Here is a 55954-nt window from a genome sequence, read left to right as displayed (position 1 = left end):
GATACAGCTTCAACCGTTTTCACCCGTCGCACCTGGGAGCGGGCATCGCGGCCATGTTCCCCGGGCTACCCGCCCGCACCGTCTCCGACCCCGCCCGGCTGGCCGACGCGCTGGAACACAGCTTCGCCGCCGACGGGCCCTCGTTCCTCGAAATCCTCTGCGACCCCGACGAAGTACCGCCGTTCCTCCCCTTCCTGTCCGCCCTCGAATCATCCAGGAGCACCTCGTGACCACCAGCGCCCTGCCCGCCCTGTCCGACATTCCCGAGGAGGTGGTACCCGGCGTCATCCGGATCGAGAACTCCGACCGGGAAACCACCACGCCGATCATCATGGACATGCTGCGTTCGGTGTATCCACACGACCAGATCTTCGGCGACTACTGCCCGGTGCAGACCTATATCGCCGCGCCGCCGCGCGAGGTGTACGAATACCTCGCCGACACCCGCTCGCTCGAGGAATGGACCTACAGCCTGCGCGGATTCGTCGAAACCGACGAGCCCGGCCTGTGGCTGTCCTACGACCGCCTCGGCGACGCGACCAAGTGTTTCACCCGCACCGTCGCCCATGCCGACGCGATGACCGTCGACTATCACTGCGCGTGGGACCAGTCCGAGCACCTGTGGATGATCTATCTGATGCGGGTGGTCGACGCCCAGGTGGTGTTCAACAAGCCCGGTTCGGTGGTGACGTGGGTCAACTGCAAGCACCCCTTCTACGACGAGAACGGCTACCCCGAAACAGCTCCGCCCAAGCGCCCCGTCTGGGTCGGCGACTTCTGGGAGATGTTCTCCGCCGGACACCAGCTCGAGCTGGACAACCTCAAAGCCATTTGTGAATACCGCGCGGCCAACGGGCTGCCGATCAAGCCGGAGTGGATGCAGTGAACATGCCGCAGGTGAGTCTGGTCGACGTCGCGAGCTATCTGCCCGGCGACCCCGTCCCGACCGACTACTTCACCCAGTTCTCCCGTTCGGAGCGGATGGCGAAGAACGTGATGTTCCGTTCGCCGACGGGCCGCCATCACATCGGCCGCGACGAAACCGCCGTCGACATGGCCGAGAAGGCGTTCGAGGCGCTGCGCGAACGCCACGGCGCCGGTCTCGCCGCCGAGATCGACATCATCATCACCCACACCCAACTGCCCGACAATCCGGTGCTCGGCGCGGGCCCCGAACTGGCCCGGCGGCTGGGCGCTCGTCCGTCGCAGGTGCTCGACGTCCACAACAGCGGCTGCGCGGCATTCGTCCAGATGATGGCGATGGCCCGGATGATGATGGCCACCAGCGACGCCAAGACCGCGCTGATCGTCGCCGCGCAGAACTGCGCGGGCCCGGTGTTCACCCAGCCCGATATCCGCAAGCTGGCGCAGGCGCCGGTGCCCGGTGACGGTTGCGGAATCGGCCTGCTGCGAAAGGACGACTCGGGCCCGATCCTCGACATCGAAACCCGCACCTATCCCGAATTCGCCGGTGACATGGACTTTTCCACGAACGGTCCACGCAAGTACTGGGAACCGGGCGAGGGCCAGGGGTGTGTGAGCTTCTCCGAATCCAAGATCACCAAGGTGTTCGCGCGCGGCAATCGGCTCGTGCCCGAGGTGGCGCTGGCGGTCTGCGATCGGATCGGGGTGAAGAGCAGCGACATCGACACCTTCGTCACCAACCAGCCGAACCGGCTGTTCCTGCGCAACTGGCACGACGCACTGGAGCTGCCTGCCGAACGTCATCCCGATACGTTCGACCACTGCGGAAACCTTTTCGCCGCAGGCATTCCCGTGACGCTCGATGTGGAGAACCGGGCAGGTCGATTGCGAAACGGTTCGGTGGTGTTGCTGTCGGCGTTCGCACACGCGGGCGATTTCGCCGGCGCGGCGGCTGTTCGCTGGGGCGCGGCGCGATGACGGTGCGGCTGGTGGAACCGACGCTGCCCTCCCTGCGGTTCCACACCACAGCGACTCCCACGCTGTTCGACCTCGGTCTCAGCGAGAACCCCTTCCCACCACTGCCGTCCGTTCTGGCCGCGGTGAATCTCGCACTGACCCAGGCCAATCGGTATCCGGACTTCCTTCCGGAGGAACTGCCGCGAGTCATCGCCGACCACCTCGGGGTCTCGCCCGACGACGTGGTGGTCGGCGCTGGAGCAACCGGGGTCGCAATGCAGGTGACGCGAGCGCTCGGCAGCGGTGAAATACTCACCAGCACACCGACCTTCGACGGCTACCCGATCATGGCCGACATGGCCGGGATGACACTGGTGCCGGTCCCCCTCGCCCCCCGCGGCGATCAGGACCTGTCCGCGATGCGGCGCGCGGTGAACCGGCGCACCGCCCTGATCGTGCTCTGCCGCCCTCACAATCCCACCGGAACCGTCCTCGACGCAGCGGCCGTCGGATCCTTCCTTGCCGCGATTCCCCAGCGCGTGCCGGTACTACTCGACGAGGCCTACGTCGAATTCCTCGCTCCGACAGACCGTCTCGACATTCACACACTGCTGCGCCGGCACCCGAACCTGATCGTCCTGCGCACCTTCTCCAAGGCTTACGGCTTGGCCGGACTGCGGATCGGCTACTGCGTGGGCCACGGAGAGCTGATCGAACGAATCCGCCGTCAGCAGTTGCCCTTCGGAATCCCCACCACGTCGGTCGCCGCGGTACGTGCCGCCTATGCCGCAGGCACGGAACTGCGCGATCGTGTCGACCACATCAATCGTGAACGCGAGCTCGTCCGAATGTCGCTGCGTGGCTGCGGAATAGATGTGCCGCGCAGCTCGGCGAACTTCCTGTATCTGCCCGGCCCGGGCGTCGCCACCGCGCTCCGGCGCGCCGGCATCAAGGCGAAGGCCTACCCCGACGGTAGCGCCCGCATCGCGGTCGGTGACCCCGCCGCAGGCCGCGCCGTCCACGCCGCCCTCGTCGACCTGCGCTAGTCGGCGCACCGACCGGGATCTGGTCCGTCACCAGGTCCCGGTCCTGCGCGGCTCAGCACCCGCCACCGCCACCACAACCGCCGCCGCCACTCCCTCCACCGCAGCTACCTCCGCTGCCGCCGTCACCACTTCCGCCGTCGCCGGTAGCGGCGAACCCGGCACCGGCACCACCCGCGGCGATCCATTTGGCCTTACCGGCCTTGTCGCTCGCACCGCGCTTGGACCCGAGCACGATCCGCGTGACACCCATGAGGAACAGCATCAGCGAGCCGAAGAGATGCGCCTCCATGAACATCCACCCGAACGCCGCCCCGATCAGCCCCGCGACCAGTAGAACCACCGACCCGGCCAAGTACACCCTGCTCGCCCGAAGGTCGGAACCCGTAGCGGCCATCGGTTACCTCCTGCGACTTTCGATGCGTAACCACCCAGAATCCTCCACTGAACGAGCTTCGGGTCCGACACCGGTTCAGCCCTGCGCTGCCGGTCAGCAGCTACTGCCACCACCGCAACTGCTACTGCTGCCACCACCACAGCTGCTGCTCGACCCGGAGTCACAACTGCTCGACCAGCTACCGCTGTCGCTGCTGACACTGCCGCCGCTGGACCAGCCGCCATCAGCGGAGCTCCAGCTACTCGCCCCCGAGCGGCGCCCGCGCTGACGAGCACGGGCCGACTCCCGAGCCTGCCGCTTCGCGGCAATGCGCGCTCGCCGCTGCGGCCGCCCCTGTGGATCTGTCACCTGTTGGACGATCGCCATGATGATCATGATCGGCACCGTCACGATGCCGACCACGCCGAGCACACCGACAAGAAACATCAGAATCGTTGCCATCACGTCGCCGATACTCATGGGACCCTCCTCGCTGGACCAGCTTGTCGAGGCGACCGTAATCGCGAGTCCTTACAATCGGCTTTCAGCCGACCTGCAGTCGAAGCCACTCCCGACCTCGCCACATCCCTTGCCCCACAGGGCAGCCCGGCCCACGCACCCGTGTTTCGCCGTTCGCGCGCGAAGCTCGGTGACGGTGTGTGTCAGCTGCCGTCATTCGCCGCTGGTCGACGGGAAATCACTGCTCGCCGAACTACCGCCTCCGCTGGACCGAGCACCCGCCGACGGACGCTTGCTCGTCGTCCGCTCGGCCTGCCTCGACACCGCACGCCGACGCGCCCGTCGCGCAGCGGCGGCGTGCCGTTCGGTCTTGGCCTCTGGTGTGGCACCGAGCACGACCAGCCCGAACAGCACCATCACGAGGGTGGTCGCCAGCAGGACAGCTCCCGTGCCACCCCCCAGCAACAACCCGACAACAGCGACGATGAACGCCACGACAAAGATCATGGTTCCTCCCCCGAGATGCGCATCGCCGGATGCCGACGATGCCGATTGCTTACCTCTACGGCCCAGCGATCATTCGCCGCCCCCGCCGCCCCCACAGCCGCTGCTACCGCCCCCACAGCCACCCCCGTGTCCGCCACCACCACCGATGCCGTGCGATTGACCGCCGCCGTCACCCAACCAGCCGGTCCCGGCCGCGGACGAGCCCCACCACCGCTTCGATTTGCGTGAACCGCCGAGATCGCGGCGGACGAATACGCAGCCGACCAAGAAGACGATCACCGCGACGACGAGCACGACTATCCCCGCGATCGTCGAATAGCTGGTAGTGATCGCCCCGATCAATGCGAGCACGAGCCCCGCCCCGACAAGTTTCATGATTCCCCCGATGAAGATCCTGATTCCTGTTGTACCGGAACGCGGGACCCGCCGCCAGGGGTTAGTTCGCGGGGGCGCAGGTGTCGCGCAGGGAGCAACCACCGCAGGAGGAGCCGCAGCCGCCGACAGGGGCGGGAGGCAGGAGGGGTTCGACCGTTCGGGCGGCGGCGTTGGCGCCTGCGCCGAGGGTGAAGATCGCGATCACGGCGACCAGCGCGGCCACGCCGAGCCCAGCCAAACCACCGGCCACCAGCACGACCAGGCCGCCGGCGAACAGCAGTGCGCCCGCGCCGACAGAGGTGGGGGCGGCGATGCGGTTGGCGATCCGGAAATTGTCGTCGCTGTGCAGCGCGGCTTCGGTGGTGACACCGAGGAAGCGATTGCGGGGCAGTTTGCCGAGCAGTCCGAGCACGCCGGTCACGATGGCGACCGCGGCCAGCGCGAACAACAGGGAAGCGACGACGACCATTCCTGCAGGCTAGCGCACCCGCGCCGGGGCCGATCGAGAGCTCCCCACCGAAGGTGACCGCCCACACAACGACGAGCGCCGCGCCGGACCGTCCGGTACCGCCGTCGCGGTCGCGGCCACCGCACACGGTCGAGGCGGGACCGTTGTCTCGGCCCATGGAAATATCCTGGCATCGACGTTCTACGCTGTTAGACGATGTTTACCGGGGATCGGCGAGAACAAGAAGGCAGGACCGTGCAGGACACTCGTGCAACCGAGACTGACGTACCTCAGCACCGGTACAACGCCGAGCTGGCTGGGCGGATCGAGCGACGCTGGCAGCAGAACTGGACCGAGCGCGCCACGTTCAGCGCGCCCAACCCGGTGGGCCCGCTCGCCGGCGAGACGCCGCCCGACAAGCTGTTCATCCAGGACATGTTCCCGTTCCCCTCGGGCGCCGGCCTGCACGTCGGCCACCCGCTCGGCTATATCGCCACCGACGTCTTCGGCCGCTATCACCGCATGCGCGGGCGCAACGTGCTGCACGCGCTCGGCTACGACGCCTTCGGCCTGCCCGCCGAGCAGTACGCCGTGCAGACCGGTGCGCACCCACGGGTGACCACCGAGGCCAATATCGCGACGATGCAGCGTCAGCTCGACCGGCTGGGTCTGGGCCATGATCCGCGCCGTTCGTTCGCCACCACCGACCCCGAGTACTACCGGTGGACGCAGTGGATCTTCCTGCGCATCTACAACTCCTGGTACGACCAGGAAGCCGGTCGCGCCCGGCCCATCGCCGAGCTGCAAGAGCAGTTCGCCACGGGCGCGCGTCCGGTTCCCGACGGCGACTGGAACACGATGTCGGCCGCCGAGCGTGGCGCGCTGGTGGACTCCTATCGGCTTGTTTACCAGTCCGATTCGATCGTCAACTGGTGCCCGGGTCTGGGCACGGTGCTGTCGAACGAAGAGGTCACCGCCGACGGCCGCAGCGAACGCGGGAACTTTCCCGTGTTCCGTAAGCGCATGTGGCAGTGGATGATGCGCATCACCTCCTACTCCGACCGCCTGGTCGACGACCTGGACACGCTGGACTGGCCCGACAATGTGAAGTCCATGCAGCGCAACTGGATCGGGCGCTCGCGTGGCGCACAGGTGCGGTTCGACGCCGCCGGCGAGACCATCGAGGTGTTCACCACCCGACCCGACACCCTGTTCGGCGCGACGTATGTCGTGCTGTCCCCCGAGCACGAGCTGGTCGACAAGCTGACCGCGGGCGCGTGGCCGGCCGACACGGACGCCCGGTGGACCAACGACAGCGCCACCCCCGCCGAAGCTGTTGCCGCATACCGCAAATCGATCGCGGCGAAATCGGATCTGGAACGTCAGGAGAACAAGGAGAAGACCGGCGTCTTCCTCGGCTCCTACGCGAGCAACCCCGCCGACGGCAAGCAGGTGCCGATCTTCATCGCCGACTACGTGTTGAGCGGCTACGGCACCGGCGCCATCATGGCGGTGCCCGGCCACGACGGCCGCGACTGGGACTTCGCGACCACGCTCGGCCTGCCGATCGTCGAGGTGATCGCCGGTGGCGACGTCGGCGAAGCCGCCTACTCCGGCGACGGCGAGCTGGTGAATTCCGGCTTCCTGAACGGACTTCCGGTCGACGAGGCCAAGGCGACCATGATCGGTCACCTGGAAGCCGAGGGTCACGGCACCGGCACCGTCCAGTACAAACTGCGCGACTGGCTGTTCGCCCGGCAGCGGTACTGGGGCGAGCCGTTCCCGATCGTTTACGACGCCGACGGCGTGGCGCACGCGCTGCCGGAATCCATGCTGCCCGTGGAACTTCCGGAGATGGAGGATTTCGCGCCGGTCACCTTCGACGCCGACGACGCGAACTCCGAGCCGTCCCCGCCGCTGGCCAAGGCCACCGACTGGGTGAACGTCGAACTGGATCTGGGCGACGGGCCCAAGCAGTACCGCCGCGACACCAACGTCATGCCCAACTGGGCCGGATCGTCGTGGTACCAGCTGCGCTACGCCGACCCGACCAACGCCGAGACGTTCTGCGCCGAGGAGAACGAGAAGTACTGGTTGGGTCCGCGCACGGCGGAGCACGGCCCGAACGACCCGGGCGGTGTCGACCTCTATGTCGGCGGTGTGGAGCACGCGGTGCTGCACCTGCTGTACGCGCGGTTCTGGCAGAAAGTGCTCTTCGACCTGGGCGATGTGTCGGGCAGCGAGCCCTACCGTCGCCTGTACAACCAGGGTTATGTGCAGGGGTACGCCTACACCGACTCCCGTGGCGCGTATGTGCCCGCCGCCGAGATCGTCGAACGCGACGCGAAGTTCTTCTGGACCGGTGCCGACGGCGTCGAGATCGAGGTCTTCCAGGAGTACGGCAAGATCGGCAAGTCGCTGAAGAACGCCATCTCGCCCGACGAGATGTGCGACCTCTACGGTGCCGACACATTCCGCTTCTACGAGATGTCGATGGGTCCGCTGGACACCTCACGCCCGTGGGCGACCAAGGACGTCGTCGGCGCGCACCGCTTCCTGCAGCGCGTCTGGCGTCTGGTGGTCGACGAAGAGACCGGTGCGGTGAAGGCCACCGACGCCGCGCCCTCGGACGAGACCCTGCGCCTGGTGCACCGCACCATCGCCGGCGTCGACGACGACCTGGCCGCCCTGCGCGACAACACCGCCGGCGCCAAGCTGATCGAGCTCACCAACCACCTCACCAAGAACTACCCCACCGGTGCCCCCCGCGCCGCGGTGGAACCCCTGGTGCTGATGCTCGCCCCGCTGGCACCCCACATCGCCGAAGAACTCTGGGAACGCCTGGGCCACAGCACTTCCCTGGCCCACGGCCCCTTCCCGGCCGCCGATCCGGCACTGCTGGTCGCGGATTCGGTCGAGTACCCGATCCAGGTCAAGGGCAAGGTCCGCAGCCGGATCCAGGTCCCCGCCGACGCCGATGCGGCGTCGATCGAGGCCGCCGCCCTGGCCGACGAGAAGGTCCTCGCCCTGCTCGAAGGTCGAGCGCCCCGCAAGATCATCGTGGTGCCGGGGAAGATGGTCAACATCGTCCCCTGATCCGACCCACCCGCTCGACGACGCGAGGAGCAACGACATGTCCGAACCGAAATCCGAGCGGGTGCCCGAGCCGCAGGGCCGCGCGGCCGGGCTGCCCTACGACTGGCGTCGACCGACCTGGGCGCGATTCAAGGCCCGAGTCTGGAACCCCGACGACCCCCGGTTTCTCACTCCGAAGTCCTTCGGCTGGGGCTATGACCTCAACCTCTATCGCCTGTTCCACCGGCGGCGCTGAACCGCCGGTGGCCGTTGTCAGGCTTGGACCTCGAGCACGTCGTTCAGGGTGACCAGGGCCAGATTGCGCTCCCTGATGATGTCGACCAGTTGGCCGTAGCAGTGGGTCACCGGCGGGAAGTTGGCGTGGCCGATGACGATCGACTGGGCGGCGAAGTACTTGTGAGCGCACTCGATCAGGTACTCCTCGGTGATGAGGCCCGAGTCGGCGAGGGAGCCGTACCACATGGTGGGCACGGTGTAGCCGAGGTCGGCGGCGACCTTGTCGACAGTCGCGTTGTGATAGCCGAACGGCGGGCGGTAGTACGGGGTGCCGTCGACGCCGAAGTTGTTGCGCAGGAACGTTTTCGTGCGACCGAGCTGGTCGGCCACCGCGGTGGTGCCGATCTTGGTCAGGGCGGCGTGGTCCCAGGTGTGATTGCCGAGCTGGATCTGACCCGATTCCACCAGCGGGCGCAGCGCGTCGCGGTGGATGGTCCAGGATTCGTAGTAGCCGGTGACGAAGAAAGTGAAGCGGGCGCCGGTGTCCTCGGCCCACTTCACGTAGGCGCCGACGACTTCGGGGCTGGCTCCGTCATCGACGGTCAGAGCCATGGAAAGTCCCTGGCCCGGGAGCGCGGTGATGGGTTTCGGGGCGATGATCGACTTCGGGCCGCCCGGCGGGGGCGGGAGCAGTGGTTGCGCGGGGGACGGGGGCGGGACGGGGATCTCGCCGGCGGAACCGGCCTCGACGGTCTCGCCCTCGGCTCTGGCGCAGCCGGTCAGCGCCACAGCGGTACCCGCGGCCAACATCGCCAACATTCGACGTCTGTCCACTTGCCAACCCCTACTCGAACCGGGTGCGTCTCGTCGCGGGCGAGAGCACGATCAAATCAGCGGGACGATACCCACCGAATCCATCGAGCACTCGAACCGGCGGACATCTCTGTGCGAACGCCGACGCCGACCCCTGGACGCGGCTCTCCGGCGACCCTACCGAATCGGATCGCGCGGGTCGGGGCACACCCTCGTACCCTCACATCGCGTCGCGTCGTCGGGTCCGGGTCGTCCACCTCCGCCGCGCGGAAGAAGCGAAGTGGCGCAGCTCAGCGGGGTCGCAGCACGATCTCGGTCGGGTGCCCGTCGCGCGGGGTGTCGACAGCGTTTCGCACCGCGCCGGCCACCGTTTCGACGGTGAGGAATTCCGCCGGCCGGTACTCACGGCCCTCGTCGGCGACGATCGCCCGCTGCATATCGGTGTCGATGCGGCCGGGGAACAACGAGGTCACCCGCAGCGACGGCTCTTCCTGCCGCAGCGCGTCGGCGAAGGCGCGCAGCCCGAATTTGCTCGCCGCGTAGGAGCCCCAGCCGGGATGGGCACGCAGGCCCGCCCCGGAATTGATCAGCACCACGTGCCCGTTCGCGGCGCGCAGCGCGGGCAGCAACACCCGCGTGAGCTCGGCGACGGCGATCAGATTGACCTCGAGAGTCTCGCGCCACTGCTCGACCGAGGACTCGGCGACGGAACCGAGATCGGCGATGCCCGCGTTGTGGACCAGGACATCGAGGCGGCCGATCTGCTCGGCGGCCGCGGCCGCGGCGGGGTAGTCGGTGAGCGGCACCGGCCAGCCGGTCGCGTCGGGCAGCTCCGTGAGAATCGACTTCAGCGAGTCGGCGCAACGGGCACCCAGCAGCAGGTCGTGGGTGGGCGCGAGTTCGCGGGCGATCGCGGCGCCGAGTCCACGGCTGGCGCCGGTGATGAGAGCGGTCGGGGCGGGAGTACTGGTCACCGTCATACCCGCCACGCTAGCTGGCACGGAGATCTCGACACCCTGGCCGTTTCCGCGCGCGGATGGCAGCACCGACTAGTACCGTCGGACTATGACCGATCCCCGGTACAACTACGGACCAGACAACCCGCAGTACCCCCAGCACCAGGGTCAGCCGCAGTACGCCTACGGCCAGGGTGAGCCGCAGTATCCGCACGGCCAGGGTGAGCCGGAACCCAAGGTCAATGTGGGCAAGTTGTGGGCGGGTGGCCTCGGCACGGCCGTCGTCGCCGCGTTGCTGGTGGTTGTCGCGATCATGCTGATCCGCGGAGTGCTCGGCATCGCGATCCTCTCGCCGGAGGGCGCGGGCGCGTACGGCACCGTTTCCACCACGTCCTACGCCATCGCCGCCGCGGGTGCCGCGCTGATGGCGACGGCCCTGCTGATGGTGCTGCTGCTGGCCATGCCGAGCCCGCTCACCTTCTTCACCTGGATCTGCCTGCTACTCACCGCCGTCGCGGTGATTCTGCCGTTCACGCTGGTCGCCGACCTCGACGCCAAGATCGCGACCGCGGCGATCAACCTGGTGGTGGGGCTGTGCATCACCACCATGCTCAGCTCGGTCGGCTCGGCCGCCCAGAACACGCCGCGTCAAGCCGGGTACTGATCGTCACACCGCCGCCGAGGTGCCCCAACGCCTGCGCCGCCGCAGAATAGGTAGATGACCGACCCAGGTTTCACCTCGACGCAGCTCGCGGCTCGCGCGGCCTACCTCCTGCGCGGCAACGACCTGGGCACGATGACCAGCGCCGCGCCCCGCCTCTACCCGCACATGTGGAGCTGGGACGCGGCGTTCGTCGCGGTCGGTCTGGCGCCGTTGAGCGTGGAACGCGCCGTGGTCGAGCTCGACACGCTGCTGTCGGCGCAGTGGAAGAACGGGATGATCCCGCACATCGTCTTCGCCAACGGTGTGGACGGATACTTCCCCGGACCCGCACGCTGGGAGTGTCGCAAGCTGGCGGCCAACGCACCCGACGGGCCCGACACCTCCGGCATCACCCAGCCGCCGGTGCACGCCATCGCCGTGCAGCGCATCCTCGACCATTCCCGCAGGCACGGCCGCTCCACCCGCGCGGTCGCCGAGGAATTCCTCAACCGGCGCTGGCCGGATCTGGTGCGCTGGCACCGTTGGCTCGCGCACGCCCGCGACCCCAAGGAAACCGGGCGGATCACGCTCTATCACGGCTGGGAATCCGGGATGGACAACTCACCGCGCTGGGACCGCGCCTACGCCAATGTTGTTCCTGGCAAGGATCTTCCGCCGTATCTGCGCGCGGACACCGCGATCGTCTCCGACCCCACCCAGCGACCGAGCGACCGGGAATACGACCGCTACCTGTGGCTGGTCGAGCAGATGCGGCGCGCGAACTACGACGATTTCCAGCTCACCTCGGTGATGAGCTTCGCCGTGGAGGACGTGTTCGTGTCGGCGATCTTCGCACTGGCCTGCGAGGTGCTCGCCGACATCGGCGAGGAGTACAAGCAACCGCACGCCGACGTGCGCGAACTGCACGGCTGGGCCGACCGTTTCCGCAAGGGCGTCGTCGCCACCACCGACGAACGGACTGGCGCCGCACGGGATTACGACGTCCGGCTGCAACGCTGGATCGGCACCGAAACCCTCGCCATGTTCGCGCCGCTGATCTCGGGCGGCCTGCCCCGCCACGCCGAGCGCGCCCTGCTCAACACCTTCGAAGGCCCCCGCTTCTGCGGCCACCCCGACCTCCGCTACGCCCTGCCCCCGTCCACCTCCCCCGTCGCCAAGGACTTCCGCCCCCGCGAGTACTGGCGCGGCCCCGTCTGGCCGGTGATGAGCTGGCTGTTCTCCTGGGCCTTCGCCCGGCGCGGCTGGGCCGAGCGCTCCTACATGCTCCGCGCCGAGGGTTTGCGCCAGGCCAGCGACGGCAGCTTCGCCGAGTACTACGAGCCGTTCACCGGTGCGCCACTGGGCAGTATGCAGCAATCCTGGACTGCCGCTTCGGTTCTCGACTGGCTCGGTTAGTCCTCGCCGACGGAGGTTTGCCACTCGACGGTGATGCCGAGTTCGCGCGCGAGCGTGGCCGCCAGTCCTTCCGGGTCGCCGCCGCTGATCGTGGCGCCACGCAGAGCCGTGATGCCGAAGATGCCGGTGAGGTCGCAGTCTTCGAAGCGAAGATTCTGCTGGATGCGGGCGCCGGTGAAGCGGGCGCCGACGAGATTGCAGCGTTCGAAGCGGACATTGCGGAACTCGATGTTCTGGAAGTCGGCTTGACGGAGGTCGCAGTCGCGGAAAACCACTGTGCGCATACGGGATTGAGCGAATGAGGACAGATCGGCGCGCGTGGAGTCGATCGTGACGTCGCGCAGCACGCCCGCTGTCCAGGACAACCCGGTGAGTCGGCCGTGTTCGACCAGGGTCTCGATCATCGAGGAGTCGTCGGCCTGCACGTTGGCCAGATCGCACACGCGCAGCGTGGATTCGGCGATGGTGCTGTGGCGCAGGGTGCTGGGGAAGCGAACGCTGTCGAACAGGCAGGCTTCTACGCTCATGGCGGAGACGTGCCGCTCGGCGAAGTCCGCATCGCGATATTCGACGTCGGTCGCGGTCAGTTCGTCGACCGGGTCGTCGGCGGGCGAGACCGCCGGGCGCAGCGCCCCCAGTTTCGCCACCGTGGGCTCGAACCGCACCTCACGCTTACGCGCCATGCCTAACCACTCCCGTCATCCGATGTCGGCATCAAGATACGGGCACCGGCCGACAGGCTTTCGGTAACTATTCACAGACACCCACCAACACCACTGGTCACACAGGTAACAAGCCACTACGGTCGACGCCCATGGACACCAAGAGCTGGAGTTCGAGGGTTCGTGGTTGTGTCGCGCTCGTCGCCCTGGTCTGCGCGTTGCCCGTGACCGCGCAGGCGGAGCCGAGCGGGCCGGATGTGTCGTCCTGGCAGCATGTGGACGGCCGAATGATCGACTGGCACGCGGTACGCGCGGCCGGGCATCAGTTCGCGATGGTGAAGGCCACCGAGGGTCTGCACTACGTCAATCCGTATTTCGTGCAGGACAGCATCCTGATGCGAACCGCCGGGGTGGCTCGCGGCACCTACCATTTCGCCCGCCCCGAGCTGCCGCCGGAACCGCAGGCCGCGATGTACGCCGCGACGGTCCTGGGCCAGAACGGCCCCCTCGATCTGCCACCGGTCCTCGACCTGGAAACCGCGGGCGGCCTCGCTCCCGCCGCCCTCATCGACTGGACCCACCGCTACCTCAACGCCGTGCGAACCCTCACCGGCCGCACGCCCATCATCTACACCTACCCCCACTTCTGGAAGACCGCGATGGCCGACACCAGCGAGTTCACCAGCTACCCCCTCTGGATCGCCGACTACAGCGGCAACGACGACCCCGAAGTCCCCGGCAACTGGCCCACCTGGACGTTCTGGCAAACCACCGACCGCGGCACCGTCCCCGGCATCCACGGCGGCACCGACGTCAACCGCTTCAACGCCACCCATCGCGATTTCGCCCGCTTCGCCAACATGTCAGGACTTTTCGGCAGCAGCTAGCCGGCCGTCTTGCACAAGGCCGAGGCGATTATCTCGCACGTCAATTCGCTCGATGCCATTCATCTGGCATCAGCCCTACGCAGCGGGTTGGACGACATCACCATCGTGACGCACGACAAGAACATGACCGCGGTCGCCGAACAACTCGGCTTCCCCGTGCATGACCCGGTGCGATGAGCGACGCCGAGTCCAGAGCCGAAACTGCGGCGATCCCGGCGGACCCAGAAACGTTGATGCGGATGGCCCGATCGGAGGCTGAGCTCGCACGTGGCGAAGTTGTCACCGCGGACGAGCCGGCCGCGGCTATGGCCGAGCGCAGAAATGACGAAACCGCTACTCGCCCAGCCGAGTAGCGGTTTCATCAGCGGATCGGAGGTCGGCTATACGCCGATTCGTCCGCCGTTCTTCTTCCAGACCACCGCGACCGACGGGCGGGGTTGGGTGGTGCCGCCGTCGGGCCAGTTCGACAGGGGCTTGTCGGTGGTGGCGTCGTCGCCTTCGCCGGGGTGCTGCACGCAGACCAGCACCTGCTTCTCGGTGATGACCGGACCACAGGTTTCGCCGCCACGCGGAACGGTGAGGAACTGCTTGGTCTCACCACGGTTGGGGCCGTCGAGGACCACCGAGAACAGGCCGTCGTTGGACTTCAGCGCGTTGCCGTCGGTGGAGATCCACAGGTTGCCGTACGGGTCGAAGGCCAGGTTGTCCGGGCAGGAGATCGGGCTGACCTTGGTCTTGTCGAAGCCGCTGAAGTAGGTGTCGGCGGTGGTGGGGTCACCGCAGACCAGCAGCAGCGTCCAGGTGAAGTCGGTGCCGGTGTGGTTGTCGGTGAGCTCGAGGACCTGGCCGTTCTTGTTCAGCTTGCGCGGGTTCGCCTCGTCGACGCCCTGCTTGCCCTCGGCCCCACGGTTGGAGTTGTTCGTGAGCGCGACGTAGACCTTGCCGGTCTTCGGGTTGGTCTCGAAGTCCTCGGGGCGGTCCATCTTGGTGGCGCCGACCTTGTCACCGGCCTGGCGGGTGAACACCGCCACCTCTTCGGCCGACATGCCGTCGACCAGGGACTTGCCCTTGCCGTCTGCGCCGGTCTCGAGCAGCGGGATCCACTGGCCCTTGCCGGTGAAGCCACCGGTGGGGACCTTGCCGGAGCCGTCGATCTCGGCGGCGTGGTCGCCGGTGAGCTTGGCTACGTAGAGGGTGCCCTCGTCGAGGATGGTCATGTTGTGGCGCATGGCCGACGCGCCGACGCCCGACTGCACCTTCTTGGTGGAGACGAACTTGTACATGTAGTCGAAGCGCTCGTCGTCGCCGCTGTAGGCCACGACGCTGCCGTCGCCGGTCACATGGACGGTGGCGGCCTCGTGCTTGAACCGGCCGAGCGAGGTGTGCTTGACGGGCGCCGAGCTCGCGTCCCATGGGTTGACCTCGACGACGTAGCCGAAGCGGTTGACCTCGTTGGGCTCGGCCGCGACGTCGAAGCGCGGGTCGAAGGTCTCCCACTTGCGCTCGGAAGCGGCGCCCTCGATGCCGTAGCGCTTCAGGCGCGCCGCGGCGGCGGGCTCGGTGACGCTCGCGGCGTTGCCGAAGTACTGGTTGAAGTTCTCCTCACCGGAAAGCACTGTGCCCCAAGGGGTTACACCACCCGAGCAGTTGTTCAGGGTGCCGAGCACCTTGGTGCCGGTCGGGTCGGCCTTGGTCTTGAGCAGCGCACTACCCGCGGCCGGGCCCTTGACCTCGAACTCGGTGGTCGCGGTGATGCGCCGGTTGTACTTGCCGAACGCGGGCTTCAGCTGACCCGAGCCGGACTCACCGTGCACCTCGACAACGCTCAGGCCGTGCGAGGCCAGCGCGATGTCGAACTGCTCGCGGGTCGGCGCGTCGGGGTTGTAGCCGCGGAACATCATCGGCTCGGTGCTGTACTCGTGGCTCACGACCAGCAGGTACTTGTCGGCCTGGCCCTCGATCGGCAGCAGGCCGGCGAAGTCGCAGTTGTAGCCGAACTGCTGGGCAGCGGCGGCCGGGGTCTGCTTGTCGAAGTCGAACGCCGGCGCGCCCTCGATCACGGCGTCGCCCCAGCGGATCAGCACCGACTGCTCGTAGCCCTCCGGAATCACCACCGCGTCTTCCTTGTTCGGCGCGACGGCGGTGAAACCGGTGCCGGTGCCGGGCGTGCCGGTGGGGGTCGAGCCGGTGTCGGAGCTGTCGTCGCCGCAGGCGGCCAGCACGCTCACCGCGCCGACACCGAGAACGACGGCGGCACCGCCCTTGATCAGGCCACGACGGTTGAGTCCGGCGACGATGTCGCCGAAGTAGGCACCGTCGGAGGTGTTGGGCACCTCGTGGAAACAGGCGTTGCCGCACTTGTATTCACAGGTCAGGGCGGCGCGTGCAGACTGACCGTCGTGCTTGACGAACAGGGCGAGCGGTTTCGGACTCACGGTGACTCCTGAGTAGTACGGACTCCGGGCACCGTAAGCAGCCCAAGCGAGCCGTCGGGAACGCGAAGATGAACGCACGACCAAAACTCGGCGCGCGCTGTGGCCGATCACGAGGATCCGGCACAGCGCGCGCTCGGCGGTATGGAGTTGTCATCAGGCGTTGATCGGCAGCGAGATCACCACCTCCTGCTCGTTGCCGGGCAGGTAGTGCACCTGCACGATCCGGCCGACCTGCACCGCGGCGATCGCCGTCGGTGGAAGGTACTTCTCGGCGCGGGTCTGAAAAGTGGTGCCGTCGGGGCGGGTGACAACCAGGCCGAGGGCGATCTCGGTGTAACCCCCGCGAATCCGACCGGGGACGTCGAGGCTGCGGACCACCGCCTGGGCGGCGATGCCGCGATCGGCGATGTCGAGCTTGCCGCGCGTGGTGATGCCCTTGCGGATGAGTGATTCGTTCATCGCCCGCTGGGCCGCGCCGTTGTCGCCGGAGCGGTCGACCTCCACCTTGTCGGTGCGACCGGGCAGGTACCGGACCGGCAGCACGACGCCCGGCTGCAGCAGGGCGAGCTCGGTGAGCGGGACGATCACCTTGGCGTGCGAATCGAAGACCTTGCCGTCGGCGCCTTCGACTCGAAAAGCGATCTTGACCTGGGGTTGGTCGTTCACCGAGACGCCCGTCTGGCGAAACGAGGTGATGGTGCCGATGCCGACCGCGGCGTCGCGGAACTCGCTGCTGTTGCGGCCGGTGAAAGCTTCGAGGATGCCGTCGCCGGTGAAGGCGAACACGATCGGGACGATGGTGAGCGCGATGATCGGCAGGGCCATCTGGGGACCGACCCATCCGAGCATCGCGCCGGTGTATTCGTCGGGGGTGTAGGTGAGGCCGTAGAAGAGGTAATAGCCGACGGCCAGGATTCCGAAGGCGACCGCGGCCGCACGCAGCTTGGATTTCATGATTTCTCCTTGGATCGGTACGACCGGGTCGCGAGGATCAGGCGCCGACGATGGTGGAGCAGGCGAAGGTGATGTCGAACTCGACCGTCGACGGGCCCGCCAGCGGGTTGGTCATGTCGGCGCTGATGCCCTCGCCGGTGACGCGGAAGGTGTTGCCGTCCTTGGCCAGGGTCGCGGAACCACCGGGCTGGCCGTTGCCGTAGCCGACGGCGTAGGGCAGGCCGTTGGCGCCGCCCTGGCTGCCGGCTATCGCGACTGCCTGGACCTTCTCGCCTTCCAGCGACGCGCTGACCGAGAGGCTGCCGTAGGTGGCGTTGGCCGTGTCGGTGAGTGCCAGAGCGAGCGTGCCGGCCTGCTGAGCGCAGGTGGTGTCGAACTTCGCGGTGAATTCCTTGCCGCCGACGCTGGCGGTGGACTTGCCCGCGGCCGGAGCCGGCGCGGCCGACCCGGGGGTGCTCGGGGAGGTGGTGCCCGCATCGTCGCTGCAGCCGGTGACGAACAGCGCGGTGGCGGCGGCGGAGGCGGCGAGGGTGGCGATCAGCTTGGTGTTCATGGTGGTTTCCGTTTCTCTCGGTGTTGAGCGGGTGGGTAACCCGTTGAGAGAAAGGTAGAAAGCCCGTTGCGCCTACCGATCCCAACTTTCGCGCCGCGCCACCGCCGCGCCGGTCGCCGAAAATACCTATAACCTGGTCGGATGCGGAGACCGCGCGCCATGGTGCTCGATGAGGTGTGGCGGGGACTCGACGGTGTCGACGCGTTGAGCGGAGCCGACGGCGGGCCGTTGCGCCGGACGGTGAAGTTGATTCTCGATCCGCTGGTTCTGCGCCCGATGCGACACCCGGTGTTGGCTGCGAGCGTGCTCGACGAGGAGGCAACCGCGCTGCTCACGGCGCTCGTGCACGCGCAGTCCGAGGTGCTTCGGGCCTGTGCGGCGTGGTTCGTCGTCCTCAAGCAGGTACGGCGGCGGTTGCGGATCACCGAGGGCAACGCACAGGATCTGTACTTCCAGCGCTGTTTCGAGCTGGCGACCGTCGCCGGTGCGCCGGAGGGTGAACGAGGGCAGGCGCGGGCCGAGGCGATGCTGCGTGAGGTCCATGACAGCACCGGCGGGCGAACCACCGCGGCGCTGAAAAACCATGTCACCGAACCACATCGAGCCGCCGAGCTGACAGCGCTGCTCGACATCGCCTGGGCGCGACGCCCGCTCGCCCCCTACGCCGCCCGCGACCTGGCGACCGAACTGACCGAGCTGCTCGAAGCCTGCACGCTCGCCCGCTCGGGCGATCCGGCCGACGCCGGACCCCTGTTCGACGACCTCGTCGACCACCGCGTCGGCACCCACCGAGGCATCGCCCTGTGGCTGGCGCATCCCGCCGCAGGCGCCGATGACCTGGGCCTCACCAGGCATACCAGCCCGCAACGACCCGAGCTTGGCGCCTCCGCGGCGACCGCGAATCTCGGCCTGCCCTTCGACCGGACCGTGTACGAGCGGGTCTTCACGGTGCTGCAGGGCAGCATCGATCGGACCGACCTGCCCGAGATCGCGGAGCTGGTGACGCGCGAGATCTCGCGCAGTTGTTCGCCGTGGGGCCTGCTCGACGAGTCGCTGCGGGTCGCCGCGGCGGCGGGTTCCGAACTGGCGCTCGGGCTCGCCCCCATCGCGACGGCCGACGCGGGGGCGCGCGGCAGTGCCGACCGAGTCCCCGCCTCGCGCGCACACGAGGTGATCAACGCTCGCTGGCGGCGGGAAGGGTACGTGCTGCAAGCGCGTCGATTCGCGGTGCATGCGCTCGACGGACAGACGGGGCCACTCGCGGCGCTGGCCGCGGAGTTGGGTACGCCGTGGCGGCCGTATTCGCGCAGGTTGTGGGTGCGGTTGCACGGTCGCGATGTGCGCGAGCTGCCGGTGTTCGACCCCGGTGAGCTGTGGGATCTGCTCGACGGTGTCGCTCGGTCGGTGATCCTGGACCACCGCACCCGGGTCAAGCAGGCGCTCACCGCCGAGGACACGGCCGTGGTGGAAGCGAAGGCCGGCTGATGACTGTCGTCCATCTTCGCCGCGCCGAGCCGGGGCTTCTCGTGATCGCCGCGGACGGGGCGCCCCTGGTCACCGACGCCGCGCCTGCGCTCGACGTACTGGTGCTCGACGTGGTCGGAGGGCAGCTGAGTTGGAGCCTGTTCGACAGTGCGCTGATACCCGCGGCAGTGCTCGACGATGCCGACGCGGCACAGGATTGGGTGTGGGCGGTATACGGCGAAGACGTCGCACTGGCTGTCGCGGACAACCGTCCCCGAACGCTGACGGCCGCGCCCGCTCGGCCGGAGTCGGCGGCGGCTCTGCGTCGACTTGCCTACGCGCACTGGGCCATTCGGTGGTGGCCCGCTTCGACTATCGACGCGATTCCGGCCCTGGACCCGGTGCTGTTGGCCGAGGAGATCGCGATGCTCACCGAGCAGTGCGAGATGATGATCGACGGTGCCGTCGACGAGCGTTTTACGGAACCGGACCGCGAGACGGAGACCTACGACGACGGCGCGGCGCCGAACGACGGGATTCGCGAATCGATACCGGCGTCGTCCGGTGACGGCGAACCGTCCAACGGTCTCGGCGGTCGAGCACCCACGGACGAAGCCGAGTCGATCGGTCGATCACGTGGTCGCGCAGAGGATTACGCGCTGGCCGCCGGTGAGGGGTCTTCCGACGGGCTGATCGTCGCACGGGGTAGCGGTGGTTGGGACTGGCGACGTTGCCCGCCCGGCATTCTCGACGCGGGCGAGAAGTCGGTGTCGTGGCAGGTGGCGCGGGCGGAGGGGATGTCGACGGTGCGGGTGAATGTGGTTGCCGCACCTGCCTGTCGACACGAGGGCCCTCCACACCTTCGGCCGTATGCGCGGGTGCGATCAGCCGACGCGGGGCACGACCGCACGCCGCCTGCCCACATGGAGTTCACGACGCCCTTGCGACTCAGAGGCGATTCCTGGACGGGGGCTGTCCGGATTCCCGGACCGCCGGAAACCTCGCCTGACATCGCTGTTTTCGTCCCCGGTGTCGGTCCGGCCGACCCGGCGGAGGAGTCGGCGATGCGTGAACGGATCCGCCGGTTCGCCCGACTTCGCCTCACCGAACTCACCGGCCACCCGCGCCTGAGCGCCGAAACGGCGGCGGCCGACGCGGATGAGGACTTCTGATGGGTGCGGGCGGAGGAAATCTCGGCCGGGGAACCAGCGCTGAGCGTTCACAAGTCGTGGCATCGGTGCGAAATTCGACCATCGGGCCGAAAAGTGTGCGCCCAGCGCGGATCGGGAGCAGGTAAGTGGCCGCCACCGGACGGACGTCGGATCGCGACGACACGCAACTCACCGCCGGGTACGCGGCGTATCAGCGCGGCGACGTGGTCGCAGCGTTGGAGATCTTCGAGCGGGCGGCCGACGGCGCCGCGCCGCGGTTGCGCAGTGCGGCGCTGATCAACGCCGCGAGTATGGCCGATGAACTGGGGGATCACCGGCGGTCGGTGGTGTTGTTCCGGACCGCACTGGCCGAAATGCCCGATGATGCCGCGCATCAGCGACCCGCGGCCCTGGTGAACCTGTCACAGGCTTTCCAGCATCTGGGCGAGTTCGACGCCGCGCACGAGGTGCTGGAGGAGGCGCGGGCACTGCTTGCCGACAGTACCGATCAGGGACTGGTGCGGGTGGCGTGCCTACAGTCGCTGACAGCGGTCGCGTTGCACCGCCAGCAGTGGGCCCACGCCGGGGAGTTGGCTGCCGAATCCCTGCGTGTGACAGAACGTTTCGCGCCGGAACTGGCCGGTCATCCACTGATGAACCTGGCGGCCTGCTCGTTCGAGACCGGGCGGTGGGAGCTGGCCCTCGACTTCGCCCGGCAGGGCATCGACGCCTTCGCCGCGGCGGGCGAGGCGGCCTCGGTCGCCGAGTCGCAACAGAATCTGGCCACCATGCTGGTGCGCGCGGGGCATTTCGACGAGGCGGAAGAACCGCTGCGGGGCAGCCAGGAGTTCTTCGAGGCGGCCGAGCTGGGGCACCGGTCCGGTATCGGAGCCAAGACGATCGGCTTTCTCGCCGAACGTCGGGGCGACTTCATGACGGCGCGAACGCATTACGAGCGCGCACTGGACCGGTTCGACTCCACCGGCGCGGTGGTGGACGCGGCGGATGTTCGGCTGCGACTGGCCACCCTCGCCTGCGCGCAAGGTGAGCTCGCCGTCGCCGAAGAGCTGCTCGACGCGGCGTTCTCGGTCTACGCGGCCCGGGGGCTCGGGATGCACTGCGCTCAACTCGACTACTGGCACGCCGAACTCCTACACACCTGGATCGAGGCGGCGGCACAACCAGATCCGGCGCTGCTGGCCCGTGCGGTAACCCTGTCCGTGTCGGCCGCTCTCGCCATCGACGCGGTCCGCCACACCCTGCCCAACGGCCACCAGCGTGAACACTGGCACCGCACCGTCGCCGAACCGGCCATGCGCCTGGCCTTTCGCTGTGCTGCCCTGTCGGGCGACGGACAGCTGGTGAGCGATCTGATCGACACCCAGTGCGCGGGAACGGCTCTCGATCTGACCGCTTTCACCGACACGACCCCGCCTGCCCTCGATTTCGAGCTGCTGGACCCCGCACCCACCGAACAGACAACGTCGCCCGCACTGCAACTCGGCGCCGCACTCGCCGACGTGGCGGCAGCGGCGGGAATCCCCGTCGCACTCCCCCCTCGACTCACCGACGGCGATCGAACAGTGCTGGCGGACTTCATCACCTATGCCGAACAACGGTACCGACGCACGGTCCGCGACCGACGGGTTCTCGCGCTGTGACCGCCGCCCGGACGCTTTCCCCGGACACACCGACCGCGCTCATCAGGATGGCGGACGCGGGCGATGTCTACGTGTCGTGGCGGTGGGTCGACGATGTGCTGGCGCGCGGAGTCGCGACGCTGCCTCGTGACCAGGTGCGCGAGACATTGCGGATGCTGGCCCGGGCGGTGCCCGATCCGACTCGGCCCGAGGATCTGCAGCGGGTGATGACCGAGGGCGCGCTGGTCGACGCCACCGCGGAAAGCGCTATGGCACAGGCACTGTCACGCACGTTGTTGCCCTATGGATTGGCCGTGCAACTCTACGAGCTGTCACAGCGCGGAGTGCGTCCGCATCTGCGGATTCAGCCGTCGCCCCGGCTGGCGCAGGTTCCGTGGGAGATCATCGCTCCCGATCCCGCGATTCGCCTGCTCGACATCGCCGACGTGAGCCTGCTCGCGCCGGTGTCGGTGGTGCACGCGCCGCAGCGAATCGTGCACCGCTGGAGCGACACTCGGGATCTTCCCGTGGTGGCGGTACTCGATCCTCGCGTACCCGGATTTCGTGCGGACTCGGAGCTCGGCTCGGTGCTGGGCCGTCCACACGGCGAAACCCTTGTCGCACAGCACTTCAGCCGCTACGGTGAGCGCCTTGTCCCCGCTGTCGACAATCCCGTCGAGCTGTTCCGGCGTGCCGACACCGACCGCGTCTGGCTGTCCGAAGCGCTCCGGGCCGGCGCGGGCCGACTCGTCTACGTGGGACATGTCACCGCCCCCGCACCGGAATCCGGCCAGAGCGAACACGCCGAACTCCACCTCAGCTGCACCGCCGAAACCCGCGGCTTCGCGGCGACGAACCGCACCCACCGCCCCCTCTCGGCGAAAGACCTCCTACTCGGCACCCACTCCCTCGACCCGTCGCCCGTGTCCGGCCGCGAGCTGTGGCCGATGCCGAGCCGCGTCGCCCTCATCGCCTGCGAAAGCGGCGGCGACCTGCGCTTCACCGAGGCCCTCGGCCTCACCACCGCGGCCCTGGCAGCGGGCGCGGAACTGGTGACGGCCACCCGCTGGCCCCTCCCCACCGACCACGCCTTCCACACCTTCACCCCCACCACCGAGCACCCCCTGCAATCGGCCATCTGCGCCGTGGACGCGGCTCACGATTCACCCACACCCATCCCCACCCTGCTGACCTGGCAAAGATCGCAGCTGCGCGCCTGGCGTGCGGCACCGGCGCCCGAGAACTCACCGCTGCTCTGGGCCGCCTTCGCCACCGTCACCGGCTGAGTGCATTCGATCGACGCCGAATCGACATCAGCGAGTCACCCCCCGCCGCGGTCGTGCGCTTCGAGGCCGGTGGGACTACTGCGAGCCCTGTGCTCGAGCGTCTGGCCGAGGCACTCGAGCTGCACCTCCGTGTGGAATTCGGAACCGTGCGGAGCTGCCGACCGGCCGCCTACTCGGGGAGGCCGAGGCCTGCTGCCAGAATCGGCCAGGAGCGGTAGAAGGCGTCGCGCCAGTAGCCCCAGGAGTGGGTGCCGGTGGGCTGATGGTCGAAGGTGGCGGGGATGTTCAGCTCGGCCAGGCGGGTTTCGAGGTTGCGGGTGCACCAGGTGACCGCTGCCTCGATGATGCCGCCGACGACGACCTGGTTGGCCAGGCCGAGGGGGGTCGGGTTCATCATGTTCGGGTCGTCGATGCGGTCGTGCGGGCCGGGTAGACCGGATGCGTCCGAGACGTACAGCCTTGTGCCACGCAGTTTTTCGGCGTGGACGACCGGGTCGTTGGCCGCCCAGGCCGGGTCGTCGTCGGGACCGTACATGTTGCGCACGTCGCCGCCGCCGTAGGTCTGCACCACCAGCTTGGTGAACTGCTTGCCGATCGGGTCCGAGATCTGGGCGCAGCCGCTGTAGCCGGCGACGGACCGGTAGAAGCCGGGCTTGGCCTGCGCCAATTGCAGCACGGCCGTGGCGGTCATCGAGTTCGCGGCGATGGCGTTGACCCCGTTGGTGCCCAGTGCCGCATCGACCAGGGGTGGGAGTTCCTCGAGCAGGAAGGTGCGCCATTTGTTGCGGCCGAGCGCGGGATCGTCGTGGCGCCAGTCGGTGTAGTACGCCCAGGCGCCGCCGATCGGCATCACCACATTGACGTCCTTGGTGGCGAGGAAATCGCCGACATCGGTGTTCTGCCACCAGGTCGCGCGGTCCTCACCGCCGCCTGCCCCGTTGAGAAGGTACAGCGCCGGGCGCGCGACGGAGGCGTCCCTGGGGCGCTGCACCTTCACGGTGATGGCCTTGTTCATAGCGGCGGAGAAGACCAACATGGTCAGATTTCGATCATCGACCCGGCTCGAGATGATGTTCGAGCCGTTCGCGGTGGTCGGCGTCGCGAGGAGCTTCTTGGTTTCGACGATCGGATCGCGTCCGTCGGCCAAGCCGATGCCCGCACCCGAGGTGGCGACGCACGCGGCCAGCACACTGCTCACGACACCGAAAGCCAGTGTGCGCCTGATTGTTTTGCCCATCGGCCGAGAATTCCCCATCCGTACAACGGCGGGCATGGAGCAGCCCGCAGGGCACTGACAGTATCCGGGGAATCGATCGATCGTCGAGCCGGTGGTAGTACGGGCAGCCGACCCCACCGCGGCGGGGTCGGCTCAGAGGTCAGTGTTCGTCGTAGTGGTCCGCGTGGGCGGCGTGGCGGTGGCCGTCGTGGACGTAGTCGACGTGATCGCCGTGCGGCACGGAGACGTGACCGCAGCCGGGGCCGTGTTCGTGGGTGTGGGCGGAGTGCTCGACGTGTGCCGAGGTCTCGCACTCGTCGAAGTGGCCCTCGTGTTCGCGGTGCAGGTGGCCGTCGTGAACGTAGTCGACGTGGTCCTGATGGGGCACTGCGACGTGGCCGCAGGTCGGGCCGTGCACGTGGGTGTGCTGGGGGTGTTCGGCGTGCGTTGTGGTCATCGGCTCTCTCTTTCCGGTTTCCCGGACCCTGGTCCGGAACTGATCGAATGGAGCTGAAGCACTTCCGACATTAGCAGTTGCGCATACGTTGTTGCGAGTCGTGGGAACTGGTCAGAGGACCTGGTCGAGGAAGCGGCGCAACCGCGGGGTCTTCGCGTCGTCGAACAGGGCGTCGGGCGTGCCGGTCTCCACGACGACGCCCTGATCCATGAACACCACGCTGTCGGAGACCTCGCGCGCGAAACCCATCTCGTGGGTCACCACGATCATCGACATACCACCCGAGGCGAGATCGGCCATCAGCGCGAGCACGCCCTTGACCAGCTCCGGGTCGAGCGCGGAGGTGGCCTCGTCGAAGAACATCAGCTCCGGCTTCATGGCCAGAGCGCGCGCGATGGCGACGCGCTGCTGCTGCCCGCCCGACAGCGACGCGGGCCTGGCATCGGCCTTGTCGGCCAAGCCGACGATCTCGAGCTGCTCGATCGCCAGCGCCCGCGCCTCGTCGGCGGACAGCCCGCGCAGTTTGCGTGGGCCGAGGACGATGTTGTCAGCAACGGTCTTGTGCGGGAACAGGTTGAACTGCTGAAAGACCATGCCGATGCGCTGGCGCAGCTTGTCGGGGTTGTCCTTCAGCACGGACTTGCCGTCGAGGAGCACGTCGCCGGAATCGGGCTCGTGCAGGCGGTTGAGCACGCGCAGCAGGGTCGATTTGCCCGAACCGGACGGGCCGATGACGGTGGTGGCGTGGCCTGCCTCGACGTGGATGTCGACCCCGCGCAGGATGTGGTTGTTGCCGAGCGTCAGGTTGAGCCCGGTGCCGGTCAACGATGCGCTCATGCGCCTCGCCCTTCTGTGATGACCGCCTGCTCGATCGGATCGGCGGGGGTGGGTTTGCCGGTGCGCATGCGCTGGTCGATGTAGTTGACCAGGTGGGTGAGCGGGATGGTGAGCACCAGATACATCAGACCCGCGGCGACCAGCGGGGACAGGTTGCCGGTCTGGGCGTTGAGGTCGCGGCCCACGGCGAACAGTTCGCGCTGGGAGGCCAACAGGCCGAGGAAATAGATCAGCGACGAGTCCTTGATCAGCGCGATGAACTGGTTCATCAGCGCGGGCAGCACCCGGCGCACACCCTGCGGGATCACTACCAGCGTCATCGCCTGGCGATAGCCGAAGCCGATGGCGCGCGCGGCTTCGAGCTGACCCGGCTCCACCGACTGGATACCGGAGCGGAAGATCTCGCCGATATAGGCCGACGAGAGCAGCGCCAGCGCCACCGCGCCGAGCCAGTACGGATTGCCGCCGGTGACATCGCGGACCACCGGTCCGATACCGAGACCGATCAGCAGGATGATCACCACGGCGGGCAGGCCACGGAAGATGTCGGTGTAGACGCGGGCGGGCCAGCGCAACCAGCGGGTGCGGGAAATGCCCATCACCGCGAGCAGCATGCCGATCACGGTGCCGAGTACCCCCGAAACCAGCGCCAGAACAAGGGTATTCGGCAGGCCGGTCTTGATCAGATCGGGAAAAGCCTTGCTGTACAACGACCAGTCGAAGAAGGTGTCCTTCAACTGCTGCGTGGTCGACTTCTGCGCGACAAGTTCGGTCTCACCGGGCCGATTCTCGGCGGCGATCGCCTTGAAGTCCGGGAGTTCGGGGGTGGGTGCGGCTTTCGAACCGGGCTTCCAGCCGGGCGGGAGTTCACGTGGCACCCAGTCGGCGTAGAGACGGGCGTAGGTGCCGTCGGCGATCACCGCGTCGAGGCCGGAGTTGAGCGCGTCGATCAGGGGCTGATTGTTCTGTGCCACCGCGTAGCCGACGAAGTTGTCGAGGCTGAAGGTGTTCTGCGAGACCACGATTCCGTCGCCGGGCTTGATCGCGCCCTCGGCTTGCGCCGACGGAGCTACCCAGGCGTCGACCTGACCGGACTTCAGGTTCGCGTAGGCGGTGTTGTAGTCGGGAAACTTCACCGGATCCAGCTTCAGCTGGTTCACCACGAATTCGTCCTGCACGGTGCCCTGCACCACCGCGATGCGCGAGCTCTGGTTCAGGTCGCCGAAGCCCTTCACCGCGCTGCCCTGCGGCACGACCAGGGAGAAGTAGCCGAAGTCGTAGCCGTTGGTGAAGCCGACCAGTTCGCGGCGGGCATCGGTGGTGGTGATGTTGGACGAGCCCACATCGAAGCGCTTGCCCGAGACCTGCGCGAGCAGGCCGGCGAACTCGGTGCCGGAGAACTCCACGCGCAGACCGAGTTTCGCGCCGATCGCGGCGAGGAGTTCGTTGTCGAAACCGGTGAACGCGCCCTGGCCGTTCACGCAGATGCTCGGCGGCGCATCGGACAGGGTGCCGACGCTCAGGGTGCCGGGGTTGAGCAGGCCGAGTTTCGAAGTGTCGATCGAGTCGACCGGAGCAGTCGTGGCGGTGGTGTAGCGGTCGGCGCCCGCGGTCTCCCCCGCGGCCAGGTTGGTGGGCGCGGCAGCGGCAGCCGACGGACCCGGTGGCGAACAGAGATCGCGCGCGGTGCTGGTATCGGAGCCGCCACAGCCGGTCGCCGCGACGCCCACGAGGAGCAAGAGGGCAGCGATCCGCGCCCGAGTTCGTACACCTGCCATGCCGATAGACCCTAGCTGCAACCTTGCACAGCGAAGGTTACGCAGCGCGGCGCTGTGACCGAGCACCCATCGGGTTCGCCCGCCGTCGCTACCGGCTCACGCGAGACCATCGAGCTGTGCGGGGTTCACATCGTCTCGCCATTCGATTGCCCGGTGCACCTCGGTGAGGTCGTAGTCGGGCCCGGAGACGCCGATGGTGAACAAGGTGACGCCCGCCTCGTGCATGGCCTTCGCGTCGTCGCGGCCCTGCCACTGCACCGAACGTTCGATCCTCGACTCGTCGGTGCCGACGGCCGCCGCGTGCTCGGCCAGCACCTTGTTCTTGTGCGCCAGCGTCGACAGATCAGCGAAGGAGTGCCAGATGTCGGCGTACTCGGCGACCAGGCGCAGCGTCTTGCGCTCACCACCACCGCCGATCAGGATCGGGATCTGGCGCACCGGCGGCGGATTCAGCTTCGCCAACCGCGCGGTGATGCGAGACATGCTCTCCTTCAACAACGTCAGCCTGCTGCCCGGCGTGCCGAACTCGTAGCCGTACTCGTCGTAGTCGCGCTCGAACCAACCCCCGCCGATGCCGAGGATCAGCCTGCCGCCGCTGATGTTGTCGACGGTGCGCGCCATATCCGCGAGCAGGTCGGGGTTGCGGTAGCCACCACCGGTGACCAGCGCGCCGAGTTCGACCCGCTCGGTCTGCTCCGCCCAGGCGCCGAGCATCGTCCAGCATTCGAAATGCGCGCCCGCCGGGTCGCCGGTGAGCGGGAAGAAGTGATCCCAGTTGAAGACGATGTCGACCCCGGCGTCCTCGGCCCGCAACACCGCGTCGCGGATGAGGCCGTAATCGGGCGCGTGCTGCGGTTGAAGCTGGACTCCGATACGCACCGGACGACTCATATCGTTGGCTCCTCGGGGCTCGGCAAGGCTGCGCGACCGAGGCTACCCGGAGCCGTTCGGGGCCGCTACGATCCCTCCCGACCCACTACTCGGATCGTCCGGCACGTTCCTGCCGGGATGGGATGTTGATCTACGCATGGCTACCGTCACTTTCGACCGCGCTACCCGGCTGTACGCCGGTGCTACCAAGCCCGCGGTCGACGCACTGAATCTCGAGATCGCCGACGGCGAGTTCCTGGTGCTCGTCGGACCCTCGGGGTGTGGCAAATCGACCTCGCTGCGGATGCTGGCCGGCCTCGAGGAGGTCAACGGCGGGTGCATCCGAATCGGCGACAAAGACGTGACCAACGCCGAACCCAAGGATCGCGACATCGCGATGGTTTTCCAGAACTACGCGCTCTACCCGCACATGTCGGTCGCGGAGAACATGGGTTTCGCGCTGAAGCTGGCCAAGGTGTCCAAGGCCGAACGCGACGAGCGGGTGCTCGAGGCGGCCAAGCTGCTCGACCTCGAGCAGTACCTGGACCGCAAGCCGAAGGCGCTCTCGGGCGGGCAGCGCCAGCGGGTGGCGATGGGGCGCGCGATCGTGCGCCAGCCACGGGTGTTCCTGATGGACGAGCCGCTGTCGAACCTCGACGCCAAGCTGCGCGTGCAGACCCGCACCCAGATCGCGCAGTTGCAGCGCCGGCTCGGGACCACCACGGTCTACGTCACCCATGACCAGGTCGAGGCGATGACCATGGGCGACCGGGTCGCCGTGCTCAAGGACGGCCTGCTCCAGCAGTGCGCGTCGCCGCGCGACCTCTACCGCGATCCGGCGAACATGTTCGTCGCCGGGTTCATGGGCTCACCCGCGATGAACCTGTTCACGCTGCCGGTCGAGGACGGCAGCGTGACCATCGGTGGTTACCCGGTGCGCGTGCCGCGCGCGGTGGCCGACGCGGGTGCAGGTTCGGTCGTGCTCGGTATTCGCCCCGAACACCTCGAGGTGGGCGACGGCGGGCTCGAAATGGAGGTCGACGTGGTGGAGGAGCTCGGCTCCGACGCCTACGTCTACGGTCGCGCGGTGTCCACCGCCACCAGCGGGCAGACCGGGGAAACGATTGTGACGCGGGTGGATTGGCGCAACCCGCCCCGCAAGGGCGACCGCCTCTGCCTCACCACCGATCCCGAACACGTGTACTTCTTCAGCGTGGACGGTCGGCGCCTGCGCTGATTCGACCGCGCGGGCGGCTCGCGGATCGAGTCGCCCGCGCTGCGCGATCAGTTGTCCGTCTTCTTCTTTCGTCGCTCGGCGCGTTCGTCGAGGTAGTCCTCGTTGACTCGGACCGCCAAACGTTCGAGGGGGATCTCGGTGCCGTCGGGGGTGCGAAGGTCGGCGCGGACCGGTTCGCCGGTTTCCGCGTCCACCCGCAGCAGGGGCGGGGACCCCGGCTGGAGATAGGCATCGCCCCATTGCCAGAGGGCTACGACGGCGGGGAGCAGGTCGCGGCCCATTCGGGTGAGGACGTACTCGTGCCGGGTGCGTTTGCCTTCTTCCTGATAGGGACGCTTTTCCAGTAGGCCGGCGGCGGTGAGCTTGCGGAGTTGGCCCGCGGCGGCGGCGTCGGTGATGCCCACCCGACGGGCGAAGCCGTCGAAGCGGCGGGTGCCGTAATAGGCCTCACGCAGGATGAGTACCGCGGAGCGGGTACCGATGAGGTCCATGGCTCTGGCGATGGAGCAGCCTGCCGGGTCCCATCTGCTGAGATCGGCCAGGGGTCCTTCCATCACGGCTGCCATGCCGAACATCATAGCGAAGTCTGACTTGAGTAGATGATAGTTAGGACCTATGCTGGCTATTGTCAGCTAGAGTCAGCGTTGTCGAAAGAGGACTTCCATGCGAGACGCGGTCATCGTCGAAGCGGTACGAACCCCGATCGGGCGGGGTAAGCCGAACGGCGCACTTCACGACGTTCATCCTGTCGATCTGCTGGCGCACAGCCTGCGGGCGGTCGTCGAGCGCAGCGGGATGGATCCGGTGCTGATCGACGATGTGATCGGCGGCATCGTCACCCAGGTCGGGGAACAGGGATCGAATATGACCCGGCGGGCCGCATTGGCCGCGGGGTATCCGGAATCCGTGCCCGCCACCACGGTGGACAGGCAATGCGGCAGCAGCCAACAGGCGATTCACTTCGCGGCCCAGGGTGTCATCGCCGGCGCCTACGACATCGTGGTGGCGGCGGGCGTGGAGTCGATGGGGCGAGTTCCCATGGGCGCCAACCTGGTCGGCGCCGACGACCTGTCGGGTCTCGCTTTCGCACAGCGCTATCCCGACGACCTGGTTCCGCAGGGGATCAGCGCCGAGCTCATCGCCGCGAAATGGGGGTTGACGCGGACCCAACTCGACGAATTCGCACTCGGCAGTCACGAAAAGGCCGCTCGGGCAACCAAAGACGGATTCTTCGCCGAGGAACTCGCGCCGATCAACGGGGTGAGCACCGATGAGGGAATCCGGGTCGGCAGCACCATCGACACCCTCGCGGCGTTGAAGCCCGCCTATTACGACCCCGCGATGGCGGCCCGGTTCCCGCAGATCGGCTGGGAGATCACCGCCGCCTCGGCCAGCCAGGTCAGCGACGGGAGCTCCGCGGTGCTGATCATGTCCGGCGAACGCGCACAGCAGCTCGGCTTGCGACCGCTGGCCCGACTGCACAGCTTCTCCGTCGCGGGAGACGACCCGCTGCTGATGCTCACCGCGGTCATTCCGGCCACCGAGAAGGTGCTGCGGCGCGCCGGTCTCGATATCTCCGACATCGACCTGTTCGAGATCAACGAGGCGTTCTCGCCGGTCGTGCTGGCGTGGGCGAAGGAAACCGGCGTGGATATGAGCCGGGTCAACGTCCACGGTGGGGCGATCGCCCTCGGACATCCGCTCGGCGCGTCCGGGGCACGGTTGATGACCACGCTGGTGCACGCGATGCGCGAGCGTGGGGCGCGCTACGGGCTGCAAACGATGTGTGAGGCGGGCGGACTCGCCAACGCGACGATCATCGAACGGCTGTGAACCGAACGGCGGCGCTCACCTCGAGCGCCGCCGTCGGGTAGGCATCACGCTTCGGCCGGGAAATACGCGACCTCTACGATCGGTCGGGTGAGCGCCGACCTGTTTGTTTACGCGATTCCGTTGCGGACACGGTTTCGGGGGATCACTGTGCGCGAGGGGATGTTGATCAAGGGGAAATTGGGGTGGGGGGAATTCTGCGCGTTCCCCGAATACGACGATCGGGAAGCGGCCGGATGGTTGGCCACCGCCGTTGAGCAGGTGACGGTGGGGTGGCCGGCTCCGGTGCGAGATCGAATTCCGGTGAATTGCACCGTTCCCGCGGTGGATGCCGAGCGAGCCGGACGAATTGTTCGGGAATCCGGCTGCGCGACAGCGAAAGTGAAGGTGGCCGACCATCCGGGCTCGCTGGCCGAGGATGTGGCGCGAGTGGCGGCGGTGCGAGAGGCGATCGGGGAATCGGGCGCTGTTCGGGTCGACGCCAACGCGGTGTGGGATGTGCGGACTGCCGTTCGCAGTATCGGTGAACTGGACAGGGCCGCTGGTGGTTTGGAGTACGTCGAGCAGCCGTGTTCGACGATCGAGGAATTGGCCGAGGTCCGGCGCCAGGTCTCGGTACCTATCGCTGCCGACGAATCGATTCGGCGGGCCGAGGACCCGATGCGAGTAGCTGTCGCCGGGGCCGCTGACGTGGCCGTGCTCAAATGCACCCCCCTGGGTGGGGTGCGGCGAGCGTTGGCGGTCGCCGGGGCGGCCGGTCTTCCGACAGTTGTCTCGTCGGCGCTCGAGACCAGCGTCGGCCTGGCCGCGCAATTGGCGTTGGCAGGTGCGCTGCCCGAGCTCGAATTCGCCTGCGGACTCGGCACTCTCGCGCTGTTCGAGGGCGATCTCGTCGCGCGATCATTGTTGCCGGTAGACGGGTGGTTGCCCGTGCCCACCGCGCCACCCGAGCCCGATCCCGCGCTGCTCGACAAGTACCGACACCCCGATCCCGAGCGGGTCGACTGGTGGCTGCGGCGCTACGAGCGGGTCAGCGCACTGCTCGAGAACAATTAGCCGAAACGAACACCGCAACCGGTCAACGTAGCTCGCACCAGCAAAGCGGCCTCCGGGCCGATCACACCATCGACCAATTCGGCATAACGGGTGCAGAATTCGGGGCCGTGCGGTGGCTGTCCCGGATCGGGCGCCAGATGATGGGCGAGTTCGTGCAGAACCACCAGTTCGCGCAGGGCCCACGCGGTGGAGCCGGTGTGCAGCGGGACGGCCAGCACGGCGGTCGCGGGCTCGTAGTGGGCCGCGCCGGCACCACCTCGGGCCCGGACTCGGATCGGCACCGAGGCCCGTTCCCATCGCGCGCGAACCCAATTCAATGCCAACACCTTGTCGGCATAACTCTGCACCGACGCCACCGAGGCGAAACGGCGTTCCACCGGCAGCGTCAGTTGCGAGCCGTAGACATCGATCGTCCGGTGCCCGAACTCGTCGGCACGGTCGAACACTCCGCGCACCAACTGTTCGCCGTCGTAGACCATCGCCCGCTGACTGTCCCGCCGCGGCCGATCCGAACTATCCGGCGGCACGACCCGACCTGCCGCTACCCACCTGGAACGCGCCGCGGAGCACATCGCGGACGCGCGCCGAGAGCCCGGCCGATCTCATCGGCCCGCCAGCCCGGCCCGTGCGGCAGGAAGTTCCGGCGACGTGCCGAGACGGGCGGTGCGACCCGCTCGGTCGCCCGCGCGGCGTGCCGCCGCCGAATGACCCGTAGAGGTTTGCGGGCCTCGCCAGGTCCCCCTGGCTTCGGAAGTGGCCGTGTAGAAGTCGGTCAGTGCGACCTCCTTGTCGCGCAGGGCCAGCGCCGTCCCGGTCGCTTCGACAACCGATTCCTCGGCGACGACTTCGGCTTTCACCTCCGCCAGGCGGGCGCCGACGCGGGCGGCGAAGGCCATCTGAAAGTTCAGCCGTGCGGTGACGCCTGCCACCGGGGCCTGCACCCTGCGCCGAACGGTGCGGCCCAGTCGTTTCTCGGTGACGACCTTGACGACCGTCGCCTCGCGATAGGCACCGGATTTGATGTAGTGGTCCGAGGCTCGAACCATTTGGACGAGCAGGCTCGCGTAGAGCGCTTCGCAGGTGTCGATGTCGGCGGCGAAGCCGTAGGCGTAGACCTGGGCGGAGGTTCGGGCGACATCGCAGCGAACATCGTTGGCGCTCGCGATGGCCACGAACAGCTGGACATAGGTGCGCAGGCCTTTTCGACCGGGCTCGCCGATCGGGATGATCCGCTGCACCGGCATCGACCTGCGCTCGCGAGCCGCGACATGCGAACGCGCCACCGCGAGATCGATCGAGGATTTCGTCGCCAGCCGCTGGGCCGCGGCGAGGAAGGCCTCGGCCTCGTGGGCGTTGTCGGTGGACTCGGCCTTGCGCAGCAAACCACCGATGCGGGTGAGCATCCGGTCGGGTGTGGGGGCGGACGAAGGACTTGTCACAAGCATTGACCCTAAGCCACCCCTCCGACACAGAACTGTGTAAGTCTATGCCCGTTCTCGGCCGCCTCGATCCGGACCGACCGAAGGGTCCCGGTTCGAGGCGACCGTTGTTCGGCGCGATGAAGGAGTGCCCGGAGGAAGCGGAGATCGAGCCCCACAAGCCCGAGAACACGCGGGCCCCCGCCCGCGACAAATACTGTATGTTGCCTGTTGCACCGCACGGTGTGCTGCTGCTCACGTCTTGACCCTGGAGTGTCTGCGATGGCTTTGAAGTTTGTCCCCAGAGCGACGATGGCTGCTGCCTCGATCGCGTTGCTCACCGCGACGTTCGCGAGTGGTTGCTCCAGTGACGACGGTGGCAATGCGCTCGACCAGAACCTGACTGGCCGCGGCCCGATCACCTACGTCGAAGGCAAGGACACCACCGAAACCGGTGTGGTCAAGCAGCTCATCGACCGGTGGAACGCCGCGCACCCGAACGAGCAGGTGACCTTCAAGGAGCAGTCGGCCGACGGCACCCAGCAGCACGACGACCTCGCCGAGCACTTCCGCGCCAAGCAGGACGGCTACGACGTCGTCGCCCTCGACGTGAAGGACACCGCCGAGTTCGCCGCGAAGGGCTGGGTCCAGCCGCTCGAGGGCAGTTTCGCGATCGACACCGCGCCGCTGCTCGCGCCCACCGTGGCCAGCGCCACCTACAACGGCAAGCTGTACGCGGCACCGAAGAACACCAACGGCGGCCTGCTGTACTACCGCAAGGACCTGGTGCCCAACCCGCCCAAGACCTGGACCGAGATGCTCGGTCAGTGCCAGGTGGCCCGGGACAACAACATGGGCTGCTACGCCGGTCAGCTCGCCCCCTACGAGGGCCTGACCGTGAACACCTCCGAGATCATCAATGCCTTCGGTGGCAGCTTCGTCGGCGCCGACGGCAAGACCCCGACCGTGAACAGCCCGGAGTCGAAGGCGGGCCTGAAGGTCCTCGTCGACGCCTACAAGAACGGTGACATCCCCAAGGAAGCCATCACCTTCAAGGAAGGTGAGAGCGCCAGCGCGTTCGAGTCGGGCAAGCTGCTGTTCCTGCGCAACTGGCCCTACCTCTACGCCCAGGCCTCCGCCGACGGCTCCGCGGTGAAGGACAAGTTCGGCGTCGCCCCGCTGCCGGGCAACACCGGCGTCGGCGCGTCCACCCTCGGTGGTTACAACGCCGCGATCAGCGCGTTCTCCAAGAACAAGGCCACCGCCGCGGACTTCGTTCGCTACCTGATCAGCGAAGAGGCACAGCAGATCATCGCCGCCGGCTCGCTGCCCTCGGTGCGCACCTCGCTCTACGACGACCCGGCCCTGATCGCGAAGATGCCGTACCTGCCCACGCTGAAGGAATCCATCGCCAGCGCGGTGCCGCGTCCGGTGACCCCGTTCTATCCCGCGGTGTCGAAGGCCATCCAGGACAACGCATATGCTGCCCTCAACGGCACGAAGTCCGTCGACGACGCAGTCGCAGGCATGCAAAAGGGCATCGAGACCGCCGGTTCGTAGCGGTAGGCGCAGCGGACCCGACCAGACCGTAGGAGAGTAGAAACGGTGTCGGATCCTTCGGGAGCCAAGCAGCGCGGGCTAGCGCTGGAACTGCGACAATCCGGCAAGGCGTGGCTGTTCGTCGCGCCTGTGCTCGTCGCACTGGCCGTGGTCATCGGATACCCGGTGGTCGAGGCGATCTGGATGTCCTTGCAGAAGGACTCCGGTATCGACCCGGCCACCGGGATGTTCGTCGAGGGCGGCGGTGCCGGGTTCAGCAACTACACACACTGGCTGCTGCAGCAGTGTGGGTCGCTGAACGGCATGGTGTCGTGCCCCACCGGCACGCTCGGCTCGCAGTTCTGGTCGGCGGTCGGGATCACCCTGTTCTTCACCGTGGTGATGGTGTCGATCGAAGCCCTGCTCGGGCTCGGCATGGCCATGGTGATGGGCAAGACCTTCCGCGGCCGAGCGCTGTTGCGCGCCGCCGTGCTGATTCCGTGGGCGATTCCCACCGCGGTCACAGCGCGACTGTGGGAGTTCATGTTCCAGTACGACGGCGTGGTGAACCGGGTGCTCGGCACCCACATCCTGTGGACCTCGGACATGTGGGCGTCGCGGTTCGCGGTGGTCGCGGCCGATGTGTGGAAGACGACGCCGTTCATGGCCTTGCTGATCCTGGCTGGGCTGCAAGTGATTCCGGCCGACGTGTACGAGGCGGCCAAAGTCGACGGCGCGACTGCCTGGCAGCGGTTCGTCCACATCACGCTGCCGCTGCTCAAGCCCGCGCTGCTGGTCGCGGTCCTGTTCCGCACCATGGACACGCTGCGCATCTATGACCTGCCCGCGATCATGACGCTGGGCAACCCGTCGACGAACACGCTGTCGATCCTGGTGGTCGAGCAGGTTCGCCAAGGCCCCAACAGCGCCGCGGCACTGTCGGTGATCACCTTCCTGCTCGTCTTCGCGATCGCGTTCATCCTGGTGAAGGTGCTGGGCGCCAACGCTGTTCGCACGCAAGAAGACCAGCGGAAGGCGAACTGATGAGCATGTCGATGACGAAAGAACCCGCCGCCGAGTCGACGACGTTGCCGGTGCAACCGGTGTCGTGGCGCAAGCGGCTCGGCACGGTGCGGCTCTACCTCGGTGTCGCCATCGTGCTGGTGTGGGGCCTCGGCCCGTTCTACTGGATGGCTGTGGTGGCGTTCCGCGACCCGGCCCACACGTTCGACAGCACCCCGTGGCCGACCCACGTGACGCTGGAGAACTTCCGCAACGCTTTCGACACCAGCCGCGGCAACAACTTCGGCAAAGCGCTGCTCAACAGTGTGATCATCGGTTCGGCGACCACCGCTGTGGCGCTGTTGCTCGGCGTGCTCGCGGCCTACGCGCTGGCCCGGATGACCTTCGCGGGCAAGTACCTGGTCTCGGGGCTCATCCTGTCGGCGTCGATGTTCCCGGCCGTGGTGCTGGTGACACCGCTGTTCCAGCTGTTCACCGATATCGGCTGGATCGGCCAGTACCAGGCGATGATCATCCCGAACATCTCCTTCGTGCTGCCGATGACGGTCTACATCCTTGCCTCGTTCTTCGCCGAACTGCCGTGGGAACTCGAAGAGGCCGCGCGCATCGACGGTGCGAGCAAGCTGCAGGCCTTCCGGTTGATCATGCTGCCGCTGGCCGCGCCCGCGGTGTTCACCACCGCGATCCTGGCGTTCATCGCCTCGATCAACGAGTACCTGCTGGCCCGATTGCTCTCGGGCGACGACACCAAGCCGGTGACGGTCGCGATCGCGAGCTTCTCGGGTAACGACCCGCTGGTGCAGCCGTACGCGGCGATCATGGCGGCGGGCGTGATCGTCACCGTGCCGCTGGTGATCATGGTGTTGATCTTCCAGCGTCGCATCATCTCCGGTCTCACCGCGGGCGGCGTCAAGAGCTGACCTGCCGGGTTCTGTGGCCACCGCCGGGTAGAGTCGCCTGCACCGATATCGACGTCGGTGCAGGTGAGTACTTCTCCCTCGCTCCGAAAGGAGATGGTGTGGCCTCCCAGCGCGGGCGCCGGCGTTCCGATGGGGACGTCCCGTACACCTCGATCGCCGGGTTCCGCGATCCGCTGGCGAAGGAGCCGACGCCGAGCAAGGGCGCTGCCCGACGGGCCCAGGCCGCGCGCCTGGCCGCCACCGACGGTCCGGACGAGCCCCCGCAACGTCGGCGACGCACCAGAGGCCAACGCATCCGACGATTGATCGGCGCGCTGTTCGTGATCTTCGTGTGTGTGCCCGCGCTGCTGTTCGTCGCGGTGTACTGGAGTTCGGAGATCCCCGAACCGGCCGAGGTCGCGGTCGAGCAACCCGCCACTGTGCTGGCGTCGGACGGCACCACGGTGCTGACGAAATTCATTCCGCCGCAAGGCAATCGGATTCCCATCCCGCTCACCGACGTGCCGTTTCCGGTGCGTGATGCCGTGCTGGCCGCCGAAGACCGCACCTTCTATACCAACGCCGGCTATTCGACCAGCGGCTTCCTGCGCGCCGCCCGCGACAATATGACCGGCCAGGACAACGCGGGCGGCGGTTCGACGATCACCCAGCAGTACGTGAAGAACGCCTTCCTCAGCTCCGAACGCACCGTCACCCGCAAGATGCGCGAGCTGATCATCGCGGCCAAGATGGCGCGGCAGTGGACCAAGGACGAGATCCTGGCCGCCTACCTCAACACCATCTACTACGGGCGCGGCGCATACGGGATCGCGGCCGCGTCGAAGGCCTACTTCAACAAGCCGGTGCCGGAATTGACCCTCGCCGAGGGTGCGGTGCTGGCGGCGGTGATCCGCTCACCCTCGGTGCTGGATCCGGAGAACCATCTCGATCAGCTGCGCGCGCGCTGGCAGTACGTGCTGGCCGGGATGGTCGAGATGGACGCGCTCGCGCCCGGCGACCGTGACGCGACGGCGTTCCCCGCGATCATCCCGCTCGAGGAGGTGCCGGAGGAAGCGGTGGCGCTGGGGCCGGAGGGCCATATCCGCACCCAGGTGCTGCGCGAACTCCGCGCCGCGGGCATCGGCGACGCCGACATCAACACCGGCGCACTGCAGATCACCACCACCATCGACGCGGCGGCACAGGCGGGCGCCGTCGACACGGTGCGTGAGCGGTTGTCGTGGCAGCCACCGGAGCTGCGCTCGGCGGTGGTGTCGATCGATCCGCGCAGCGGGGCGGTGCGCGCCTATTACGGCGGGGAGGACGGCACCGGCTTCGATTTCGCGCAGGCACCGCTCCAAACAGGCTCCGCCTTCAAGGTTTTCGCGCTCGTCGCCGCGCAACGGCAGGGCATACCGGTGACCCGGCTGATGGACAGCTCGCCCATCACCGATCGCGGTACCGAGATCACCAACGTCGAGGGCGACTCGTGCGGACGCTGCTCGCTGGCCGAAGCGCTCAAGCGCTCGCTGAACACCAGCTTCTACCGGCTCACCATGACGATGGGCGACGGTCCGCGCTCGATCGCCGAGGCCGCGCACCTGGTGGGCATTCCCGAACACATTCCCGGCGTCGACGGCCCCACGCTCGCCGAACCGGACGGCTACCCGCTCAACGGGATCGTGCTCGGGCAGTATCTGGTGCGGCCCATCGATATGGCGTCGGCGTACGCGACGCTGGCCGCCTCCGGGATCTATCACCAGCCGTACTTCGTGCAGAAGGTGAGCGCCGGCGACGGACGGGTGCTGCTCGACCGCGGCGCCGAGACCCGAGTGGGCAGAAAGCTCCCAGAACCCGAGCAGCGCATCACCGCCGCCATCGCCGATGCCACCACCTCCGCGATGCTGCCGATCGCCAACTACTCCAACGGCCACGGCCTCGCCGACGGCAGGCAGTCGGCGAGCAAGACCGGAACCACCCAGCTCGGCGAGACCGACGACAACAAGGACGCGTGGATGGTCGGGTACACGCCCTCGCTGTCGACCGCGGTATGGGTGGGCACCGAGAACCCGCAGCCGTTGCGCAACGGGCGCGGCGGGGCCATCTGGGGTTCGGGGCTGCCCGCCGACATCTGGAAGCAGTCGATGGACGCCGCGCTGGCGGGGACGCCGGTCGAACAATTCGAGACGCCGCCGCTGCCGAGCCCGCCGCTGGTGCCGACGCCGGGCACCGAATCGGCGCCGACGCCGGGCGGTGGCTTCGACATTTTCGGGCCGCCGACCAGCTCGGCGCGCACTCCGCCGCCGCCGTTGATCATCATCCCGCCCGCACCGACCCCGGCGGTCCCCGGTGAGTTGTTCCCCGGACTCGGCGGCGGCGGGCCCCGGTAGATCACGAGTTGGCGCACCCGGACCCGACTACCCTGCGGACGTGGCAACATCGTTGCCCAGAGCGCGAACCGCCCGACCAGGGGTCTGATGATCCCGGCGCGGAACCTGTCGGACCGATACGGGAGGATGTGCGGTCGGTACCGACATGCGACGACACTAGACATAGGGGCTACGCAGGTGGATTTCAATGTCGTTGACCGTCCCGAGACGCTGATCGCGGGCACGGTGCTACGCAGCCCGGCGCTCGCCGTCGAGGGGCCGCGCCGCGCCAAGGTGGTCGAGGCGTGGGCGAACCTGCGGACGAGAACGTCGTTACCGGGGCCGTTCGCGACGGGCTACGTCGATTTCGCGCAGGAGATCAACTCCTACCTGACCCACATCGTCGGCTACGAGTGCAAAACCCTCGCCGACCTGCAGGTGGGCGATGTGCTCGGCCGGATTCCGGCGGGCCGCTACGCGCGATTCGTGGCCAGCGGCGACAACCTCGGCGACACCATCGTCGGGCTGTGGCGGCAGGTATGGGACGCGGAGGCCGCGGGCGAATTCGTGCGGGCCTACACCGGCGATTGCGAACAGTATCCCGACGAGCGCACCGTCGAGATCTTCGTCGGGCTGAGCGAGGAGAAGGACCGCTGATGACCGTGGATTTCGAGATCGTCACCCTCGACGACGGCCTGGTCGCGGGACTCACCGTGCCCTTGGCCGGGCGTGAGGTGACCGCACGCGACCTCGATCTGGTGAACTTCACCTGGGATCGGTACCTGTCGCGGGAGAAGACCGTGCCGCGCGCCGCCGCCTACATCGGCCAGAACGATCACGCGGTGGCCGTGCTCGGTTACGAGGTCGGCGGACTGGACGAGATCGACGAGGGCGACGTGCTCACCCGCATCCCCGCGGGCCGCTACGCCAAGTTCGTGGTCTCGGACAAGCCCTACGATCTGCTGCGCACCGCGTGGGCACAGGTGATCAAGGCCGAGAACGCGGGCACCATCACCCGCTCGCACACGGCGGAGTTGGAGCGCTACACCGGCCCGACGTCGGTCGAGGTCTACGTCTCCCTGGACTGACACGAAAAGAGCCGGTGTTCGCGACAGTTCGCGAACACCGGCTCTTTTGTCAGTGCTTAATCGGCGCCGATGATGAACGCTTCGAGCTGAGTGCGCGCGACGTCGTCGGCGATCTGCTCCGGCGGGGACTTCATCAGGTAGGCCGAGGCCGGAATGACGGGTCCGCCGATGCCGCGGTCCTTGGCGATCTTCGCCGCACGGACGGCGTCGATGATGATGCCCGCCGAGTTCGGCGAATCCCACACCTCGAGCTTGTACTCCAGGTTCAGCGGGGCGTCGCCGAACGCGCGACCCTCCAGGCGGACGTAGGCCCACTTGCGGTCGTCGAGCCACTCCACGTAGTCCGAGGGACCGATGTGGACGTTACGGTCGTGGACCTTGCCCGCGAGCGAACCGGTGAGGTTCGAGGTGACGGCCTGGGTCTTGGAGACCTTCTTCGACTCCAGGCGCTCACGCTCGAGCATGTTCTTGAAGTCCATGTTGCCGCCGACATTGAGCTGGTAGGTGCGGTCGAGCACCACGCCGCGGTCTTCGAACAGCTTGGCCATCACCCGGTGGGTGATGGTCGCGCCGACCTGGGACTTGATGTCGTCGCCGACGATCGGGACACCGGCGTCGGTGAACTTCTTCGCCCAGACCGGGTCGGAGGCGATGAAGACCGGCAGCGCGTTGACGAAGGCGACGTTCGCGTCGATCGCGCACTGCGCGTAGAACTTGTCGGCCTCTTCGGAACCGACGGGCAGGTACGAGACCAGCACGTCGACCTCGGCGTCTTTGAGCGCCTTGACCACGTCGACCGCGGGGGCCTCGGACTGCTCGATGGTCTCGGCGTAGTACTTGCCGATGCCGTCGAGGGTCGGGCCACGCAGGACCGTCACGTCGGTCGGCGGCACGTCGGAGATCTTGATGGTGTTGTTCTCGCTGGCGAAGATGGCCTCGGCCAGGTCGAAGCCGACCTTCTTGGCGTCGACATCGAACGCGGCCACGAACTTCACGTCGCGTACGTGATAGGTACCGAACTTGACGTGCATGAGGCCGGGAACGACCTGGTTCTCGTCGGCATCCTTGTAGTACTGCACGCCCTGTACCAGCGACGATGCGCAGTTGCCCACACCGACGATCGCGACGCGAACTTCGCCGGATCCAACCTTGTTGACATCACTCATGGCCGCTCTTTCCCTCTTTCTGTGGTGCCGCCTTCGTCGATTGCTCCGCCGCAATCAACTCGTTGAGCCAGCGCACTTCGCGCTCGCTTGATTCCAATCCGAGCTGGTGGAGCTGCCTGGTGTAGCGATCCAGTGACCCGCTGGCCTTCTTGATCGCTTCCCGCAGCCCCTCTCGGCGCTCCTCGACCTGACGACGCCTGCCCTCCAGGATTCGCATTCTCGCCTCGGCGGGAGTGCGGCTGAAAAAGGCAAGGTGAACGCCGAAGCCGTCATCGGTGTAGTTCTGCGGACCGGTGTCGGCAAGGAGTTCGGAGAACCGTTCCCGGCCGACCGGTGTGAGCCGGTAGACCCGGCGCGCACGGCGCGCGAGCGCGCCGACCGGTTGCTCCTCGGCGATCAACCCGTCGGCCTGCATCCTGCGCAGCGTCGGGTAGAGCGAACCGTAGGAGAAGGCCCGGAACGCTCCGAGCAGGCCCGTCAACCGCTTGCGCAGTTCGTAACCGTGCATGGGCGCGTCGAGGAGCAGACCGAGAATCGCCAATTCGAGCACTGCCGACCTCACTCCCTGACTCTGTCGACCTGACAGGCCGAACGGACCTAACCGTGGATGCGACTTCCAACTATATCGGAGCGATACATCTACGCGCAGGCGCACCCCACACATGCGCCATCGCCGCAGGTCAGATGGTTGGCAAGGTCAGCGCTTCACCGGATACACCGCGATGGGCTCGCCATTGGGGCGAATCTTCAGGTGGGCGTTCTGCGCGGCTTCGTTCTTGACGTAGATGCTGATCTCGACCTCGGCGTCTTTGCCGCCGCCGGGCGAATACCCGACCGTGACGTGCGAGACCCAGCCGTCGGGGACGCGGGTGCTCTGCGGTGCGCCGGCCACCAGGCGGGCGTAGCGGGCCAGATCGACGGTGGCCAGGTCGAAGGAGCGGGTGTCGGGCGGACGAGAGCTCTGCGAACCCCACTTCTCGAAATCGCCGCGGTACTGCAGGTCGTCCTGTTTTCCCGGCTTTCCGGAATCTCTGTCGACGCGGGCGTATTCGGGATACAGGGTCAGCTCGTCGGCGACGGTCGTCCCGTACTCGGCGCGGTAGTCGGCGAGGAAGTGGGCGAATCCGTTGCCGGTGGTGAGGTCGGGCAGTGGATCGTCGAGGACGGCGTCGCCCACGGTGCGACCGAGCAGACCCGCTCCCGCACCGAGCAGACCGGCGAGCACGATCGCGCCCACCGGAATCCACCAGCGGCGGGGTGCGCGCGCGAGGCCACGCGCCACCGGCGTCGCGGCCAGATCGGCGGTGACCTGCAGGTCGTCGACGAGACGGTCGAGCGCGGCGAAGTGCTCGGCGCGCATGGCGGCGGCGGTGCGTGTCTCGTGCTCGGCGGCGGTCAGCTGGCCGTCGGCCAGGGCCGCGTCGAGCATCGCGCAGACGTCGGCGCGGTCGGCGTCGCGGGCACGCAGGTTCTGGGGCGAGGTCTTCATCGCTGGCTCATCCTTTGTACGGGTAGATCTTCAGCACATCGCCCGACAGCGTGAGAACGAGATGGCCCGATCGGGAGACCTCGTCGCGCACGAAGACCACGATCGCCGGCCCGCCCGTCGAGCTGTCGTTCGCGAACCTGAAGTGGGTGACCGCGCCGTCGGGCACCCGCACGGTGGCAGGTGCGTTCGCGAGCGCGGCGCCGAGCGCTTCGGTGTTCACCTGTGCCAGATCGATGTCGACGGCGTCGCGATCGCGAGTGGTGATCTGGGAATTCGACCGCGCGAAGCCGCCGCGATAGGTGTAGTCGGCGGTCAGGTTCGCGTTGCCGGGCGTGCGCCGCACGGCGGACGCGTGCTCGTCGTGCAGGACCGCCTCGTCGAGCACGGTGTCACCGAACTTCGTGCGGTAGTCGTCGCGGAACTGGACGAATCCGGCGAGGGTGTTGAGCATCGGTGTGGCGATCACCAGCGGTGGCGCCGCGTCGTAGTCGACGATGGCGACGGTAGCCACGGCAGGGGCGGGCTCGTCGTCGCGGACGGTCCACACGAATCCGGCGACGGCGGTGATCGCCGCGAGCGCGACCACCGTCAGCCGCGTGCGGTCGCGGCGGACGCGCGGCTTGGTCGGCGCCGCCGGGCGGTGCTGGAGTTCCGCCACCAAAGTGGACAAATCACCCAGTGTTCGTGCTTCTTCGGCCAATTCGATCATGGCGGCGTGTTCATCGGCGTCGAGCTGGCCGTCGGCACGGGCGGCGTCGAGGGCGGTGACAGTCGCCGCTCGGTCGCTCGATCGGGCTCTCGTGCGCGCCGGGTACTCACCGGGCGCCCGACGACGGGGGCGCTCGACGGGGGCACTCTCGCCGAAAACCGCAGGTGACTGCAGGTCGGCGATCAGGCCCGCCAACTCGCCGACAGTGCGGGCCTCGCTCGCCGACGCGACGCGGTCGTGGTACTCCTGCGCACCGAGTTGGCCCTCGGCATAGGCCGCGTCAAGCACGGTCGACGCTTGTGCGCGATCGATGTCACGTGCGCGCAGAGCCGAATCGACGGCTGCCCGTCGCTGCCCGGAATCAGCCATGGCCGTAGGTCACCTCACCTGCGAAAACATCCGGATCAACCCGGGTATCGGGAGTTTAGCCGGGCAAATCGGATCAAACGATGCCGTGGGCACGCATATCCGAACCCCGCTACTCTGGTGATCGTGCGAATTCAGCGGCAGGTGGTGGACTATGCGCTTCGGCGCAGGTCTCTGCTGGCCGATGTCTACGCGGGGCGGGTCGGCGTCGCCGAGGTGTGCGACGCGAATCCGTATCTGCTCCGGGCCGCCAAGTTCCATGGCCGGGGCAGCGAGGCGACCTGCCCGATCTGCCGGAAAGAGCAGCTGACGTTGGTTTCGTGGGTGTTCGGCGATGGGCTGGGCCAAGCGGCCGGGTCGGCGCGCACACCCGAGGAACTGATTCGGATGGCCGAATCGAACGAAGAGTTCTCGGTCCACGTCGTCGAGGTATGTCGCTCGTGCAGCTGGAACCACCTGGTGCAGTCGTATGTACTCGGCACGGCGCCCGCGCCTGCCCGACGTCGGACGAGTTCGCGAGCCCGGCGCTCTGCTGCCGAATGATGGCTTGCCGGGCGACGAGGCTGCCGAGTAATGGGTGGCCCGCAGAAGTGATGGTGGCCACCGCGTGATGCGCCACTGTTCGGGGTGCACCCTCTCCGCGCCGGTACTCCGGCGCGGAAGTTGTGTGCCCGAACCTTACAAGTTATGGAGATCTGGTCAGTGAGTTCGCCCTACGAGCCCTCCCCCCACGGCGATGATCCGCGCGGCGCCCGTCCGGCTCGGGGTGCGCAACCGGGTCTCCCCCCACAATCGGGTGATCGTCCGGCCGGTCCGCCGCCGCGTCGGCCGATGCCGCCCGCCGGGCCGCGTCCGCAGGGTGCGCCCGGTGGTCCCGCCCAGGGCGGACGTCCGCAGGGTGGTCCTGTGCCCGGTGGACGTGCTCCGCAGGGACCGCCGCCGAACCGTCAGCAGGGCCCGCCGCCCGGTGGGATGCCGCCGCGCCGGCCGGGTCAGCCGCCACAGCGTCCTGGCGGACCACAGGGCGGGCCGGTTCCGCCGGGCGCGCCCGGCCAGGGCAGGCCGCCGCAGGGTAGGCCGGGTCGTCCCGTCCCGCCCGCTGCAGGCGCCACCCAGAAGCTGCCGCGTCCCGGCGGCCCCGACGAGGCGACGGTGCGTTCGGGTCAGCCCGGTGCGGGGCGGACCGTGCGCGGCGCGAACGACGACGTGGTCCGGGCAGGCGGTGCGGCCGCGGCCGCGCGCGCCGGCGCGGGCCGACGCCCCGGTGGTCCCACCTCCGGTGAACGGCGCGTCACCGCCCCTGGCGGTCCGACCACCGGTGAACGTCGCGCCGCGGGTGTGGGCGGCACGCCCCCGCCGACAGGCCCGCGCAACCGCCGTGACGGCGGAGGCGACGACGGCTCGGGTAGTGATGGTTCGGTGCGGAAGTCGAGGTGGCGCATCGTTCGCCGAACGCTCTACGTGCTGATGGCCCTGGCCATCGTCGTGCCGAGCGCGGTCTTCCTGGTCGCCTACACGGCGGTGTCGGTGCCGAAGCCCGGCGATCTCGAGACCAATCAGGTCGCGACGATCCTGGCCAGCGACGGCACCACCGAGATCAGCAAGGTGGTTCCGCCGCAGGGCAACCGCACCGAGGTCTCGATCGATCAGATCCCGCCGCACGTGCGTAATGCCGTGATCGCGGCCGAGGACCGTGACTTCTACACCAACCCCGGCTTCTCGGTCTCGGGCTTCGCTCGCGCCGCCCGCGACAACATCCTCGGCAAGGAAAGCGCCGGTGGTGGTTCCACGATCACCCAGCAGTACGTGAAGAACGCGCTGGTCGGTGACGAGCGGTCGATGACGCGCAAGATGCACGAGCTGGTGATCTCGGCCAAGATGGCGCGGCAGTGGAGCAAGGAAGACATCCTCGCCGCCTACCTCAACACGATCTACTTCGGTCGTGGCGCGTACGGCATCGACGCCGCGGCCAAGTCGTACTTCGGCAAGCCGGTGCAGGAGCTGACCGTGGCCGAGGGCGCCGTCCTCGCCGCGACGATCCAGCTGCCCTCGATGCTGGATCCGGAGAAGAACCCCACCGGCGCCAAGACGCGCTGGAACTACGTGCTCGACGGCATGGTCGCGGAGAACAACCTGTCGGCGACCGAACGTCAGGCGATGCAGTACCCGCAGGTCGTCACGCTGGAATCGCTGGGCGACAAGAACAACGACGAGGGCCCGTCGGGCCTGGTGAAGAACCAGGTCCTGCAGGAGCTCTCGACCGCGGGCATCAGCGAGCAGCAGCTGAACACCGAGGGCCTGCAGATCACCACCACGATCGACCCCCAGGCGCAGGACGCCGCGATCAAGGCCGCGCAGGGCAAGCTCGAGGGTGAGCCGGAGAACCTGCGCACTGCGGTGGTTTCGATCGACCCGCGCACCGGTGCGGTGCGCGCCTACTACGGCGGCAACGACGGCCAGGGTTTCGACTTCGCCAATGCCGGTCTGCCGACGGGCTCTTCGTTCAAGGCGATCGGACTGGCCGCGAATCTCGAACAGGGCGTTCCGCTCTCGCAGCTCTACGACAGCTCACCGATCACCGTCAACGGCATCGAGATCGGCAATGTCGAGGGCGAGGGCTGCGGCATGTGCACCATCGCCGAAGCGCTCAAGCGTTCACTGAACACCAGCTTCTACCGGATGCAGCTGGACATGCAGAACGGTCCGCAGAAGATCGCCGACATGGGCCACAAGCTCGGTATCGCGAAGGAACTGCCCGGTGTGGGCGAGACGCTGACCGAGCCCGGCGGCGTCGGCCCCAACAACGGCATCGTGCTCGGCCAGTACCAGTCGCGACCGCTCGACATGGCCTCGGCCTACGCCACCCTGGCGGCGTCGGGGGTCTATCACGCCCCGCACTTCGTGCAGAAGGTCGTGACCGCCGATGGGCAGGTGCTGCTCGATCGCGGCGAGCCCGCCGGTGAGCAGCGGGTGAGTGCGGCCGTGGCCGACAACGTCACCGCGGCGATGAAGCCGATCGCTGCCTACTCGCGCAACCACAACCTGGCCGGTGGCCGCGAGTCCGCCGCCAAGACCGGTACCCACCAGCTCGGCGACACCGGCAACAACCGCGACGCCTGGATGGTCGGCTACACCCCGTCGCTGTCGACCGCGGTGTGGGTCGGTACCGAGCAGGGCGAACCGCTCAAGAACTACGGTGGCGCCAGCATCTACGGCTCCGGTCTGCCTTCCGACATCTGGAAGGCGACGATGGACGGTGCGCTGTCGGGCACGTCGAACGAGTCGTTCCCCAAGCCCGCCCCGATCAAGGGCCAGGCCGGTGTGCCGGAATGGTCGGCGCCCTACACCGCGCCGTCCACCACCGTGCCGGCGATCGTGCCGCCGGTGATCGTGCCCTCGCAGGTGGAGATCCTGCCCGGCATCCGGATTCCGGTGCCCGGGGTGCAGCAGCCCGCGGTGCCGCAGTCGCAGGCGACGCCGGAGTCGGGTCCGGGCCCCCTGCCCGGCCAGCCGACGGCGGGTCCCGACGGCGCGCCGGCGACACCAGGAAACGGCAACGGCGGGTCGACCAGACCGAACAACGGCGCCACGGGCAACGACGACGAGAGCAGCGGCGCGGGAGCCACACCGACCCGATCCCGCTAGCCCCCGGTAGCCTCGGATGTCGTGACCGATCAGCAACTCGCGGACCAGCCGGCGTCGAGCGATACCCGGCTGGGCCGCGAGGCGGGGTACGTGGCGCCCGCCCGACTGGCTCCGGACCTGCGCTCGATCGACGCGCGGGACCGGCCCAGCCGCAACGACTCCCTCACCGCGCAGCTGTCCACCGTGATCGGCGGCCCGGTCGGCGATCACGCGCTGATCGGGCGGGTGCGGTTCTGGACGCCGCTGCGGGTGATGTTCGCTTTCACGGTGATCTTCCTGGCGCTGGGCTGGACGGCCAAGGCCGGCTGCATCCAGCAGACCGGCGACGGTGACGGCGGGCTGATGCTCGACTGGAACAACGGCCGCCAGTACGTGGCCATGTGCTACTCCGACACCGTCCCGCTCTACGGCGCCGAACGGCTCAACGAGGGCGCGTTCCCGTACAAGAAGTCCTGGACCGAATCGACGCCCGACGGTGGCACCGAGACCAGATACATGGAGTATCCGGTGCTTTCGGGGCTGTACCAGTACGCGGCGATGCAGATCGGCAATGTCTGGGATCACCTGCCGGTGCCCGGTGCGATGTCGGTGGTGGTGTATTTCAACGTGGTCGCACTCGGCCTTTCGGTGGGTTGGTTGATCACCGTGTGGGCGTCGTCGCGATTAGCCGGGCGGCGGGTCTGGGACGCGGCGCTGATCGCGGTGTCGCCCCTGGTGATCGTGCACGCCTTCACGAATTTCGATGCTCTCGCAACGGCTTTCGCCGCTACCGGGTTGTTGGCGTGGGCGCGGCGCAAGCCGGTGCTCGCGGGCATCCTGCTCGGACTCGGCGGGGCGGCGAAACTGTATCCCCTGCTTCTGCTCGGGCCGATCGTCGTGCTGTGCCTGCGGGTCGACCCGATGCAGCGCCAACTCGCCGCACGGGCCGGGCTGCGGTTACGCGATGTCGCCGGTCTCGATTCCGCACGTACTTGGTTACGTGAAACACCCTCGCGGACACACTTCTTCGCCTTACGGCCGCTCGGCGCCGCCACCTTCACCGTGCTCGCCGCGGCGGGAACATGGGCGGCGGTGAATTTGCCGATCGCGGCGCTGTACCCGCAGGGCTGGCGAGAGTTCTTCCGGCTCAACACCACTCGCCACGCCGACCCCGACTCGATCTACAACGTGATCACCTCGTTCACCGGCTGGGCGGGTTTCGACGGGCCGATCGGCCACGGTGAGCCCCCGACCATCCTGAACACGGTCTCGCTGCTGGCCTTCGTGGCCGCCTGCGCGGGCGTCGCCTATCTGGCCCTCACCGCCCCACGCCGCCCCCGCCTGACCCAGCTGTGCTTCCTCGTTGTCGCGGCGTTCCTGCTGACGAACAAGGTGTGGAGCCCGCAGTACTCCCTGTGGCTGGTGCCGCTGGCGGTGCTCGCGCTGCCGCACCGCCGAATCCTGCTGGCCTGGATGACGATCGACGCGCTGGTCTGGGTGCCGCGCATGTACTACTACCTCGGCGAGGACAACAAGGGCCTGCCCGAACAGTGGTTCACCGGCACCGTCGTCCTGCGCGATCTGGCGGTACTCGGCCTGTGCGCCCTGATCGTCTACGAGATCCTGCGCCCCCAGCACGACATAGTCCGCCGTGACTTCGTCGACGACCCCGCAGGCGGCGTCCTCGACCGCGCCCTCGACCCGCTCCTCCCCTGGCTCCCGGAATTCCTGCGCCCGAAGCAGGCCACGATGACCTCGCGACCCGCACTGGTTCTGAACTGACCGCCGTCGGTAGTTCGTCATCGGCCCATGAGAGCCGTTGGGGTGCGGACACCCTGGCGCTCTACAGACGCAGGTAGCGGGCCTGGAGTTCGGGTTCGGCGGGGAGCATGTCGAGGTCGAGTTCCCAGGCGCTGCCGGTCCAGGGGTCGAACAGCGGAGTGCCGGGCATCGTCGGGAGGTGCCTGCACGACTGTGTGAGCAGATCTACCGGTCCGTCACCGAATTCGCCGCCGCTGCCGACGATGACCAGGGACAAGCCGATCAGGTCGCCGCGCACCATCAGCTGGCCCAGGCGCACCACGTCGCTGCTCTGGTAGCCGTGGGGGAAGTCGGCGGCGACGAGGATGCGATGTTCGGTGGGTGGGACGGCTTGTCCACTGTTGTAGGCGATTTCGGCGAGTTCGGCCGCGTTGGCGAGTTCGGCCAGGCGGGCGGAGATGTCGCCGTGGTCGGCGATCACCGGGCCCGCGAGCAGGGGGGCCAGCGGGGTGGCGAGGTTGCGCAGGCCGCCGGTGAGGTCGATCAGGTCGACCTTGGTCGGCTTGTCGGGGATCGCGGCGACGAGGCGAGCCACCAGTGCGCCGACCACGCGGGCGGCCGCCGCGGTGGATTCGGTGTCGACCCACAGCGGCCGATTCAGCGGCACCGGAACGCAATACGGCACGCGCAGGCCGCCGCGGTCGAGCGCGTAGAGCTCACCGAGGCGGATGCCGTCGCTGCGGGCGGCGCGTGTGGTCCACGCGGGGGCGAGCCAGGAGGCCAGCGCGGCGGGCATGGCGGCGTCGGCCTCGGCGATCTCGAGGCCGAGTTGGTCGCTGTCGCGGCGGTGGTCGGCGTCGGCGAGGGCTACCAGTTCGTCGTGCCGACGTTGCGCTTGCGCGCGGGCCGCGTCGGCGGCGGGGGTGTTGCGGGTGGCCGGGTTCGAGACCGCTTCGGAGAGTTCCTGATCCAGGCGTTTGGTCGCGTAGTCGCGGGCCGAGACGAGCGCGGCGGCCGAGCGGGCGGCGTCTTCGAAGATCATCCACATGCGTTGCAGGCCGTGGTCGACTTCGAGCGGAATGCCCGATGCGGGAACGGGTCTCGCCACCGTTTCGGTGGCCGTGCTCGGCGGCGCCAGCGGGGCGGGCTGCCACGCCTGCGCCGGTGCGGGTGCTACGCCGTGTGTGGTGAGCAGCTGTGTCGAGCCGCCCGCGTAGCCCTGGCCGAGAGCCCGCAGTTTCCAGCCGCCCCCGCGCCGATACACCTCTAGGCAGATCAGCGCGCTCTCACCGGCGGTCGGTGCGATCACGAATTCAGCGGCGGGACTGCCGTTTTCGAACAGCGTCGCGGTGACGGTGGCGAGCGTCTGCCCGGCCGCGACGAACAACAGCACCGCGTGAGCGTCGGATCGCACCTGCGACAGTGACAGATCCACCGCCGCACCCGCGAAGCGCACACCGGGCGCGGCGGGCCGCGACGCGCACACGTGGTCGTGCGCGTCGCGAACCCGCAGATCCTCGCCGACCACCAGCGCACCGAGTTCGACGGTGCCGGTGGTTTGCGCGGTGAAGCGCACGGAATCAGCGTTCAGAGCAGTGTTCTGCCCCGCTTTCAGGTGAATCACGGTGTCTGCCCTGCTCTGTCGCTTGGTTCAGTTGCCGCCGAGGAATCGGCCCAGCTGGGGCACCGCTTCACCGGGGTGCTTGGCGTTGAAGCCCTCGCCGAGCGCCTGCATCTTCCAGTCGCCGCCGACCCGGTACACCTTCGCCATCGCCATGGCGGTGAACGGCATGCCACCGGTGAGGGTGTAGCGCGCCAGCTCGCCGTTGGTGGTGCCGTCGATCAGGCGGCTGAACGCGTTCTGCACCTGCTCGAAGGAATGGCCCTTGTAGGAGGTGACGATGAACAGCAGCGTGGTGATGTGCGCGGGGATCCTGGTGAGGTCGACGAGGATCATCTCGTCGTCGCCGTCGCCCTCACCGGTGAGGTTGTCGCCCTGGTGGCGCACCGAACCGTCCTTCGACGACAGCTGGCCGTAGTAGGCCACGTCGACGAGGTTCTGGTCGGCGAACAGGCAGACCGAGGCGTCGAGGTCGATGTCGACGGTGCGGTTGCCGAACATCCCGCGGGTGCGCACCGGGTCCCAGCCCAGGCCCATCTTCACGAAGGTCAGCGCGGCGCCGCCCTCCTTGCGCAGCGTGACCCGCTGGCCCTTCTGCAGGCTGACCGGGCGATCCTTGCTCAGACTGATCTCACCGGGCTGCTGCTGCGCCGCGGCGGGCGCACCCTGGGCGGGCGGCGGGTAGCCCTGTCCGGGCGGCGGCGGGTAACCCCCGCCGGGCGGCTGCTGGCCGGGCGGGGGCGGATAGCCACCGCCGGGCGGGGCGTAGGCGGGCGCGGGCTGCTGTGGGTAGCCGGGCGCGGACTGCGCCGGGTACGCGGGCGGGGCCTGCTGCGGCGGGGGCGGCGGGGGCGCCTGCTGGGGCGCGGCCTGCTGCGGGGCGGCTTCGGCGGGCGAATCGTCGACCTGCACACCGTGATCGGTGACCAGCGCCGCGAAACCACCGGCGTAGCCCTGGCCGACCGCGCGCACCTTCCAGCTGCCCTGACGGCGGTACAACTCGAGCGCGATCACGATCGACTCGGCGTTCAGACCGTCGATCTGATAGCTGAACAGCTGGTTGCCCGAGGCGTCGGAGACGAGGGCGGTGGGCGGTGCGAAACGACCGAAGTTGCTGGTCGCGTCGTCGAGGGTGATCACCGCGCGGATCTGATCGATGTCGGCGGGCACCGCGGACAACGAAACAGCAAGCGAGGCAGGCTGACCCGCGGGCCCGGGGCGTAGATCGACACCCGGTCCACTCGGCTGGTTGTAGAAGACGAAGTCGGCGTCGGTGCGGACCTTGCCCTGCTCGGTTACGAGCAGCGCGGACAGGTCGGCCGGTGCGGTGACCTGGAGCGAGATCACCACGTCACTGACGGCCAGCGGGCCGTTCTGGCCCTTGGCGAGTGTTGCAGACAAGTTCGACCCTTCGCTTGTCGTTGGTGGGTGTCGACGGCAGTCGCTTGCCACTCTACGAGAAACCGGCCGCACACGTCCGGGCTCTGTGTCGCCTACCCACATCACTCGGCGACGCGGGCGGAGTTTCGCCTGATCGGTTAGGGTGACGGCGCAGTCGGACGACGGCGGTTCGACCGCCTATTCAGAGGGGACGGGCACTCACCTGTCATGGCGCAATTGTTCGAACAGTCGAAGAAGGTGATCGAGGCGCAGCTCGCGGGGACGAGTATCCGCGCGATCTCGGGCTCGATGGTGGCCTACGAAGGCAACGTGCAGTTCAAATCGGCCGGATTCGGCGGCGGCGAGGGCGTGCTCAACGGCCTCAAGCGCCGCGCCACCGGCGAGAAACTGTCACTGATGGAGTGCAACGGCAACGGCCGGGTGTTCTTGGCGGTGAACGGCCAGAACGTCACCGTGGTCGACCTCGCCAACGAGACATTGCAGGTCGAGTCGCAGCAATTGCTGGCCTTCGCGGGCAATTTGCGCACCGATGTGCGGTTCGCCGGAGTGGGCGGGATGTCGTCGGGCGCCGGGCTGTTCACCACCACGGTCAGCGGGCAGGGTCAGGTGGCGTTGCTGTCAGCGGGTGGGCCGCTGATCCACCTCGAGGTGTCGCCGCAGTATCCGCTGATCGTGGACCCCGATGCGTTCGTCGCCTCGCGCGGCAATCTCAATCAGTCGTTCGTCACCGATGTCTCCTGGCGAACGATGGTGGGTCAGGACGCGGGCGAGGCGTTCTCGCTGCGATTCGACGGCCAGGGCGTCGTGTTGATCCAGCCGGCGGAACGGTAGGGGCGGGCGATGTTCGACAAGGTCAACAGCAAGGTCGTCAAGGTCGATGTCGGGCAGGCGGGTGGCGTCGTCGCCCGCTCCGGCGCGATGCTGTTCTACACCGGTCAGGTCGCGTTCGCGCCGCATCAGATTCCCGGCGCCGGGCAGGGCATGGGCGGCGGTGGTTTGATGCGGATGGCCGGGCAGATGATGGCCGGTGAGCACGAGCGGACCATGCTGGCGCAGGGACACGGCGTGGTCCATTACGGATTCGCCGGGTTGGAGGTGCACGTGGTGCAGATGCAACCGGGTGCGGTGTTGCGCGCCGAGGCTTCGCGTCTGCTCGCGCAGTCCGCCGGTTTGCAGGCTTCGGTGGTGTCGGTCGCCAGTTCGGGCGGCGGGGGCGGTGGCGGCGGAGGCGGTCTGATGGGCGCGCTGCGCGGTGCCGCGGCGGGCGTGGCGACCGGCACGGGCATGTTCACCACCCAGCTCAGCGGGCAGGGTTCGGCGGTGCTGCTCGCCCACGGTGGTTTCCTGGAACTGCCGGTGGGCGGACCGAATCCGATCGTTGTCGACCCGCAGGCGTTCGTCGCCGCGTACGGCAATGTGCAGACCGAGTTGAAGTCCGCGATGAGCTGGCGCGACGCGGTGGGCCGTGGCGCGGGCGAGGCGATGCAGTTGCATTGCCACGGGCAGGGTGTGGTGTACGTGCAGGCCTCCGAAGAGAAGTTGTGAACCGATGAGCGAAATCCTCTCGCCGATGAATCTCGGTGCCAGCGACAACATTCCGGGGAACGACTACGCCTACTGCATCGACCTGACCGGGCCGTGGTTCATGCGCAAGGGCGCGATGATCGCCTATTACGGGCAGATCGAGTTCCAGATGCTCACGCACGGGTTGCAGGGCGGCCTGATGCACATGGTGAGCAGCCAGTTCTCGGCGCCGCTGTTCGCCGGTGACTACGTGGTAGCGCAGGGCCACGGCAAGTTGATCATCGGTGACCGCGGTTACGACATCAATTCCTATGATCTCGAAGAAGGAAACCTCACCATCCGTGGTGCGAATCTGCTGGCCTTCGAGCCGGGGCTCGCGCTCAAGCAGTCGATCGTGCCCGGCTTTCTCACGCTGATCGGCACCGGCAAGTTCCTCGCGTCGTCCAACGGGCCGGTGATCTTCGCTGAGCCGCCCCTGCGCGTCGATCCCGAATCGTTGGTCGGCTGGGCCGATTGCCCCTCCCCCAGTCACCACTACGACCAGGGGTGGATCGGCAGCTTCCTCGCGGCGGGTGCGGCCAGGATGGGCGCCAATTCCGGTGAGGAACGACAGTTCGACTTCACCGGGGCGGGCACGGTGCTGATCCAGTCGACCGAGAAGATCATGAGCGACAACGCCCTGGTCCGCACCATCGAGGGCCAGTTGCAGAGCGGTGTCACGGTGGGCGGCCTGCAGCGTATTCAAGGCGTGATCGCCCAGCAGTTGGCCGGTCAGCAGCAGCACTACTGAACGATTCGCACCCGGGCACCGTTGCGGTGCCCGGGTTTTCGTCGACTACGCGGGTTCGGAGACCGGCACCGCGGCGCGCTGTGCCGTGGCGTGGAACCACTCGAGGATTTCCTCGCCTGCCAGGATCCCCGTGGCCGTGGTGACGGTCAGGCCGGGGGCGGTGAAGTTCAGTTCCTCCAGTTCGCCGTGCCGGGGGCGGATCGCGGCGTCGGCCGCTTTCAGCATCTGCGCGTCCAGCGCCCCGTCGCCGGCGGTGAACACCCTTGCCCCAGCGATCAATGCACCGGATTCCACCAGCCTTCTGCGGACCTCGGCCACGGCCAGGCTTTTGCAGACCGCGTCGGGCATGGTGTAGATCTTGCGGCCCTGCTGCGATGCCGACCAGCCGTTGGCCCGGCACCAGGTGTCCCATTCGGCGAGGAAACCGGTCGGGACCTGGTCGGGGCGGACCACCAGGTAGCAGAACAGCTCGTCGGCCTCGCGGTACTTGGTGACCCAGGAATCATCTGTGCGAGAACGTAATTCGGCGCCGACCTGGGCGAGAGTGGCGCCGGACGCAGTGACCTGGTCGTCGATGGCGAGGCGCCACGCGGGGTCGGGGATGCCGTCGACCAGGATATTGCCA

55 protein-coding genes (2 of these 55 cut by a window edge) are annotated in these 55954 nt (G+C 67.9%); 30 read left to right on the top strand and 25 right to left on the bottom strand.

Translation table 11 applies throughout. From position 1 onward, the window contains the following. The 4 genes in view from ACFWUR_RS09730 to ACFWUR_RS09715 are tightly spaced (at most 2 nt apart) and all read left to right on the top strand, a layout consistent with a single transcriptional unit that may run on beyond the window. Positions 1-230, top strand: the end of a protein-coding gene (locus ACFWUR_RS09730) for a thiamine pyrophosphate-binding protein (protein ID WP_378904592.1). 1459 nt of this gene lie to the left of the window's left edge; 230 of the gene's 1689 nt are visible here — the last part of the coding sequence; its start codon lies beyond the left edge, outside the window; the stop codon is at positions 228-230. Next, the gene (locus tag ACFWUR_RS09725) at positions 227-886 is read left to right on the top strand and encodes an SRPBCC family protein (RefSeq protein WP_378904589.1); all 660 of its coding nucleotides are present in this window, start codon (positions 227-229) and stop codon (positions 884-886) included. Before ACFWUR_RS09730 ends, ACFWUR_RS09725 begins: the two co-directional genes overlap by 4 nt. 2 nt (positions 887-888) lie before the next feature. Then, complete coding sequence (locus ACFWUR_RS09720; RefSeq protein ID WP_378905026.1) at positions 889-1902, top strand: 3-oxoacyl-ACP synthase III family protein; 1014 nt, start codon at positions 889-891, stop codon at positions 1900-1902. After that, positions 1899-2927, top strand: a complete 1029-nt coding sequence (locus tag ACFWUR_RS09715) for an aminotransferase class I/II-fold pyridoxal phosphate-dependent enzyme (protein ID WP_378904586.1) — start codon at positions 1899-1901, stop codon at positions 2925-2927. Before ACFWUR_RS09720 ends, ACFWUR_RS09715 begins: the two co-directional genes overlap by 4 nt. Before the next feature lie 52 nt (positions 2928-2979). Here the strand turns inward: ACFWUR_RS09715 and ACFWUR_RS09710 are convergent, their stop codons facing one another. Further along, positions 2980-3216, bottom strand: coding sequence for a hypothetical protein (locus tag ACFWUR_RS09710; RefSeq protein ID WP_378904583.1), 237 nt, complete (start codon positions 3214-3216; stop codon positions 2980-2982). On the opposite strand from ACFWUR_RS09710, the gene ACFWUR_RS09705 reads away from it, so the two are divergent. Continuing rightward, positions 3215-3589, top strand: coding sequence for a hypothetical protein (locus tag ACFWUR_RS09705; RefSeq protein ID WP_378904580.1), 375 nt, complete (start codon positions 3215-3217; stop codon positions 3587-3589). The two genes, ACFWUR_RS09710 and ACFWUR_RS09705, sit on opposite strands and share 2 nt — an antisense overlap. A gap of 383 nt (positions 3590-3972) precedes the next feature. Here the strand turns inward: ACFWUR_RS09705 and ACFWUR_RS09700 are convergent, their stop codons facing one another. The 3 genes from ACFWUR_RS09700 to ACFWUR_RS09690 all read right to left on the bottom strand — a co-directional run bounded on the left by ACFWUR_RS09700 (position 3973) and on the right by ACFWUR_RS09690 (position 5110). Further along, on the bottom strand, positions 3973-4266 hold the full coding sequence (locus ACFWUR_RS09700; protein WP_378904577.1) for a hypothetical protein: 294 nt from the start codon (positions 4264-4266) through the stop codon (positions 3973-3975). Positions 4267-4335: 69 nt separating this feature from the next. Beyond that, positions 4336-4641: a hypothetical protein gene (locus ACFWUR_RS09695; RefSeq protein WP_378904574.1), complete on the bottom strand. Its 306-nt coding sequence runs from the start codon at positions 4639-4641 to the stop codon at positions 4336-4338. A 61-nt stretch (positions 4642-4702) separates the two neighbouring features. Next, positions 4703-5110 (bottom strand): SdpI family protein, encoded by a 408-nt coding sequence (locus ACFWUR_RS09690; RefSeq protein ID WP_378904571.1) that lies wholly within the window; start codon positions 5108-5110, stop codon positions 4703-4705. A 234-nt stretch (positions 5111-5344) separates the two neighbouring features. Here ACFWUR_RS09690 and leuS point away from each other — a divergent pair, with 234 nt between their 5' ends. Next, on the top strand, positions 5345-8185 hold the full coding sequence (leuS, locus tag ACFWUR_RS09685; RefSeq protein ID WP_378904568.1) for a leucine--tRNA ligase: 2841 nt from the start codon (positions 5345-5347) through the stop codon (positions 8183-8185). Positions 8186-8222: 37 nt separating this feature from the next. Beyond that, positions 8223-8420, top strand: coding sequence for a DUF5808 domain-containing protein (locus ACFWUR_RS09680; protein WP_378904565.1), 198 nt, complete (start codon positions 8223-8225; stop codon positions 8418-8420). A gap of 17 nt (positions 8421-8437) precedes the next feature. Here ACFWUR_RS09680 and ACFWUR_RS09675 read toward each other — a convergent pair whose 3' ends face one another. Continuing rightward, on the bottom strand, positions 8438-9220 hold the full coding sequence (locus ACFWUR_RS09675; protein ID WP_378905023.1) for a polysaccharide deacetylase family protein: 783 nt from the start codon (positions 9218-9220) through the stop codon (positions 8438-8440). 284 nt (positions 9221-9504) lie between these two features. Next, the gene (locus ACFWUR_RS09670) at positions 9505-10194 is read right to left on the bottom strand and encodes an SDR family oxidoreductase (protein WP_378904562.1); all 690 of its coding nucleotides are present in this window, start codon (positions 10192-10194) and stop codon (positions 9505-9507) included. Between the two features lie 85 nt (positions 10195-10279). Between ACFWUR_RS09670 and ACFWUR_RS09665 the strand changes: the two genes are divergently transcribed. Both ACFWUR_RS09665 and ACFWUR_RS09660 read left to right on the top strand, forming a co-directional pair. Continuing rightward, positions 10280-10834: a DUF6069 family protein gene (locus ACFWUR_RS09665; RefSeq protein ID WP_378904559.1), complete on the top strand. Its 555-nt coding sequence runs from the start codon at positions 10280-10282 to the stop codon at positions 10832-10834. Between the two features lie 54 nt (positions 10835-10888). Continuing rightward, entirely contained in the window at positions 10889-12229 is a 1341-nt protein-coding gene (locus tag ACFWUR_RS09660) for an amylo-alpha-1,6-glucosidase (RefSeq protein ID WP_378904556.1), read from the top strand. Here ACFWUR_RS09660 and ACFWUR_RS09655 read toward each other — a convergent pair. Further along, entirely contained in the window at positions 12226-12912 is a 687-nt protein-coding gene (locus ACFWUR_RS09655) for a pentapeptide repeat-containing protein (protein ID WP_378904553.1), read from the bottom strand. The two genes, ACFWUR_RS09660 and ACFWUR_RS09655, sit on opposite strands and share 4 nt — an antisense overlap. 131 nt (positions 12913-13043) lie before the next feature. On the opposite strand from ACFWUR_RS09655, the gene ACFWUR_RS09650 reads away from it, so the two are divergent. Both ACFWUR_RS09650 and ACFWUR_RS09645 read left to right on the top strand, forming a co-directional pair. Then, positions 13044-13778: a glycoside hydrolase family 25 protein gene (locus ACFWUR_RS09650; RefSeq protein WP_378904550.1), complete on the top strand. Its 735-nt coding sequence runs from the start codon at positions 13044-13046 to the stop codon at positions 13776-13778. Positions 13779-13787: 9 nt separating this feature from the next. Next, positions 13788-13955, top strand: coding sequence for a hypothetical protein (locus tag ACFWUR_RS09645; RefSeq protein WP_378904548.1), 168 nt, complete (start codon positions 13788-13790; stop codon positions 13953-13955). Between the two features lie 203 nt (positions 13956-14158). On the opposite strand, the gene ACFWUR_RS09640 is transcribed toward ACFWUR_RS09645, so the two are convergent. The 3 genes from ACFWUR_RS09640 to ACFWUR_RS09630 all read right to left on the bottom strand — a co-directional run bounded on the left by ACFWUR_RS09640 (position 14159) and on the right by ACFWUR_RS09630 (position 17720). Further along, the gene (locus ACFWUR_RS09640; protein ID WP_378904546.1) at positions 14159-16213 is read right to left on the bottom strand and encodes a PhoX family protein; all 2055 of its coding nucleotides are present in this window, start codon (positions 16211-16213) and stop codon (positions 14159-14161) included. A 153-nt stretch (positions 16214-16366) separates the two neighbouring features. Next, positions 16367-17167, bottom strand: coding sequence for a hypothetical protein (locus ACFWUR_RS09635; protein WP_378904543.1), 801 nt, complete (start codon positions 17165-17167; stop codon positions 16367-16369). A 37-nt stretch (positions 17168-17204) separates the two neighbouring features. Beyond that, a complete protein-coding gene (locus ACFWUR_RS09630) occupies positions 17205-17720 on the bottom strand; it encodes a lipoprotein LpqH (protein ID WP_378904540.1) in 516 nt (171 codons plus the stop codon). Positions 17721-17879: 159 nt separating this feature from the next. Here ACFWUR_RS09630 and ACFWUR_RS09625 point away from each other — a divergent pair, with 159 nt between their 5' ends. The 4 genes from ACFWUR_RS09625 to ACFWUR_RS09610 all read left to right on the top strand — a co-directional run bounded on the left by ACFWUR_RS09625 (position 17880) and on the right by ACFWUR_RS09610 (position 23261). Continuing rightward, positions 17880-19205: a hypothetical protein gene (locus ACFWUR_RS09625; protein ID WP_378905020.1), complete on the top strand. Its 1326-nt coding sequence runs from the start codon at positions 17880-17882 to the stop codon at positions 19203-19205. After that, a complete protein-coding gene (locus ACFWUR_RS09620; protein WP_378904538.1) occupies positions 19205-20356 on the top strand; it encodes a hypothetical protein in 1152 nt (383 codons plus the stop codon). The genes ACFWUR_RS09625 and ACFWUR_RS09620 overlap by 1 nt, the downstream gene beginning before the upstream one ends. 125 nt (positions 20357-20481) lie before the next feature. Beyond that, entirely contained in the window at positions 20482-21996 is a 1515-nt protein-coding gene (locus ACFWUR_RS09615; RefSeq protein ID WP_378904536.1) for a tetratricopeptide repeat protein, read from the top strand. A 47-nt stretch (positions 21997-22043) separates the two neighbouring features. Further along, positions 22044-23261 carry a CHAT domain-containing protein gene (locus tag ACFWUR_RS09610; protein ID WP_378905017.1) on the top strand — a complete coding sequence of 406 codons (1218 nt, stop codon included), beginning with the start codon at positions 22044-22046 and terminating at the stop codon, positions 23259-23261. A 169-nt stretch (positions 23262-23430) separates the two neighbouring features. On the opposite strand, the gene ACFWUR_RS09605 is transcribed toward ACFWUR_RS09610, so the two are convergent. From ACFWUR_RS09605 to ACFWUR_RS09585, 5 genes are all read right to left on the bottom strand, one after another. Next, on the bottom strand, positions 23431-24498 hold the full coding sequence (locus tag ACFWUR_RS09605) for an alpha/beta hydrolase (RefSeq protein ID WP_378904533.1): 1068 nt from the start codon (positions 24496-24498) through the stop codon (positions 23431-23433). Between the two features lie 139 nt (positions 24499-24637). Further along, positions 24638-24934 carry a hypothetical protein gene (locus ACFWUR_RS09600; RefSeq protein ID WP_378904530.1) on the bottom strand — a complete coding sequence of 99 codons (297 nt, stop codon included), beginning with the start codon at positions 24932-24934 and terminating at the stop codon, positions 24638-24640. A gap of 111 nt (positions 24935-25045) precedes the next feature. Further along, positions 25046-25771, bottom strand: a complete 726-nt coding sequence (locus ACFWUR_RS09595) for an amino acid ABC transporter ATP-binding protein (protein WP_301904090.1) — start codon at positions 25769-25771, stop codon at positions 25046-25048. Next, positions 25768-27549 (bottom strand): ABC transporter substrate-binding protein/permease, encoded by a 1782-nt coding sequence (locus ACFWUR_RS09590; protein ID WP_378904527.1) that lies wholly within the window; start codon positions 27547-27549, stop codon positions 25768-25770. Before ACFWUR_RS09590 ends, ACFWUR_RS09595 begins: the two co-directional genes overlap by 4 nt. 96 nt (positions 27550-27645) lie before the next feature. Next, complete coding sequence (locus tag ACFWUR_RS09585; RefSeq protein WP_378904524.1) at positions 27646-28440, bottom strand: LLM class F420-dependent oxidoreductase; 795 nt, start codon at positions 28438-28440, stop codon at positions 27646-27648. Between the two features lie 136 nt (positions 28441-28576). Here ACFWUR_RS09585 and ACFWUR_RS09580 point away from each other — a divergent pair, with 136 nt between their 5' ends. After that, positions 28577-29656 (top strand): ABC transporter ATP-binding protein, encoded by a 1080-nt coding sequence (locus ACFWUR_RS09580; RefSeq protein WP_378904521.1) that lies wholly within the window; start codon positions 28577-28579, stop codon positions 29654-29656. Between the two features lie 47 nt (positions 29657-29703). Here ACFWUR_RS09580 and ACFWUR_RS09575 read toward each other — a convergent pair whose 3' ends face one another. After that, a complete protein-coding gene (locus ACFWUR_RS09575; RefSeq protein WP_378904518.1) occupies positions 29704-30222 on the bottom strand; it encodes a winged helix-turn-helix transcriptional regulator in 519 nt (172 codons plus the stop codon). A gap of 97 nt (positions 30223-30319) precedes the next feature. Here ACFWUR_RS09575 and ACFWUR_RS09570 point away from each other — a divergent pair, with 97 nt between their 5' ends. Both ACFWUR_RS09570 and ACFWUR_RS09565 read left to right on the top strand, forming a co-directional pair. Next, positions 30320-31489 carry a thiolase family protein gene (locus ACFWUR_RS09570; RefSeq protein ID WP_378904516.1) on the top strand — a complete coding sequence of 390 codons (1170 nt, stop codon included), beginning with the start codon at positions 30320-30322 and terminating at the stop codon, positions 31487-31489. Positions 31490-31576: 87 nt separating this feature from the next. Further along, the gene (locus tag ACFWUR_RS09565) at positions 31577-32542 is read left to right on the top strand and encodes an o-succinylbenzoate synthase (protein WP_378904513.1); all 966 of its coding nucleotides are present in this window, start codon (positions 31577-31579) and stop codon (positions 32540-32542) included. Here ACFWUR_RS09565 and ACFWUR_RS09560 read toward each other — a convergent pair. Then, positions 32539-33069: a TIGR04338 family metallohydrolase gene (locus tag ACFWUR_RS09560; RefSeq protein ID WP_378904510.1), complete on the bottom strand. Its 531-nt coding sequence runs from the start codon at positions 33067-33069 to the stop codon at positions 32539-32541. The two genes, ACFWUR_RS09565 and ACFWUR_RS09560, sit on opposite strands and share 4 nt — an antisense overlap. A 75-nt stretch (positions 33070-33144) precedes the next feature. Beyond that, a complete protein-coding gene (locus ACFWUR_RS09555; RefSeq protein ID WP_378905014.1) occupies positions 33145-33945 on the bottom strand; it encodes a DUF2786 domain-containing protein in 801 nt (266 codons plus the stop codon). Between the two features lie 297 nt (positions 33946-34242). Here ACFWUR_RS09555 and ACFWUR_RS09550 point away from each other — a divergent pair, with 297 nt between their 5' ends. The 6 genes from ACFWUR_RS09550 to ACFWUR_RS09525 all read left to right on the top strand — a co-directional run bounded on the left by ACFWUR_RS09550 (position 34243) and on the right by ACFWUR_RS09525 (position 40878). Further along, entirely contained in the window at positions 34243-35520 is a 1278-nt protein-coding gene (locus tag ACFWUR_RS09550) for an ABC transporter substrate-binding protein (protein WP_378904507.1), read from the top strand. Between the two features lie 45 nt (positions 35521-35565). Next, positions 35566-36543, top strand: coding sequence for a carbohydrate ABC transporter permease (locus ACFWUR_RS09545; RefSeq protein WP_378904504.1), 978 nt, complete (start codon positions 35566-35568; stop codon positions 36541-36543). 5 nt (positions 36544-36548) lie between these two features. Next, positions 36549-37442, top strand: a complete 894-nt coding sequence (locus ACFWUR_RS09540; protein ID WP_378905011.1) for a carbohydrate ABC transporter permease — start codon at positions 36549-36551, stop codon at positions 37440-37442. Between the two features lie 98 nt (positions 37443-37540). Then, the gene (locus ACFWUR_RS09535; RefSeq protein WP_378904501.1) at positions 37541-39811 is read left to right on the top strand and encodes a transglycosylase domain-containing protein; all 2271 of its coding nucleotides are present in this window, start codon (positions 37541-37543) and stop codon (positions 39809-39811) included. A gap of 177 nt (positions 39812-39988) precedes the next feature. Continuing rightward, positions 39989-40447: a GyrI-like domain-containing protein gene (locus ACFWUR_RS09530; protein WP_378904498.1), complete on the top strand. Its 459-nt coding sequence runs from the start codon at positions 39989-39991 to the stop codon at positions 40445-40447. Beyond that, positions 40447-40878, top strand: a complete 432-nt coding sequence (locus ACFWUR_RS09525) for a GyrI-like domain-containing protein (protein WP_378904495.1) — start codon at positions 40447-40449, stop codon at positions 40876-40878. The genes ACFWUR_RS09530 and ACFWUR_RS09525 overlap by 1 nt, the downstream gene beginning before the upstream one ends. Before the next feature lie 56 nt (positions 40879-40934). Here the strand turns inward: ACFWUR_RS09525 and ACFWUR_RS09520 are convergent, their stop codons facing one another. The 4 genes from ACFWUR_RS09520 to ACFWUR_RS09505 all read right to left on the bottom strand — a co-directional run bounded on the left by ACFWUR_RS09520 (position 40935) and on the right by ACFWUR_RS09505 (position 44611). After that, entirely contained in the window at positions 40935-42044 is a 1110-nt protein-coding gene (locus ACFWUR_RS09520; RefSeq protein WP_378904492.1) for an inositol-3-phosphate synthase, read from the bottom strand. Then, entirely contained in the window at positions 42037-42594 is a 558-nt protein-coding gene (locus ACFWUR_RS09515) for a PadR family transcriptional regulator (protein WP_378905008.1), read from the bottom strand. Before ACFWUR_RS09515 ends, ACFWUR_RS09520 begins: the two co-directional genes overlap by 8 nt. A 147-nt stretch (positions 42595-42741) precedes the next feature. Beyond that, positions 42742-43533, bottom strand: a complete 792-nt coding sequence (locus tag ACFWUR_RS09510) for a DUF1707 domain-containing protein (RefSeq protein WP_378904489.1) — start codon at positions 43531-43533, stop codon at positions 42742-42744. Between the two features lie 7 nt (positions 43534-43540). Then, positions 43541-44611, bottom strand: a complete 1071-nt coding sequence (locus ACFWUR_RS09505; RefSeq protein ID WP_378904486.1) for a DUF1707 domain-containing protein — start codon at positions 44609-44611, stop codon at positions 43541-43543. Positions 44612-44734: 123 nt separating this feature from the next. Here ACFWUR_RS09505 and ACFWUR_RS09500 point away from each other — a divergent pair, with 123 nt between their 5' ends. The 3 genes from ACFWUR_RS09500 (at position 44735) to ACFWUR_RS09490 (ending at position 50014) form a co-directional block, all read left to right on the top strand. Continuing rightward, positions 44735-45151 (top strand): DUF5318 domain-containing protein, encoded by a 417-nt coding sequence (locus tag ACFWUR_RS09500; protein WP_170112103.1) that lies wholly within the window; start codon positions 44735-44737, stop codon positions 45149-45151. 924 nt (positions 45152-46075) lie between these two features. Continuing rightward, complete coding sequence (locus ACFWUR_RS09495; RefSeq protein WP_378905005.1) at positions 46076-48253, top strand: transglycosylase domain-containing protein; 2178 nt, start codon at positions 46076-46078, stop codon at positions 48251-48253. Between the two features lie 21 nt (positions 48254-48274). Further along, entirely contained in the window at positions 48275-50014 is a 1740-nt protein-coding gene (locus ACFWUR_RS09490; protein ID WP_378904483.1) for a glycosyltransferase family 87 protein, read from the top strand. A 61-nt stretch (positions 50015-50075) separates the two neighbouring features. Here ACFWUR_RS09490 and ACFWUR_RS09485 read toward each other — a convergent pair whose 3' ends face one another. Together ACFWUR_RS09485 and ACFWUR_RS09480 are read right to left on the bottom strand one after the other, a co-directional pair. Further along, complete coding sequence (locus tag ACFWUR_RS09485; RefSeq protein ID WP_378904480.1) at positions 50076-51569, bottom strand: TerD family protein; 1494 nt, start codon at positions 51567-51569, stop codon at positions 50076-50078. A 75-nt stretch (positions 51570-51644) separates the two neighbouring features. Further along, positions 51645-53015 (bottom strand): TerD family protein, encoded by a 1371-nt coding sequence (locus ACFWUR_RS09480; protein WP_378904477.1) that lies wholly within the window; start codon positions 53013-53015, stop codon positions 51645-51647. Positions 53016-53222: 207 nt separating this feature from the next. Between ACFWUR_RS09480 and ACFWUR_RS09475 the strand changes: the two genes are divergently transcribed. The 3 genes from ACFWUR_RS09475 to ACFWUR_RS09465 are packed head-to-tail and all read left to right on the top strand — an operon-like array spanning position 53223 to position 55329. Further along, positions 53223-53846: an AIM24 family protein gene (locus ACFWUR_RS09475; protein ID WP_378904474.1), complete on the top strand. Its 624-nt coding sequence runs from the start codon at positions 53223-53225 to the stop codon at positions 53844-53846. Between the two features lie 9 nt (positions 53847-53855). Then, positions 53856-54560 carry an AIM24 family protein gene (locus tag ACFWUR_RS09470; RefSeq protein WP_378904471.1) on the top strand — a complete coding sequence of 235 codons (705 nt, stop codon included), beginning with the start codon at positions 53856-53858 and terminating at the stop codon, positions 54558-54560. Between the two features lie 4 nt (positions 54561-54564). Beyond that, the gene (locus ACFWUR_RS09465) at positions 54565-55329 is read left to right on the top strand and encodes an AIM24 family protein (protein ID WP_378904468.1); all 765 of its coding nucleotides are present in this window, start codon (positions 54565-54567) and stop codon (positions 55327-55329) included. A gap of 45 nt (positions 55330-55374) precedes the next feature. On the opposite strand, the gene ACFWUR_RS09460 is transcribed toward ACFWUR_RS09465, so the two are convergent. After that, on the bottom strand, positions 55375-55954 hold the 3' portion of the coding sequence (locus tag ACFWUR_RS09460; protein ID WP_378905002.1) for an HAD family hydrolase. Its footprint extends 227 nt past the window's final position; 580 of the gene's 807 nt are visible here — the last part of the coding sequence; its start codon lies off the right edge, out of view — the gene reads right to left on this strand; the stop codon is at positions 55375-55377.

Origin of the sequence: Nocardia sp. NPDC058633 (assembly GCF_042717045.1) — a bacterium.
Taxonomy (GTDB): domain Bacteria; phylum Actinomycetota; class Actinomycetes; order Mycobacteriales; family Mycobacteriaceae; genus Nocardia.
This window is presented reverse-complemented; position numbering and strand designations above follow the sequence as displayed.

Bases quoted from the DNA above. Each gene is read 5' to 3' on its own strand.
- ACFWUR_RS09580 (WP_378904521.1), top strand. From the start codon at position 28,577: ATGGCTACCGTCACTTTCGACCGCGCTACCCGGCTGTACGCCGGTGCT.
- ACFWUR_RS09680 (WP_378904565.1), top strand. From the start codon at position 8,223: ATGTCCGAACCGAAATCCGAGCGGGTGCCCGAGCCGCAGGGCCGCGCG.
- ACFWUR_RS09605 (WP_378904533.1), bottom strand. From the start codon at position 24,498: ATGGGCAAAACAATCAGGCGCACACTGGCTTTCGGTGTCGTGAGCAGT.
- ACFWUR_RS09520 (WP_378904492.1), bottom strand. From the start codon at position 42,044: ATGAGTGATGTCAACAAGGTTGGATCCGGCGAAGTTCGCGTCGCGATC.
- ACFWUR_RS09600 (WP_378904530.1), bottom strand. From the start codon at position 24,934: ATGACCACAACGCACGCCGAACACCCCCAGCACACCCACGTGCACGGC.
- ACFWUR_RS09550 (WP_378904507.1), top strand. From the start codon at position 34,243: ATGGCTTTGAAGTTTGTCCCCAGAGCGACGATGGCTGCTGCCTCGATC.
- ACFWUR_RS09710 (WP_378904583.1), bottom strand. From the start codon at position 3,216: ATGGAGGCGCATCTCTTCGGCTCGCTGATGCTGTTCCTCATGGGTGTC.
- ACFWUR_RS09630 (WP_378904540.1), bottom strand. From the start codon at position 17,720: ATGAACACCAAGCTGATCGCCACCCTCGCCGCCTCCGCCGCCGCCACC.
- ACFWUR_RS09635 (WP_378904543.1), bottom strand. From the start codon at position 17,167: ATGAAATCCAAGCTGCGTGCGGCCGCGGTCGCCTTCGGAATCCTGGCC.
- ACFWUR_RS09495 (WP_378905005.1), top strand. From the start codon at position 46,076: ATGGCCCTGGCCATCGTCGTGCCGAGCGCGGTCTTCCTGGTCGCCTAC.
- ACFWUR_RS09695 (WP_378904574.1), bottom strand. From the start codon at position 4,641: ATGAAACTTGTCGGGGCGGGGCTCGTGCTCGCATTGATCGGGGCGATC.
- ACFWUR_RS09660 (WP_378904556.1), top strand. From the start codon at position 10,889: ATGACCGACCCAGGTTTCACCTCGACGCAGCTCGCGGCTCGCGCGGCC.
- ACFWUR_RS09555 (WP_378905014.1), bottom strand. From the start codon at position 33,945: ATGCTCACCCGCATCGGTGGTTTGCTGCGCAAGGCCGAGTCCACCGAC.
- ACFWUR_RS09675 (WP_378905023.1), bottom strand. From the start codon at position 9,220: ATGTTGGCGATGTTGGCCGCGGGTACCGCTGTGGCGCTGACCGGCTGC.
- ACFWUR_RS09610 (WP_378905017.1), top strand. From the start codon at position 22,044: ATGGCGGACGCGGGCGATGTCTACGTGTCGTGGCGGTGGGTCGACGAT.
- ACFWUR_RS09505 (WP_378904486.1), bottom strand. From the start codon at position 44,611: ATGGCTGATTCCGGGCAGCGACGGGCAGCCGTCGATTCGGCTCTGCGC.
- ACFWUR_RS09525 (WP_378904495.1), top strand. From the start codon at position 40,447: ATGACCGTGGATTTCGAGATCGTCACCCTCGACGACGGCCTGGTCGCG.
- ACFWUR_RS09575 (WP_378904518.1), bottom strand. From the start codon at position 30,222: ATGGCAGCCGTGATGGAAGGACCCCTGGCCGATCTCAGCAGATGGGAC.
- ACFWUR_RS09475 (WP_378904474.1), top strand. From the start codon at position 53,223: ATGGCGCAATTGTTCGAACAGTCGAAGAAGGTGATCGAGGCGCAGCTC.
- ACFWUR_RS09585 (WP_378904524.1), bottom strand. From the start codon at position 28,440: ATGAGTCGTCCGGTGCGTATCGGAGTCCAGCTTCAACCGCAGCACGCG.
- ACFWUR_RS09700 (WP_378904577.1), bottom strand. From the start codon at position 4,266: ATGATCTTTGTCGTGGCGTTCATCGTCGCTGTTGTCGGGTTGTTGCTG.
- ACFWUR_RS09540 (WP_378905011.1), top strand. From the start codon at position 36,549: ATGTCGATGACGAAAGAACCCGCCGCCGAGTCGACGACGTTGCCGGTG.
- ACFWUR_RS09655 (WP_378904553.1), bottom strand. From the start codon at position 12,912: ATGGCGCGTAAGCGTGAGGTGCGGTTCGAGCCCACGGTGGCGAAACTG.
- ACFWUR_RS09670 (WP_378904562.1), bottom strand. From the start codon at position 10,194: ATGACGGTGACCAGTACTCCCGCCCCGACCGCTCTCATCACCGGCGCC.
- ACFWUR_RS09465 (WP_378904468.1), top strand. From the start codon at position 54,565: ATGAGCGAAATCCTCTCGCCGATGAATCTCGGTGCCAGCGACAACATT.
- ACFWUR_RS09590 (WP_378904527.1), bottom strand. From the start codon at position 27,549: ATGGCAGGTGTACGAACTCGGGCGCGGATCGCTGCCCTCTTGCTCCTC.
- ACFWUR_RS09570 (WP_378904516.1), top strand. From the start codon at position 30,320: ATGCGAGACGCGGTCATCGTCGAAGCGGTACGAACCCCGATCGGGCGG.
- ACFWUR_RS09510 (WP_378904489.1), bottom strand. From the start codon at position 43,533: ATGAAGACCTCGCCCCAGAACCTGCGTGCCCGCGACGCCGACCGCGCC.
- ACFWUR_RS09595 (WP_301904090.1), bottom strand. From the start codon at position 25,771: ATGAGCGCATCGTTGACCGGCACCGGGCTCAACCTGACGCTCGGCAAC.
- ACFWUR_RS09470 (WP_378904471.1), top strand. From the start codon at position 53,856: ATGTTCGACAAGGTCAACAGCAAGGTCGTCAAGGTCGATGTCGGGCAG.
- ACFWUR_RS09690 (WP_378904571.1), bottom strand. From the start codon at position 5,110: ATGGTCGTCGTCGCTTCCCTGTTGTTCGCGCTGGCCGCGGTCGCCATC.
- ACFWUR_RS09620 (WP_378904538.1), top strand. From the start codon at position 19,205: ATGACTGTCGTCCATCTTCGCCGCGCCGAGCCGGGGCTTCTCGTGATC.
- ACFWUR_RS09715 (WP_378904586.1), top strand. From the start codon at position 1,899: ATGACGGTGCGGCTGGTGGAACCGACGCTGCCCTCCCTGCGGTTCCAC.
- ACFWUR_RS09625 (WP_378905020.1), top strand. From the start codon at position 17,880: ATGGTGCTCGATGAGGTGTGGCGGGGACTCGACGGTGTCGACGCGTTG.
- ACFWUR_RS09650 (WP_378904550.1), top strand. From the start codon at position 13,044: ATGGACACCAAGAGCTGGAGTTCGAGGGTTCGTGGTTGTGTCGCGCTC.
- ACFWUR_RS09665 (WP_378904559.1), top strand. From the start codon at position 10,280: ATGACCGATCCCCGGTACAACTACGGACCAGACAACCCGCAGTACCCC.
- ACFWUR_RS09705 (WP_378904580.1), top strand. From the start codon at position 3,215: ATGAACATCCACCCGAACGCCGCCCCGATCAGCCCCGCGACCAGTAGA.
- ACFWUR_RS09720 (WP_378905026.1), top strand. From the start codon at position 889: ATGCCGCAGGTGAGTCTGGTCGACGTCGCGAGCTATCTGCCCGGCGAC.